At 74.1% G+C, this 43,286-nt stretch carries 35 protein-coding genes and 1 pseudogene; 21 read left to right on the plus strand and 15 right to left on the minus strand.

Going from position 1 to position 43,286, the window contains the following annotated elements; genetic code table 11:
* Together ACPCK6_RS19685 and ACPCK6_RS19690 are read left to right on the plus strand one after the other, a co-directional pair.
* Window positions 1–220, plus strand: a 220-nt coding sequence (locus ACPCK6_RS19685; protein WP_423481839.1) for an adenosylcobinamide-GDP ribazoletransferase, incomplete at its 5' end; no start/stop codon positions are given.
* Window positions 221–283: 63 nt separating this feature from the next.
* Window positions 284–1,573, plus strand: coding sequence for a DUF2314 domain-containing protein (locus ACPCK6_RS19690; RefSeq protein WP_135241366.1), 1,290 nt, complete (start codon window positions 284–286; stop codon window positions 1,571–1,573).
* A gap of 42 nt (window positions 1,574–1,615) precedes the next feature.
* On the opposite strand, the gene gcvT is transcribed toward ACPCK6_RS19690, so the two are convergent.
* Window positions 1,616–2,740: a glycine cleavage system aminomethyltransferase GcvT gene (gcvT, locus tag ACPCK6_RS19695; protein ID WP_396882359.1), complete on the minus strand. Its 1,125-nt coding sequence runs from the start codon at window positions 2,738–2,740 to the stop codon at window positions 1,616–1,618.
* A gap of 166 nt (window positions 2,741–2,906) precedes the next feature.
* On the opposite strand from gcvT, the gene ACPCK6_RS19700 reads away from it, so the two are divergent.
* Entirely contained in the window at window positions 2,907–4,475 is a 1,569-nt protein-coding gene (locus ACPCK6_RS19700) for a leucyl aminopeptidase (RefSeq protein ID WP_396882360.1), read from the plus strand.
* A gap of 74 nt (window positions 4,476–4,549) precedes the next feature.
* Here the strand turns inward: ACPCK6_RS19700 and ACPCK6_RS19705 are convergent, their stop codons facing one another.
* On the minus strand, window positions 4,550–4,879 hold the full coding sequence (locus ACPCK6_RS19705; RefSeq protein ID WP_318333740.1) for a hypothetical protein: 330 nt from the start codon (window positions 4,877–4,879) through the stop codon (window positions 4,550–4,552).
* Between the two features lie 178 nt (window positions 4,880–5,057).
* On the opposite strand from ACPCK6_RS19705, the gene lpdA reads away from it, so the two are divergent.
* Both lpdA and sucB read left to right on the plus strand, forming a co-directional pair.
* Window positions 5,058–6,449 carry a dihydrolipoyl dehydrogenase gene (gene lpdA, locus ACPCK6_RS19710; RefSeq protein WP_269697387.1) on the plus strand — a complete coding sequence of 464 codons (1,392 nt, stop codon included), beginning with the start codon at window positions 5,058–5,060 and terminating at the stop codon, window positions 6,447–6,449.
* Between the two features lie 66 nt (window positions 6,450–6,515).
* Window positions 6,516–8,381, plus strand: coding sequence for a 2-oxoglutarate dehydrogenase, E2 component, dihydrolipoamide succinyltransferase (sucB, locus tag ACPCK6_RS19715; protein ID WP_423481840.1), 1,866 nt, complete (start codon window positions 6,516–6,518; stop codon window positions 8,379–8,381).
* Window positions 8,382–8,443: 62 nt separating this feature from the next.
* Here sucB and ACPCK6_RS19720 read toward each other — a convergent pair whose 3' ends face one another.
* On the minus strand, window positions 8,444–9,388 hold the full coding sequence (locus tag ACPCK6_RS19720) for an SDR family NAD(P)-dependent oxidoreductase (protein WP_396882362.1): 945 nt from the start codon (window positions 9,386–9,388) through the stop codon (window positions 8,444–8,446).
* A 148-nt stretch (window positions 9,389–9,536) separates the two neighbouring features.
* On the opposite strand from ACPCK6_RS19720, the gene ACPCK6_RS19725 reads away from it, so the two are divergent.
* The 5 genes from ACPCK6_RS19725 (at window position 9,537) to ACPCK6_RS19745 (ending at window position 14,533) form a co-directional block, all read left to right on the plus strand.
* Window positions 9,537–10,103 (plus strand): TetR/AcrR family transcriptional regulator, encoded by a 567-nt coding sequence (locus tag ACPCK6_RS19725; RefSeq protein WP_423481841.1) that lies wholly within the window; start codon window positions 9,537–9,539, stop codon window positions 10,101–10,103.
* Between the two features lie 45 nt (window positions 10,104–10,148).
* A complete protein-coding gene (locus ACPCK6_RS19730; protein WP_423481842.1) occupies window positions 10,149–11,483 on the plus strand; it encodes a low temperature requirement protein A in 1,335 nt (444 codons plus the stop codon).
* Window positions 11,484–11,556: 73 nt separating this feature from the next.
* On the plus strand, window positions 11,557–12,435 hold the full coding sequence (locus ACPCK6_RS19735; RefSeq protein WP_355514380.1) for an oxidoreductase: 879 nt from the start codon (window positions 11,557–11,559) through the stop codon (window positions 12,433–12,435).
* Between the two features lie 128 nt (window positions 12,436–12,563).
* Complete coding sequence (locus tag ACPCK6_RS19740) at window positions 12,564–13,511, plus strand: LLM class flavin-dependent oxidoreductase (protein ID WP_423481843.1); 948 nt, start codon at window positions 12,564–12,566, stop codon at window positions 13,509–13,511.
* A gap of 11 nt (window positions 13,512–13,522) precedes the next feature.
* Window positions 13,523–14,533, plus strand: coding sequence for an aldo/keto reductase (locus ACPCK6_RS19745; RefSeq protein ID WP_194801129.1), 1,011 nt, complete (start codon window positions 13,523–13,525; stop codon window positions 14,531–14,533).
* A gap of 29 nt (window positions 14,534–14,562) precedes the next feature.
* On the opposite strand, the gene ACPCK6_RS19750 is transcribed toward ACPCK6_RS19745, so the two are convergent.
* Window positions 14,563–14,919: a VapC50 family PIN domain-containing toxin gene (locus ACPCK6_RS19750; protein ID WP_396882368.1), complete on the minus strand. Its 357-nt coding sequence runs from the start codon at window positions 14,917–14,919 to the stop codon at window positions 14,563–14,565.
* An 11-nt stretch (window positions 14,920–14,930) separates the two neighbouring features.
* Window positions 14,931–15,395, minus strand: coding sequence for a helix-turn-helix domain-containing protein (locus tag ACPCK6_RS19755; RefSeq protein ID WP_423481844.1), 465 nt, complete (start codon window positions 15,393–15,395; stop codon window positions 14,931–14,933).
* 124 nt (window positions 15,396–15,519) lie between these two features.
* Between ACPCK6_RS19755 and ACPCK6_RS19760 the strand changes: the two genes are divergently transcribed.
* On the plus strand, window positions 15,520–16,419 hold the full coding sequence (locus ACPCK6_RS19760; protein WP_423481845.1) for a TIGR01777 family oxidoreductase: 900 nt from the start codon (window positions 15,520–15,522) through the stop codon (window positions 16,417–16,419).
* Window positions 16,420–16,447: 28 nt separating this feature from the next.
* Here the strand turns inward: ACPCK6_RS19760 and ACPCK6_RS19765 are convergent, their stop codons facing one another.
* Window positions 16,448–17,683: an extracellular catalytic domain type 1 short-chain-length polyhydroxyalkanoate depolymerase gene (locus ACPCK6_RS19765; protein ID WP_423481846.1), complete on the minus strand. Its 1,236-nt coding sequence runs from the start codon at window positions 17,681–17,683 to the stop codon at window positions 16,448–16,450.
* 173 nt (window positions 17,684–17,856) lie between these two features.
* On the opposite strand from ACPCK6_RS19765, the gene ACPCK6_RS19770 reads away from it, so the two are divergent.
* Genes ACPCK6_RS19770 through ACPCK6_RS19780 form a run of 3 tightly spaced genes read left to right on the plus strand, consistent with a single transcriptional unit; the run spans window position 17,857 to window position 20,759 of the window.
* A complete protein-coding gene (locus ACPCK6_RS19770) occupies window positions 17,857–19,668 on the plus strand; it encodes a DUF6311 domain-containing protein (protein WP_423481847.1) in 1,812 nt (603 codons plus the stop codon).
* A gap of 52 nt (window positions 19,669–19,720) precedes the next feature.
* Complete coding sequence (lipB, locus tag ACPCK6_RS19775) at window positions 19,721–20,362, plus strand: lipoyl(octanoyl) transferase LipB (protein WP_423481848.1); 642 nt, start codon at window positions 19,721–19,723, stop codon at window positions 20,360–20,362.
* A gap of 4 nt (window positions 20,363–20,366) precedes the next feature.
* On the plus strand, window positions 20,367–20,759 hold the full coding sequence (locus ACPCK6_RS19780) for a VOC family protein (protein ID WP_135241383.1): 393 nt from the start codon (window positions 20,367–20,369) through the stop codon (window positions 20,757–20,759).
* A gap of 427 nt (window positions 20,760–21,186) precedes the next feature.
* Here ACPCK6_RS19780 and aspS read toward each other — a convergent pair whose 3' ends face one another.
* Complete coding sequence (gene aspS / locus ACPCK6_RS19785) at window positions 21,187–22,473, minus strand: aspartate--tRNA(Asn) ligase (protein WP_423481849.1); 1,287 nt, start codon at window positions 22,471–22,473, stop codon at window positions 21,187–21,189.
* Between the two features lie 412 nt (window positions 22,474–22,885).
* Here aspS and lipA point away from each other — a divergent pair, with 412 nt between their 5' ends.
* Both lipA and ACPCK6_RS19795 read left to right on the plus strand, forming a co-directional pair.
* Window positions 22,886–23,875 carry a lipoyl synthase gene (gene lipA, locus ACPCK6_RS19790; RefSeq protein ID WP_357210447.1) on the plus strand — a complete coding sequence of 330 codons (990 nt, stop codon included), beginning with the start codon at window positions 22,886–22,888 and terminating at the stop codon, window positions 23,873–23,875.
* Window positions 23,876–23,935: 60 nt separating this feature from the next.
* Complete coding sequence (locus ACPCK6_RS19795; RefSeq protein ID WP_423481850.1) at window positions 23,936–25,660, plus strand: DUF423 domain-containing protein; 1,725 nt, start codon at window positions 23,936–23,938, stop codon at window positions 25,658–25,660.
* Between the two features lie 25 nt (window positions 25,661–25,685).
* Here the strand turns inward: ACPCK6_RS19795 and ACPCK6_RS19800 are convergent, their stop codons facing one another.
* Both ACPCK6_RS19800 and ACPCK6_RS19805 read right to left on the minus strand, forming a co-directional pair.
* Window positions 25,686–28,610, minus strand: coding sequence for an ATP-binding protein (locus tag ACPCK6_RS19800; protein ID WP_396882376.1), 2,925 nt, complete (start codon window positions 28,608–28,610; stop codon window positions 25,686–25,688).
* 158 nt (window positions 28,611–28,768) lie between these two features.
* Window positions 28,769–28,939 (minus strand): hypothetical protein, encoded by a 171-nt coding sequence (locus tag ACPCK6_RS19805; protein ID WP_013287746.1) that lies wholly within the window; start codon window positions 28,937–28,939, stop codon window positions 28,769–28,771.
* 213 nt (window positions 28,940–29,152) lie between these two features.
* Here ACPCK6_RS19805 and ACPCK6_RS19810 point away from each other — a divergent pair, with 213 nt between their 5' ends.
* Window positions 29,153–29,842 carry a DUF4191 domain-containing protein gene (locus tag ACPCK6_RS19810; protein WP_013287747.1) on the plus strand — a complete coding sequence of 230 codons (690 nt, stop codon included), beginning with the start codon at window positions 29,153–29,155 and terminating at the stop codon, window positions 29,840–29,842.
* Window positions 29,843–29,904: 62 nt separating this feature from the next.
* On the opposite strand, the gene ACPCK6_RS19815 is transcribed toward ACPCK6_RS19810, so the two are convergent.
* Complete coding sequence (locus tag ACPCK6_RS19815; RefSeq protein WP_423481857.1) at window positions 29,905–30,315, minus strand: RDD family protein; 411 nt, start codon at window positions 30,313–30,315, stop codon at window positions 29,905–29,907.
* A gap of 173 nt (window positions 30,316–30,488) precedes the next feature.
* Here ACPCK6_RS19815 and glnA point away from each other — a divergent pair, with 173 nt between their 5' ends.
* Window positions 30,489–31,913 carry a type I glutamate--ammonia ligase gene (glnA, locus tag ACPCK6_RS19820; RefSeq protein ID WP_423481851.1) on the plus strand — a complete coding sequence of 475 codons (1,425 nt, stop codon included), beginning with the start codon at window positions 30,489–30,491 and terminating at the stop codon, window positions 31,911–31,913.
* A 29-nt stretch (window positions 31,914–31,942) separates the two neighbouring features.
* Here the strand turns inward: glnA and mptB (ACPCK6_RS19825) are convergent, their stop codons facing one another.
* Together mptB (ACPCK6_RS19825) and mptB (ACPCK6_RS19830) are read right to left on the minus strand one after the other, a co-directional pair.
* Window positions 31,943–33,445 carry a polyprenol phosphomannose-dependent alpha 1,6 mannosyltransferase MptB gene (gene mptB, locus ACPCK6_RS19825; RefSeq protein WP_423481852.1) on the minus strand — a complete coding sequence of 501 codons (1,503 nt, stop codon included), beginning with the start codon at window positions 33,443–33,445 and terminating at the stop codon, window positions 31,943–31,945.
* Window positions 33,446–33,456: 11 nt separating this feature from the next.
* Entirely contained in the window at window positions 33,457–34,869 is a 1,413-nt protein-coding gene (gene mptB, locus ACPCK6_RS19830) for a polyprenol phosphomannose-dependent alpha 1,6 mannosyltransferase MptB (RefSeq protein ID WP_423481853.1), read from the minus strand.
* A gap of 36 nt (window positions 34,870–34,905) precedes the next feature.
* Here mptB (ACPCK6_RS19830) and ACPCK6_RS19835 point away from each other — a divergent pair, with 36 nt between their 5' ends.
* On the plus strand, window positions 34,906–36,546 hold the full coding sequence (locus tag ACPCK6_RS19835) for a hypothetical protein (RefSeq protein ID WP_423481854.1): 1,641 nt from the start codon (window positions 34,906–34,908) through the stop codon (window positions 36,544–36,546).
* A gap of 169 nt (window positions 36,547–36,715) precedes the next feature.
* On the opposite strand, the gene ACPCK6_RS19840 is transcribed toward ACPCK6_RS19835, so the two are convergent.
* Window positions 36,716–39,739, minus strand: coding sequence for a bifunctional [glutamine synthetase] adenylyltransferase/[glutamine synthetase]-adenylyl-L-tyrosine phosphorylase (locus ACPCK6_RS19840; protein ID WP_423481855.1), 3,024 nt, complete (start codon window positions 39,737–39,739; stop codon window positions 36,716–36,718).
* A gap of 2 nt (window positions 39,740–39,741) precedes the next feature.
* Window positions 39,742–40,509 (minus strand): type 1 glutamine amidotransferase, encoded by a 768-nt coding sequence (locus ACPCK6_RS19845; protein ID WP_396882383.1) that lies wholly within the window; start codon window positions 40,507–40,509, stop codon window positions 39,742–39,744.
* Between the two features lie 112 nt (window positions 40,510–40,621).
* On the opposite strand from ACPCK6_RS19845, the gene ACPCK6_RS19850 reads away from it, so the two are divergent.
* Window positions 40,622–41,497: a S66 peptidase family protein gene (locus tag ACPCK6_RS19850; RefSeq protein ID WP_423481858.1), complete on the plus strand. Its 876-nt coding sequence runs from the start codon at window positions 40,622–40,624 to the stop codon at window positions 41,495–41,497.
* Window positions 41,498–41,570: 73 nt separating this feature from the next.
* Here ACPCK6_RS19850 and ACPCK6_RS19855 read toward each other — a convergent pair whose 3' ends face one another.
* Window positions 41,571–42,500 (minus strand): Vgb family protein, encoded by a 930-nt coding sequence (locus tag ACPCK6_RS19855; RefSeq protein WP_423481856.1) that lies wholly within the window; start codon window positions 42,498–42,500, stop codon window positions 41,571–41,573.
* A gap of 181 nt (window positions 42,501–42,681) precedes the next feature.
* On the opposite strand from ACPCK6_RS19855, the pseudogene ACPCK6_RS19860 reads away from it, so the two are divergent.
* Window positions 42,682–43,140 (plus strand): annotated as a pseudogene (locus ACPCK6_RS19860) (hypothetical protein); the annotation flags it as partial.
* Window positions 43,141–43,286: the final 146 nt, after the last annotated feature.

Here is a 43,286-nt window from a genome sequence, read left to right on the forward strand (position 1 = left end):
GCTGGCGCTCGGCGCGGTCGCCGTCGCGCTGGCTGCGGTGCCCGCGGTGCCGGACCGTCCGTGGCAGGGGCCGCTCGCCGTCCTCGGCGCGCTCGCCGTCGCGGCCGGGCTGCTGCGGCACCTGGTACGCCGCTTCGGCGGCATCACCGGCGACGTGCTCGGGGCGCTCGTGGAGATCGTCACCACGCTGTCCTACCTGGGACTGGTGCTGACCGGCTGAGCGTCACCGGTCCGGGCGGGTAGCGTTCGGGGCGAGTGCACCGGCGCGGTCGAGGGGGACGGCATGCTCATCACGGACGACTTCCTGCCGGTACCGGTGCCCGAGTCGCTCGACGCGACGTACCTGGTACCGATCACCGGGCTGCCGAAGGTGAGCCCGAAGACCGCTGTGGAAGGGCTGGCCGGCCGGCTCGCCGAACCGGTCCACGGGCTGGCCCGGCAGATGCTCGACAGCCCGCTGATGACGGTGGACACCCGCACCGTCGACGAGTTCCCCGAGCTGCCGCCGGACCTGCTCACCGCGTTCGGCGCCACCGAGGAGCAGCTGGCCCGGCTCGCCGCCGCCACCCACCTCGTGGTGGTGCAGGCCGAGTACCGGCCGGGCTGGCCGCCCGCGCACGAGTGGGCCGCCCGCGCGGTGGCCGCCGCGGTCGCCGAGACCGTCGGCGGGGACGTGGTGGACGTCTTCGGGCTCCAGTTCCTCGACCCGGCGGCGGCGCTGCGCTCGCTGCCCGACGAGCAGGGCCGGATCCGGCTCGTCGACTGGGTGCTGGTCCCCTACTCCTCGGACTCCGACGGGCTCTGGTTCACCACGAAGGGGCTGCGCCGGTTCGGGCTGCTGGAGTTGCAGGCCCAGGGCGTACCGGACCACCTGACCCGGGCGTGGGGCGCGGTGATGACCGGCGCGGCCCGGCGGCTGCTGCGGGACTGGACCGACGGGCTCGCCGGTGAGGAGGTGCCGGCGTTCGTGCAACTGCCGGTGCTGGCCACGGTGACCGGGCACGACATCGCCGTGGCGTACGGCAATCCGGAGCAGCACGGCGCGACCGCACCGGTGCTGCTGCGGCTGGAGCTGGACCCGGCCACCGACCCGGACGCCGACTCGTTCCTGAGCCTCAACCCGCCGCCCGGGCATCCGGGGCCGCCCGGCCGCTACTTCGCCGCCGCCTGCGCGACGCTGTTCAACGGCATCCAGCCGGACGTGCGCTACACCCGCACCGGGGACGCGATGAGCCGCGCGGTGGAGACCGCCCGGGAGGCGCTCGGCGACATCCGGGCCCGGTTCCTGGCCGGGCGGCTGCCCGAGGAGAGCCAGCTCGTGGTCAAGTACGGCCTGCCCGGCGACGACGGTCCCGAGTACGTCTGGGCCGGGGTGACCTCGTGGGACACCCCGGAACGGATCGTCGGCGCCAGCGCCAGCGACGCCAACACCGACCCGAGCGTGCGGATCGGCTCGCCAGTGGTGGTGGAGGCGTCGGACGTCGTCGACTGGGCCGTGCTGGACGGCACCGGCGTGCTGGAGGGCGGCTGGACGCAGGCAGTCCTCGACGCCGGGGAGCGCGGCGAGGACTGACCCGCGCGGCTCAGCGCACCGAGGGCGGGTCCGCCTCCGGGCTCAGCGCACCGAGGGCTCGACGAACGGCGGCCGGGTCAGGCGCATCCGGGCGCGGCGGCCCCGGATGTCCACCTCCAGCTCGTCGCCGTCGGCCGGCTTCGGGTCGGTGTCGACCAGTGCCAGCGCGATGCCGTGCTTGAGCGTCGGGCTGAACGTGCCGCTGGTGACGGTGCCGACCTGCCGGTCGCCCGCGTACACGGCCATGCCGGGGCGCGGGATGGCCCGGTCGACGGCGGTGAGGCCGCGCAGCGTACGGGCCGGGCCGGCGGCCTTCTCGGCGCGCAGCGCGTCGCGGCCCCAGAACGCCGGCTTGTCCCAGCCCACCGCCCAGGCGGAGCGGCCCTGCACCGGGGTGATCTCCGGGGACAGGTCCTGCCCGTGCAGCGGGTAGCCCATCTCGGTGCGCAGCGTGTCCCGGGCGGCCAGGCCGCAGGCGCGTACGTCGCCGCCCGCGGCGAAGAGCGCGTCCCAGACGGCGACCGCGTGCTCGGCCGGGACGACCAGTTCGTAGCCCAGTTCGCCGGTGTAGCCGGTGCGGCACACGGTCAGCTCCACCCCGTCGAGCGTGGCGGTGGAGAAGCTCATGTAGTCGTGCCCGGTGGGCAGGCCGAGCGCGCCCAGCAGGTCCGCCGAGCGCGGTCCCTGGACGGCGAGCACCGCGTACGCCTCGTGCTCGTCGGTGACGGTGACGCCGGCGGGCGCGGCGGCGCGCAGCCGGCGGGCCACCTCGGCGGTGTTCGCGGCGTTGGGGATCAGGAAGACGTGGTCGTCGGCGTGCAGGTAGGCGATGATGTCGTCCACCACGCCGCCGGTGGCCTCGTCGCAGCAGAGCGTGTACTGCGCCTGTCCGGGGGCGATCCGGCCGAGGTCGTTGGTGAGGCAGGCGTTGACGAAGTCCGCCGCGCCCGGCCCGGTGACCCGGATCTTGCCCAGGTGCGAGACGTCGAACACGCCGACGCCCTCGCGGACGGCCGTGTGCTCCTTGAGTACGCCGCCACCGGCGTACTCGAGCGGCATCTGCCAGCCCCCGAAGGGGGCGAACTTCGCGCCGAGCGCGGTGTGCCGCTCGTGCAGCGGGGAGCGGCGCAGCCGGGTCTCGGCGGCGTCGGAGGTCACCTCGGTCATGGGTGGCAACTTACCGGCCCGGACCGCTGTGGTTAGCATCGGCGGGATCCCGTCGGCACGCATCGGCGGGACAGCCACGCCTCCCGGCGGGTAGGTTGCCGCCGGAGACACCTTCATCGCCGGTACGCGACGACGCGGCCGGCCCGGCCCGCCCGGAGTAGCTTTCGTGACATCGCCCCGTACCACCCTCAGCCTGGTCGACACCGACCCCGCCGAACTCGCCGTCGACGCGATCGTGATCGGCGTGCACAGCCAGACCACCGAGCCGGGCAGCGGCGCATCCGCCCACGCCCTGCTGCTGGCCACCGGCGGGGAGAGCATCGCCGCCGCGTTCGACGGAAAGCTGACCGAGACGCTGGCCCTGCTCGGCGCGACAGGTGGCCCGGGCGAGGTGATCAAGCTGGCCACGCTGGGCACCGTGACCGCCCCGCTGGTCGTGGCCGTCGGCCTCGGCCCGGAGCCCTCGGGCGCCGCTCCGGCCCCGGAGTCGCTGCGCCGGGCCGCCGGTGCCGCGGTGCGGGCGCTGGCCGGCGCCCCGCGCGTCGCGCTGGCCCTGCCGCTGCCCGACGACGCCGACGCCCCGGCCGCGCTGCGCGCGGTCGCCGAGGGCGCGCTGCTGGGCGGCTACCGGTTCGCCGGCTACAAGACCAAGCCGCAGCCGGCCCGGCGTGAGCCGGTGGCCGAGGTGCTGGTGGCGGTGCCGGACGCGGCCGACGCGACCGCCCAGGCCGAGATCGCGCGGGCGCAGGCCGTGGCCGGCGCGGTGCGGACCAGCCGGGACTGGGTCAACACCGCGCCGAACGAGCTGCGTCCCCCGGCGTTCGCCGACGTCGTCTCCGCCGCCGCCCGCGAGGCGGGGCTGGAGGTCGAGGTGCTGGACGAGGCGGCGCTGAAGGCCGGCGGCTACGGCGGCATCCTCGCCGTCGGCCAGGGCTCCGAGGCCCCGCCGCGGCTGGTGAAGCTCACCTACACGCCCGCCGGCGGCGGCAACGGCAAGCGGGTCGCGCTTGTCGGCAAGGGCATCACGTTCGACACCGGCGGCATCTCGATCAAGCCGGCGCAGGGCATGTGGGAGATGAAGTCGGACATGGCCGGCGCGGCGGCGGTCGGCGCGGCCATGCTGGCGGTCGCGGCGCTCAAGCCGTCGGTCACCGTCACCGGCTACCTGCCGATGGCGGAGAACATGCCGTCGGGCACCAGCTACCGGCCGGGCGACGTGATCAGCATGTTCAACGGCAAGAAGGTGGAGGTGCTCAACACCGACGCCGAGGGCCGGATGGTGCTGGCCGACGCGATGGCGCGGGCCTGCGCGGACGGCGCGGACTACCTGTTCGAGACCTCGACGCTGACCGGCGGTCAGGTGATCGCGCTGGGCAAGCGGATCGCCGGTGTGATGGGCACCCCGGAGCTGTGCGAGCGGGTGCGGGTGGCAGGTGACGCGACCGGCGAGCCGGCGTGGCCGATGCCGCTGCCGGACGACGTGCGCAAGGGCATGGAGTCGGACGTCGCGGACATCTCGCAGGTGAACGCCGGGATGGACCGGGCCGGGCACATGCTGCAGGGCGGGGTGTTCCTGCGCGAGTTCGTCACCGACGACGTGGCGTGGGCGCACATCGACATCGCGGGTCCGGGCTACCACTCGGGCGAGGCGACCGGCTACTGGACCAAGGGCGGCACCGGCGTGCCGGTGCGGACGCTCGTGCACCTGGTCGAGGACGTCGCCACCCACGGCTGACGGGTAAGGAAGGGCCCCTTCTTAACGCCTCGCGTTGTAGAAGGGGCCCTTTTTAACACCCGCGCGCAGGTAGCTCAGAACAGCTCGGGGCGGCGCTTGCGGCGCTCGTTGTAGTCGCGCATGCGCTGCGGATAGCCCATCAGCCGCACGTCGTAGATCGGAATGGCGATCCGGTGCGCCCAGCGGCGGGCCTCGTCCGGCCCGCCGACACGCCGCCGGGTCCACTCGCCGTCGTCGGCGATCAGCATGATCGTGGTCTCGGTGACCGTCGTACGAGGCTCGATGAACGCCTCGACGCCCTTACGGGTCCGGACGAAGTTCTCCAGATGGTCCAGATCGGCGCGGTCGGCGGCGCGGTCGCGGCTCGCCGGGGCCGCCCGCTTGCGTCGTCGGAACAGCCCCACCGAATCCACTCCTCCCCCAAGCCGTCATCGAAGACGGTGCCAAGGGTACGTGTCACCGACGTGTCGTTGGGCACCTCGGTACGCGCTCGGTCCGTGGTGGTGACAAGATGACCGAGGTGGGGTGTACCTGTTACTCCGCCGTAACCCCCGATGCAGTGACGCGACCTGGGAGTTGGATGTGAGCGAGCCGAACGACACGACCTTCGACATCGTCATCCTCGGAGGTGGTAGCGGCGGCTACGCGGCGGCGCTGCGTGCCGCCCAGCTGGACCTCTCCGTCGCCCTCATCGAGAAGAGCAAGCTGGGCGGGACCTGCCTGCACAACGGGTGCATCCCGACCAAGGCGCTGCTGCACGCCGCCGAGATCGCCGACCAGACCCGCGAGTCCGAGCAGTTCGGTGTGAAGGCCGAGCTGGTCGGCATCGACATGAAGGCGGTCAACTCGTACAAGGACGGCGTGATCTCCCGCCTGTACAAGGGTCTCCAGGGCCTGGTGGGCAGCAGCAAGAAGATCACCTTCGTGGCCGGCGCGGGCAAGCTGGTCGGCAAGAACGTCGTCGAGGTGGACGGCAAGCGCTACACCGGCCGCAACGTCGTGCTGGCCTCCGGCTCGTACGCGAAGAGCCTGCCCGGCCTGGACGTCGACGGTGAGCGGATCATCACCAGCGACCACGCCCTGACCCTGGACCGCGTCCCGTCGTCGGCGATCGTCCTCGGCGGCGGTGTGATCGGCGTCGAGTTCGCCAGCGTCTGGAAGTCCTTCGGCGTGGACGTGACCATCGTCGAGGCGCTGCCCCGCCTGGTCGCCGCCGAGGACGAGGAGTCGTCGAAGGCGCTGGAGCGGGCGTTCCGCAAGCGGAAGATCAACTTCAAGGTCGGCAAGCCGTTCGAGAAGGTCGAGAAGACCGACAAGGGCGTGAAGCTGACGATCCAGGGCGGCGACACGGTCGAGGCCGAGCTGCTGCTGGTCGCCGTGGGCCGCGGCCCGAACACCGCCGGCCTCGGCTACGAGGAGCAGGGCGTCAAGATGGACCGCGGCTACGTGCTGACCGACGAGCGGCTGCGCACCAGCGTGCCGAACGTCTACGCGGTCGGCGACATCGTGCCCGGCCTGCAGCTCGCGCACCGCGGCTTCCAGCAGGGCATCTTCGTCGCCGAGGAGATCGCCGGGAAGAACCCGGCCGTGATCGACGAGGCCGGCATCCCGCGCGTCACCTACTGCGACCCGGAGCTGGCGTCGGTCGGCCTGACCGAGGCGAAGGCCAAGGAGCAGTACGGCGCCGACAAGATCAAGACCTACAACTACAACCTGGGCGGCAACGGCAAGAGCCAGATCCTCAAGACCGCCGGCCACGTGAAGCTGGTCCGGGTGGACGACGGCCCGGTGGTCGGCGTGCACATGGTCGGCGCCCGGGTCGGTGAGCTGATCGGCGAGGCGCAGCTCATCTACAACTGGGAGGCGTACCCGGCCGAGGTGGCGCAGCTCGTGCACGCCCACCCGACGCAGAACGAGGCTCTGGGCGAGGCGCACCTGGCCCTGGCCGGCAAGCCGCTGCACGCGCACGCCTGACACGACAACCGCGGCGTCCGGCGACGGGCGATGATCCCACCAGGGGAATGAAGGAGTCTGGAGAACATGCCGGTATCGGTCACCATGCCCCGGCTCGGCGAGAGCGTCACCGAGGGCACCGTCACGCGCTGGCTCAAGCAGGAGGGTGACACCGTCGAGGTCGACGAGCCCCTGCTCGAGGTGTCGACCGACAAGGTCGACACCGAGATCCCGTCCCCCGCGGCGGGCGTGCTGAGCCGGATCGTGGTCGGCGAGGACGAGACCGCCGAGGTCGGCAGCGAGCTGGCGGTCATCGCCGGCGAGGGCGAGGACGCGGGCGCGGCTCCCACCGAGAAGGCCGAGCCGGCCACCGAGCCGACGGCCGCCGCCGAGGGCACCGGCCCCGAGCCGGAGCAGGCCCAGGAGGCCGAGGAGGCCGCCGCCGAGCCGGGCGCCGAGGCCGAGCAGCCGGCCGTCGAGGAGCCGGCCGAGCCCGCCGCGCCGTCGGGCGAAGGCACGCCGGTGACCATGCCGGCCCTGGGCGAGAGCGTCACCGAGGGTACGGTCACCCGCTGGCTCAAGCAGGTCGGCGAGACCGTCGAGGTGGACGAGCCGCTGCTGGAGGTCTCCACCGACAAGGTCGACACCGAGATCCCGTCGCCGGTCGCCGGCACGCTGCAGGAGATCAAGGTCGCCGAGGACGAGACCGCCGACGTCGGCGCCGTGCTGGCGATCGTCGGGGTGGCCGGCGCCGCGCCCGCGAAGGCGGAGCCGAAGCCCGAGCCCAAGCCGGAGCCGAAGGCCGAGGCGAAGCCCGAGCCCGAGCCCAAGCCCAAGCCCGAGCCGAAGCCGGAGCCCGAGGTCGAGGAGCCCACGCCGGGCGCGTCCTACAACGAGCCGGCCGCCGAGGCGGAGCAGGCCGCGCAGCCGGCCGAGGCCGAGCAGGCGGCCCAGCCGGCCGCGCCGGCCGCCGCGCAGCGCCGGAGCGTTCCGGCCGAGCACGGCGAGGACGCCGCCGGGTACGTGACGCCGCTGGTGCGCAAGCTCGCCGCCGAGCACGGCGTGGACCTGGGTTCGATCAAGGGCACCGGCGTGGGTGGCCGCATCCGCAAGCAGGACGTGCTGGAGGCGGCCGAGAAGGCGAAGGCCGCCAAGCCCGCGCCGGCCGCCGCCGCTGCCCCGTCCGCACCGGCCCCGGCCAAGCCGGCCGCCAAGCCGGAGCCGAGCGCCAAGCGGGGCACCACGGAGAAGCTGCCGCGGATCCGCTCGATCATCGCCAAGCGTCTCCAGCAGTCGCTGCACGAGACGGCGCAGCTGACCACCGTCGTCGAGGTCGACGTCACCAAGGTCGCCAAGCTGCGGGCGCGGGCCAAGGACTCGTTCCAGGCCAAGCACGGCGTGAAGCTGTCCTTCCTGCCGTTCTTCGCGGTGGCCGCGATCGAGGCGCTCCAGACGTACCCGATCATCCAGGCCAGCATGGACCTGGACGGCGGGACGATCACCTACCCGGGCGCCGAGCACCTGGGCATCGCGGTGGACACCGAGCGCGGTCTGCTCACGCCGGTCATCCACAACGCCGGTGACCTGAACATGGGTGGCCTGGCCAAGCGGATCGCCGACCTGGCCGAGCGCACCCGGGCCAACAAGATCACCCCGGACGAGATGGCCGGGGCGACGTTCACGCTCACCAACACCGGCAGCCGGGGCGCGCTGTTCGACACCCCGATCGTGCCGTCGCCGCAGTCGGCGATGCTCGGCACGGGTGCCGTGGTGAAGCGTCCGGTCGTGGTGAACGACGCGGAGCTGGGCGAGGTCGTGGCGATCCGCTCGATGGTCTACCTGGCTCTGTCGTACGACCACCGGCTGATCGACGGCGCCGACGCGGCCCGCTTCCTCACCGCGGTTAAGGAGCGGCTGGAGGGCGGCAACTTCGAGGCCGAGCTGGGTCTGTAGATCCGAGACGGCGAGGGGGCGCGCGGCGACATGCCGCGCGCCCCCTTCCTCGTTTCCGCGGGTCAGCCGCGCAGGTGCGCCTCGGAGACGGTCCAGAGCTGCTCGGCGGCCTCCGGGTCGCGGGCGTACCCGGCCCAGCCGGTACGGGTGCCCGGCTGGTTCGGCCCGGCCTCCTGGCAGTCCTCGAAGTACCGGCCGCCGACGCCGTCGAGCAGCGGTGAGGCGGCGACCAGCACCGAGGTCGCCGCGCCCTGCTCGGGTGTCTTGAAGGTGGCCGCGCCGCCGCCGCTCTGGGCGCGCATCCGGGCCAGTTCCTCCTCGGTGATGTAGCGCTGGAGGTTGGTGCGGATCGCGCCGGGCATGAGCGCGTTGGTGTGGATGCCGTCGTCCGCCCACCGGCGGGTCGCCTCCACCGCGAACAGCACGTTCGCGGTCTTGGACTGCCCGTACGCCAGCCACGGGTCGTACGGTCGCTGCCGGAAGTGGATGTCGGAGAACACCACCGGTGAGCGCAGGTGTGCGGCCGAGCTGACCGAGACGATCCGCGCGCCGTCGGCCGCGGCGAGCGCCGGGCGCAGCCCGGTGGCGAGCGCGAAGTGCCCGAGGTGGTTTGTGGCGAACTGCATCTCCCAGCCCTGCTCGGTGCGCATCTCGGGCGACGCCATGATCCCGGCGTTGTTCACGAGCATGTGCAGCGGCCCGTCCCAGGTGCGGACGAACGCGGCCACCGAGGCGAGGTCGGCGAGGTCGAGCGGCGCGACCAGGATCCGGTCGTTGCCGGTGGTGCCGGTGATGTCGTCGGCGGCGCGCTGCCCGGCCTCGGTGTTGCGGACGGCGAGGGTGACGTCCGCTCCGGCGGCGGCGAGTGCGCGGGCGGTCTCGACGCCGATCCCGGAGGCGCCGCCGGTGACGACGGCCCGCCGACCGGTGAGGTCCAGGTCGCGGACCACCTCCAGGGCGGTGGTCTCGGCGGAGAACGGGGTGGTGACTGGTGTCGGGGTTGTCATGGTCCATCCTTGTCGACGGCGACGCGGACCGATGTCCGCCCGCTACGATGAGAAGCGGAGGATCCTCCGTTACTTCGCCAGCATAACCGGAGGGGGCTCCGGTTCACCACCGTTCCGGGCCGGTGACCCGGCCGAGGGAGGAGGGCCCGTGCCCGACCGACCGCTGCGCGCGGACGCGCTGCGCAACCGGCAGCGGCTGCTGGACGCCGCGGTCCAGGCGTTTTCCCAGGACGGCCCGGAGGTAACGCTGGACCGGGTCGCCCGGGAGGCCGGCGTCGGCATCGGCACGCTCTACCGCCACTTCCCGAGCCGGGAGGCGCTGATCGAGGCGGCGTACCGCAACGAGCTGGAGAAGCTCTGCGACGCCGCCCCGGCGCTGCTCGCGGCCCAGCCCGCCGACGCGGCGCTGCGCGCCTGGATGGATCGGTTCGTCGACTACCTCGCCACCAAGCGGGGCATGGCCGACGCGCTGCGGCTGGTGATCGCCTCCGGCGCCAACCCGTACGCGCAGAGCCGCGACCGGCTGCTCGCCGCGCTCGGGGCGCTGCTCGCGGCGGGTGCCGCCGCGGGTGTCGTACGCGCCGACGTGGCCGCCGCCGACGTGCTCGCCAGCCTCAGCGGCGTCTCCCTGGTCGCGGGCGAACCGGACCAGCGCGCCCAGGCCGGACGCCTGCTCGACCTGCTGATGGACGGGTTGCGCCACCGGCCGGGCTGACCGGAACCGGCCCGCGCCCCCGGCGCGCGCTGACAGACTCGGCCGGTGGGCTCGTACGGGTGGCGGGGACGCCTGGGGCCGGCGGTGCCGGTGGCCCCGGGCGCCCGGGTCGACCGGTTCGAGATCTTCTTCGACCTGGTCTTCGTCTTCTCGTTCTTCATCATCACCCGGGCCACCGCCCTCCAGGTGACCGGCGGGGCGCTGCTGCACGCGCTGCTCGTCCTCGCCGTGCTCTGGTGGTCGTGGGTGGTGCACAGCGTGGTCGCCACCCGGGTACGCCTCGGCGAGGGATTCGTCCCGGTGCTCATGACCGTCGGCATGGCCGCGCTGTTCACGTTCGCGCTGTCGCTGCCGAACGCGTTCCGCGACCCGCGCGGCAACGAGGCCGGGCCGATGGTCGCGGCGCTCAGCTACACCGTCCTGCGGCTGGTGCACCTGCTGCTCTACCGGCACGCCGTCCGGGACAGCCCGAACGAGCGCCGGCAACTGATCCGGTTCGCCCCCGAGGTGGTCGGCAGCACCGCGCTGCTGCTGGTCGCCGCGCTGCTGCCGCCGAGGATCGACGACCTGGTCTCCGCGGCGGTGCTCCGGGACGTGCTGTGGGCCGGGGTCATCCTGCTCCAGTACGGCACCGGCATCATCGCCGGCACGTGGGGCTGGGGCGTCGCGTCCGCCGAACACTGGACCGAGCGGTACGACCTCATCCTGATCATCGCGCTGGGCGAGTCCGTGATCTCGGTCGGCGTCGGCAGCAACCTGCTCGGTCAGCCGCCCACCTGGCCGGCCGTGGCGGCGGCGGTGCTCGGCATCTTCTTCACCGCCGCGCTCTGGTGGGCGCACTACGACATGATCGGGCCGGCCGCCCGGATCGCCCTGCACGTCGCGCAGGACGGCCCCCGGGTGGCGATGGCCCGGGACGCGTACGCGTACCTGTTCCTGCCCATGATCGCGGGCATCATCCTGTTCGCGCTCGGCGCCGAGACGATCGTGCACGGCATCGCCGACCCGAACGTGCCGCCGAGCGAGCCGGCACACGGTCCCGGCGTGCCGCTGCTGTACGGCGGCGTCATCTGCTACCTCTGCGGCAACATGCTGTTCCAGCTGCGTACCCTGCGCACGCTGAGCTGGACCCGGGTCGGCGCGGTGCTGCTGCTGGGCGTGCTCATCCCGGTCGCGGAGCGGCTGCCGGGGCTGGCCGCGCTGGGCATGCTGACCGCCGTCACCGTGGGTATGGTGGCCGTCGAGGTGATCGTCTTCGCCGAGGGCCGGCAGGCGCTGCGCAAGCTGGTCTTCGAGGAGCGCACCAGCCACGAGGCGCACGAGGCGGCCTGGCGGGCCCGCTGGCTCGAGAAGCCCGAGGACCGCGACGAAGGCGAGTGAACCGGCTGCCCGCCGGCCCCGTGGTACCTGTCGGCCCCGCCGTGGGGCCGCAGACGAGGGATACGGGGACCACATGACCATCGACACCGTGCACGCCGGCGCGGCCGGCACCTGGCAGCTCGGCGACCTGACCGTGAACCGGATGGGCCTGGGCGCGATGCGGCTGACCGCGAACGCCGACGGCAGCCCGAGCGACAGGGACCGGGCCGTCGCCGTACTGCGCCGCGCCGTCGAGCTGGGCGTCAACCACATCGATACGGCCGCGTTCTACTTCTCGCCACTGCGCTCGGCCAACGAGCTGATCAACCGGGCGCTGTGGCCGTACCCGGAGGATCTGGTCGTCGTGACCAAGGTCGGGCCGGGCAAGGACCCATCCGGGCAGTGGTTGCCGGCGGCCCGGCCGGACCAGCTGCGCGGGCAGGTGGAGGAGAACCTGCGTCAGCTCGGCCGCGACCACCTGGACGTGGTGAACCTGCGGGTGCACGGCCCGGAGCCGCTGTCCGAGCACTTCGGCGCGCTGGCCGAGCTGCGCGACGCCGGGCTGATCCGGCACCTCGGCGTCTCCGCCGTACGCCCGCACCAGGTCGCCGAGGCGCGCGCCATCGCCCCGGTGGTGTGCGTGCAGAACTCGTACGGCCTGGGCTACCGCCGTCAGCACGACGAGCTGATCCGCGACTGCGCGGCGCACGGCACCGCGTTCGTGCCGTTCTTCTCCCTCGTCACCAGCGGCCGGGAGGCCGGCGCCACCGGCGAGGAGCACCCGGAGGTGCTCGCGGTGGCCCGGGAGCACGGCGTGACGGCGGCTCAGGTCCGGCTGGCCTGGACGCTGGCCCGGGGCCCGAACGTGCTGGCCATCCCCGGCACGGGCGACCCGGCGCATCTGGAGCAGAACGTCGCCGCCGCCGCGCTGCGCCTCTCCCCCGCCGACCTGGCCCGCCTCGACGCCGTGTGACGGGTGTTAAGAAGGGGCCCTTTCACCTCGCCAGGCGTTAAGAAGGGGCCCTTCCTTACCGTTCGGCCGTCGGCAGAATCGGCGCGTGCGGGGTGGCCTGCGGCCCGGCACGCGCCGATGCTGAGGCGATGGCGACCTTCTCCGTACAGGCCCAGCCCACCGACGCGGCGAGCTGGACCGAGCTGGCCCGTACCGTCGAGGCGGCCGGATTCGACGCGCTGTTCGCGGCCGACCATCCCGGCTCCTGCGCGTCGCCGTTCGTCGCGCTGGCCGCCGCGGCGGCGGTGACCAGCACGCTGGGCCTCGGCTCGTACGTCTCCAACGCCGGGGTCCGCGAGCCGATCCTGCTCGCCGCCGACATCGCCACCCTGGACGTGGTCTCCGGCGGGCGGGCCCGGTTCGGCATAGGCGCGGGCCACACGCCGGCCGAGTGGCGGGCCGTCGGGCGCGAGCGCCCGGACGTCGCCGGCCGGGTCCGCCGGTGCGTCGCGGTGACCGAGGCGGTGCGGGCACTGCTCGCCGGCGACGAGGTGACAGTGGACACCGAGGACCTGACGACGTACGCGGCACGGCTCGACCGGCCCCGCCCGGTCCAGGACCGGATCCCGCTGACGGTGGGCACTTCCAACTCGACGCTGCTGCGCTGGGCCGGGGCGCACGCCGACGTGGTCGGCCTGGCCGGCTTCGGCCGTACCCTGCCCGACGGCCACCAGCACACCGTCCGCTGGCGGTCCGACCAGATCGAGGCACAGCTCGCGCACGTGGCAGCCGGCGCGGCCGGCCGGGACACCCCGCCGGTCCTGGAGGCGCTGGTCCAGCACGTCGCCGTCACCGACGACGCGGAGGCGGCCGCCGCCGGGACGGCCGCCGAGACCGGGCTCACCCCGGCGGAGGTGCTGGCCACCCCGTTCGTACTGGCCGGCACGCCCGACGAGATCGTCGCGGCGGTCGCCGGGCACCGGCGCCGCTGGGGCGTCAGCCGCTTCGTGGTACGCGCCGGAGCCGTCGACGCGCTCGCCCCGCTCCTGCCCCGGCTGGCGGGAAAAGGGCTGGACTTCAAGCACACTCGAAAGTGAACACTGGGCGCATGACGACGACACGACGGCTGGGCCGCAGCGGCATCGAGGTCAGCGCGATCGGCATGGGTTGCTGGGCGATCGGCGGCCCGCTCTGGGACGGCACCCAACCGCTCGGCTGGGGCGAGGTGGACGACGACGAGTCGGTGCGTACCGTCCACCGGGCGCTCGACCTGGGCGCGACGCTGTTCGACACCTCCAGCAACTACGGCGCCGGGCACAGCGAACGGGTACTCGGGCGCGCGCTGGCGGGCCGCCGGGACCGGGCGGTCATCGCGACCAAGTTCGGCTACCCCACCGACGAGGAGACCCGCCAGGCGCTCGGCGAGGACGCCAGTCCCGAGTACGCGCGGCGCAGCCTGGAGGGTTCGCTGCGCCGGCTCGGCACCGACCACGTCGACCTCTACCAGCTCCACCTGGGCGGTCTGCCGGTGCCACGGGCGCTGGACCTCGTCGGCACGCTGGAGGACCTGGTCGCGGAGGGGAAGATCCGGGCGTACGGCTGGAGCACCGACGACCCCGCCTCGGCGCGCGCCTTCGCCGAGGCGGGACCGCACTGCGCGGCGATCCAGCACGACCAGTCGGTGCTGCGGGACAACGCCGCCATGCTCGCGGTGTGCGCGGAGTTCGACCTGGCGAGCCTCAATCGAGGGCCGCTGGCGATGGGCCTGCTCACCGCGAAGTACCAGGACGCGCCGACCGCCCGGGGCGGCGACGACGTACGCGGCGTGGCACCGGAGTGGCTGGACTGGTTCGCCGGCGGCGTACCGCGCGCCGAGTGGGCGCAGCGGGTGGCCCGGGTCCGTGAGGCGCTGACCGCCGACGGCCGCACGCTCGCCCAGGGCGCGCTGGGCTGGCTGCTCGCCCGCAGCCCGCACACGCTGCCGATCCCCGGCTGCCGGACCGTCGCGCAGGCCGAGGAGAACCTGGGAGCGCTGGCGTACGGGCCACTGCCGCAGGACGCGTTCGCCGAGGTGGAACGCCTGCTCGCCGAGCTGCGTACCGCCCCGGCCGACGCCTGACCGCCCTGTCCCGCCGCGGGGGGGCCGCCTCAGAGGTGCCGGCGGACCTCCGCGGCGAACCGGGGCAGGCCGGTGCGTCCCAGCAGTACGAGCAGACCCGGTACGGTCGTCGGCTCCCTGCGGTAGGCGGCCGCCTGGCGGTGCAGGACGTCCAGTGTCTGCCCCGGGTAGAGGTCCAGCTGGTCGAGCAGGAAGTCGTCCGGGTGCACCGCCACGATGTCGAAGGACTTGAGCGACGCCTCGGGAAAATCACCGACGTTGAACGTGACCAGCACTTCCGCGTTCGCCCGGACGGCGGCAGCCAGCACGTGCCGGTCCTTGGGATCGTTGGACATGCCGTCGATGAGCGACTCGTACCCGCTGACCATCGCGTCCGGGAACGCCACTCAGGTCACGCTCATCTCGTCCTGCGCGGTGTGGCCGTCGCATCGCCGTCTTCCTCGGCTTCGGCGGTCATCCGGTCGAGCGTCCGGCGGCGTGCCTGCCGGGTCCGCTCCTGGTAGTCGAGAACGTCCCGGAGCATGACTCGCCGGTGACGGCCGCGCATCGTGTGCGGCATCTCGCCCTCGGACAGCAACCGGACCAGCGTGGGCCGGGAGATGTCGAGCAGGTCTGCCGCCTCCTGGGTCGTCAGCATCGTGTTGTGCGGTGCGATGGAGATCGCAAGCCCTTCGGACAGTGCCGTCACCACGTCCCGCAGCACTCCGTACAACTCGTCGGGGATCTCGATCTCGGACCCGTCCGGCCCGACCAGCCTGGCCCGCGCACGACCGCCGGCGCTCCGCAGTTCGTGCACGAACCGGGCCAGCTCAGCCGGGTCGTCCGGAGGAAGGACGGTACGTTCACGCAGCGCGCTGCTCATGACCACAAGGGTATCGCTATTCGAAAAAAACGCAACGCGTTCAGCGCGCGTGACGGGTGGGCGTGACGAGTGAGTGATTTCGCTCAACGCATCCGAATCGCGCCGCGTACTCGAAGATGTGAGCATGCGGATCCTCATGGCCGGCGCGTCCGGTTTCCTCGGCACCCGACTGGTCGACTGCCTCACCGCGGACGGCCACCAGGTCACCCGCCTGGTCCGCCGCCCGCCACGCACCCCCGCCGAACGGCAGTGGAACCCGTCCGCCGCGCAACTGGACCCCCAGTGCGTCGCCGAGGCGGACGCGGTGGTGAACCTGGCCGGCGCCGGGGTGGGCGACAAGCGCTGGAACGACGAGTACCGGAAGCTGATCCGGACCAGCCGGGTGGACAGCACCACCACGCTCGCCATCACGATCGCCGGCCTGCCCGCCGCCGACCGGCCCGCGGTGCTGCTGAACTCCTCCGCCGTCGGCTGGTACGGCAACACCGGCGACCGGACGGTCACCGAGGAGGCGCCTGCGGGTGAGGGGTTCCTCGCCGACGTCTGCCGGGTCTGGGAGGCCGCGACCCGCCCGGCCGAGGACGCGGGCGTACGGGTGGTGCGCCTGCGTACCGGACTGCCGCTGCACCGCGACGGCGGCCTGCTCAAGCCGCAGCTGCTGCCGTTCCGGCTCGGCGTCGGCGGCAAGCTGGGCAACGGGCGGCAGTGGCTGCCGTGGATCTCGATGCGGGACTGGCTCGACGCCGTGACGTTCCTGCTGGCCCGCGACGGGATCGCCGGCGCGGTGAACGTGGTCGGCCCGGCACCGGTCACCAACGCCGAGTTCACCAAGGAGCTGGCCCGCCAGCTGCACCGCCCGGCGATCATGCCGATCCCGGCGGTGGCGCTGAAGGTGGCGCTCGGCGGTTTCGCGCAGGAGGCGCTGACCAGCGCGCGGGTGCTGCCCGCCGTGCTCGACAAGGCCGGCTTCCCGTGGGCGCACCCGGACCTGGCGGGCGCGTTGCGCGCCGCCCTCACCGAGTGAGCGGGCGAGGGCGGCGCGACGGGGCGGATCAGCAGCCGATCACCCAGTACGCGGGCCCGGTCTGCTTCAGCCTGCTCGTGTAGAAGGTGTTGTAGAGGCCCATCCGCTGCCCGCTGCCGAGCGCGTAGGCGTACCCGCCGGACTGGTAGGCCCGCCCGGCCACCACGTGCGCGTAGTTGCTGGCGGTGACGCAGACCGGCGCGCTGGTCGGCGAGGGCGAGGCGGTCGGCGAGGCCGTCGGGGTGGGCGACGCGGTCGCCGTCGGGGTCGGGCTCGGCGAGGCGCCGCCACCGCCGAGCCCGAAGAAGACCGCGTCCCGGTACGTCGAACAGATGGTGTCCAGGAAGTACGCCCCGGCGGTGCCGCACTGGTCCGCGCCCGCACCCGGGTCGACGGGGGTGCCGTGGCCCATCCCGGAGACCCGGTAGAGGCGGACCTGGTCGGCGCCGTAGACCTCCAGGCTCGTCCCGGCCGGCAGCGTGGACGTGCTGGTCGGGGTGGTCGACACGCCCAGCACGTTCGTCCACTGGTCCCGCGACTCGGCGGCGTTCGCGGTCGCCACCGTGGTGTCGCTGGTGCCGTGCCAGATCGCCACCCGCGGGCGCTTGCCGGAGTAGCCGGCGTACGCGCCGCGGACCAGGTCGCCCCACTGCGCCGGGGTCTTGTCCACACCCGGGTTCATGCAGCTGAACGCGGTGACGGTGCTGGTGGCGCAGCGGTACGGGATGCCGGCGATGATCGAGCCGCCGGCGAAGACGTCGGGGTAGGCGGCGAGCATGGCCGCGCTCATCGCGCCGCCCGCGGAGAGGCCGCTGACGTAGACCCGGGCGCCGTCGGTGCCGTAGGTGGTCCTGGCGTAGTCGACCATCTGCTTGATCGACAGCGCCTCGCCCTGGCCGCGTGCGGTGTCACCGGTCTCGAACCAGTTGAAGCAGGAGTTGGCGTTGTTGCCGCTGGCCTGCTGCGGCGCGATGAGCGTGAACTTCCACTGGTCGGCGTACTTCTGCCAGCCGGAGTTGGCGACGTAGGTCGAGGCGTTCTGCACGCAGCCGTGCAGCAGCACCACGGCGGGCGCGCCGGCGGGCAGGCCGTCCGGGCGGTACGCGTACATGGCCAGGTTGCCGGGGTTGGAGCCGAACCCGGTGACCTGGGTCAGCGAGGCGGCCTGGGCGGGAAGGGCGGCGACCAGCGCGGTGGCAGCGGCCAGCACGACCCCGGCCGCCGCCCCGGCGACGCGGGCGATGAGGGATGAGGAGCGGGGCACGGGAACCTCCCGATCGTGGAATGTGAACTGAGTCACCTCCGAGTTGCCGAGACGTTACGGCCGCGTTTCGTCACACCGGAATGGCCGCCGCTCACACATTCACGGTCACCGAAGTGTGCGGCGAGTTCCGTGTCCGGGCGGTCTGCCCAGGTCCGGTTGGTAACGTCCGCTGCGTGCCCTCCTCCCCGTCCACGGCCGCCGGCCCGGCGCCGACGCGCGTCCGCGACCGGCGCGCCGACCTGCTGGTCACGCTCGCCGCGCTGGCCCTGGCCCTCTGGGTGACGAGTGGCATGTGGCGGGATCCGAACAGCCGCGCGATCACGGTCAACTCCAGCGACCAGGCGCTGTTCGAGTGGCTGCTGGCGTTCGGCGGGCACGCGCTGACCCACGGGCAGAACCCGCTGTACACCACCTTGATCAACGTCCCGGACGGGGTGAACCTCGCGGTGAACACCTCGATCACCGTGTACGCGGCGGTCTTCGCGCCGCTCACGTACCTGATCGGGCCGCCCGCGACGTTCCTGGTGATCCTCACGCTCAACCTGGCCGCGACGGCGGTGGCCTGGTACTGGCTGCTCAGCCGGCACCTGGTCGGCAGCCGGCTGGCCGCCGGGGTGGGCGCGCTGTTCATCGCCTTCTGCCCGGCGATGGTGTCGCACGCGAACGCGCACCTGAACTGGACCGCGGGCTGGCTGGTGCCGCTGCTGATCTGGGGCGTGTTCCGGCTGCGCCGCCCGGGCCGGGCGGTCACCGGCGGGATCGTGCTCGGCCTGCTGGTGGCTGTCGCGTTCTCGATCGCCGCCGAGGGGCTGTTCTTCACCGCGCTGGCGCTCGGCGTGTTCCTCGCCGCCTGGGCGCTGCACCCGGCCCGGTGGCCGGAGGTACGCGCCGCGCTGCCCCGGATGGCGGCCGGGCTGGGCGTGACCGCGCTGGTCGCGGGGGCGCTGCTGGCGTACCCGCTGTGGCTGCACTTCCTCGGACCGCAACGGTTCCACGGCACCGGCTTCGACCCGCTGATCCACTCCGAGGACATCGCCGCGTACGGGTCGTACCCGCGCCGGTCACTGGCCGGCTGGGCCGGATGGGGCACCTCGCTGGCGCCCAACCCGACGGAGGAGAACTCGTTCTTCGGCGTACCGCTGCTCCTGCTCGCCGTCGCCTGCTTCGCGCTGCTGTGGTGGCGCGCGGACCGCGCGTTCCGGGCCACGCTGGCCGCCCTCGGCGTGACAGCAGTGGTCTTCGCGGTGCTGTCGTGGGGGCCGACGGTGAAGTGGAACGGCCGCCGCTTCGACCAGACGCTGCCGTTCGGGGTGCTGGACAACCTGCCGGTGATCAACGCGGCGTTGCCGTCCCGGCTGGCGCTCGTGGTCGCACCGGTCATCGGCCTGCTGCTGGCGTACGCGATCGACTCGCTGCGTGCCCGGCCGCCCCGGCGCCGGGTGAGCGGGCTCGCCTGGGCGCTCGGCTTCGCCGCCGCGCTGTTGCCGCTGGTGCCGATCCCGCTGCTGACAAGCGTCCGCGAACCGATCCCGGCGTTCATCACCAGCGGCGCCTGGCAGCGCTACGTCCCGCCCGACGGGGTGCTGACGCCGCTGCCGCTGACCGTTGACGTCTACCCGGACGGGCAGCGCTGGCAGGCGTACGCGCTCGCCCACCGGCAGGGTGAGTTCCGGATCCCGTCCGGCTTCTTCCTCGGGCCGGGCGGGCCGGAGGGCCGGGGCCGGATCGGCCCGGTGCCGCGCACCTTCGACTCGCTGATGGACCAGGCGGGCCGGACCGGGCTGGTGCCGATCATCACCGACGGCAGCATCCGCGAGTCCCAGGCGGACCTGCGCTACTGGGGCGTCCAGGCGGTGGTGCTGCCGGACCGGGTGCACGGCGCGAAGTTCGACGTCGACGAGGAGGCGCTGCGACGCACCGCCACCGCGCTGCTCGGCCCGCCCGAGCGGGTGGAGGACGTCTGGCTGTGGCGGGTACCGGACTGACGCGACGAGGCTCACGGGTCCGGTTCCCGGAGGGCGGGACTAGGCTGGACGGGTGAGTGTGACGACTTCCGGGCTGACCGCCGTCCGCGCCGGCCTGCTCGACTACCAGGCCGCCTGGGACGAGCAACGCCGGCTGCACGAGGCGGTGGTGGCCGGCGAGCAGGGCGACACGGTGCTGCTGCTGGAGCACCCCAGCGTCTACACCGCCGGCAAGCGCACCGAGCCGTGGGACCGCCCGATGGACGGCACCCCGGTGGTGGACGTGGACCGCGGCGGGAAGATCACCTGGCACGGTCCGGGGCAGCTCGTCGGCTACCCGATCGTCCGGCTGCCCGACCCGGTCGACGTGGTCGCGTACGTCCGGCGCACCGAGCAGCTCCTGATCAACGTCTGCGCCGAGTTCGGGCTGTCCGCCGGCCGGGTCGAGGGACGCAGCGGCGTGTGGGTGCCGGAGGACGACCGGGGCCCGGCCCGCAAGGTCGCCGCCATCGGCATCCGGGTGGCGCGCGGCGTCACGCTGCACGGCTTCTCCATCAACTGCGACTGCGACCTGGGCTTCTTCGACCGGATCGTGCCCTGCGGCATCCGCGACGCCGGGGTCACCTCGCTGACCGCCGAGCTGGGCCGGCCGATCACCGTCGCCGACGTGCTGCCGGTGGTCGAGCGGCACCTGCCGACGCTGACGCAGGTCTGAGCCCGTGCGGCTCGACCTGGTCACGCTCGTCGTGGCCGAGTACGACCCCGCGATCGCCTTCTTCACCGAGGTGCTCGGGTTCGAGCTGGCCGAGGACAAGCCCTCGCTGACGAACGACGGCCGGCCCAAGCGCTGGGTGGTCGTACGCCCGCCGGGCGGCGGCACCGGCCTGCTGCTGGCCCGCGCCGACGGCGAGCACCAGGCCGGTGCGGTGGGCGACCAGACCCACGGCCGGGTGGGCTTCTTCCTCCAGGTCGACGACTTCGAGGCGGTGTACCGCCGGATGGTCGACGCGGGCGTCGAGTTCGTCCGGCCGCCCCGCACCGAGCCGTACGGCCGGGTCGCGGTCTTCCGCGACATCGCCGGCAACCCCTGGGATCTGCTCGGCCCGGCCTGAGCGCTCGGCCCGGCCTGACCGCTCGGCGGCGCGGTGGCCGCCCGGTCCGGATCGCCGCCCACCCAGGACCGCCGCCCGCCCGGATCCCACCTCGCCGTCGGTCACGGTGAGTGACAACGCCGCGTCCGCGGCAGGTGACCTCCCGCCGACTTTGCTCTGCAGCCGGATCCGCAACGGTAACCATCGGTCGACCGCTGCGTCCGTGGCTGCAGAGCAAAGGGCGCAGACACCCTTCCCTCCCTCCCGAGGGCGGTCCGCCATAACCCCAGCTCAGCGCAATCCGCCGACGCCGAGGGCCTCTCGACCACCCCGAAACCACGCTCACCGAGCGTGACCGCGAGGCCGAGCAGCCGTTCGTCACGCTCAGTGGCAGATCCGGTTGATCCGGAGGGAGTCGGCGGGAGGGAGCCGCGCGAGAGTGCCGCCGTCAGGGCGTGAGGCGGTGCAGGTCACGAGGGAAGGCGGTCACCTCGCGGACGTTCGCCGCCCCGGTGAGCCGGGCGACGAACCGCTCCAGCCCGATCGCGAAACCGCCGTGCGGCGGCATGCCGTGCCGGAACGCGTCCACGTACCCGGCGTACGGCTCCACCGGCTCGCCGCGCGCCGCCAGGGCGGCCAGGTAGTCGCCGTGCCGGTGCAGCCGCTGCCCGCCGGTCACCAGCTCCACGCCCCGGAACAGCAGGTCGAAACCGTTGGAGTACGCGGGCCGGGCCGGGTCCGGGTGGGTGTAGAACGGGCGTTTCGCCATCGGATAGCCGGTGACGAAGAGGAAGTCGCTGCCGTGCTCGCGGAGCGCCCACTCCCCCAGCGCCCGCTCGTGCGCCGGGGCCAGGTCGGGTTCGGAAGGCGGTGCCCCGGCGATCGTCAGCGCGTCGGTGAAGTGCACCGCCGGGATCTCGGCCGGCACATCCGGCACCGTCACGCCGAGCGTCGCCAGCGCGCCACCGGCCCGCTCGCCGACGGTCGCCACCATCCCGGCCAGGGTCTCCCGCAGCACCGCCATCACGTCCCGGTGGTCGGCCACGAAGCCCAGCTCCACGTCGAGCGACGTGTACTGGGCCAGGTGGCGCACCGTGTCGTGCGGCTCGGCGCGGAACACCGGCCCCACCTCGTACACCCGCTCGAAGACGCCGACCATGAGCTGCTTGTAGAACTGCGGCGACTGGGCCAGGTAGGCGGGCCGCCCGAACCAGTCCAGCGCGAACACGTTCGCCCCGCTCTCGGTGGACGAGGCGACCACCTTCGGCGTGTGCACCTCGACGAAGCCCCGCCCGTCGAGCGTGGCCCGGAAGCCGGACACGGCCGCCGCCGAGATCCGCAGCGCGGCGGAGCGGGCCGGGTGCCGCAGCGCGACCGGCGCGTGGTCGAGCTGAGTGTGCAGGCCGGCGGTGAGCACCGGCCGGTACAGGTCGAACGGGGGCGGGACGGCGGGCGGCCCGAGCGGACGTACCGTCGGCTCGACGACCTCGACCCCGGCGGGCGCGGTGGCGTTCGCGACCACCGTGCCGACCACCTCGACGACCGTCTCCTCGGTGAGCGCCTCGACCTGCTCCCGCACGGCGGGCGCGGCGACCACCACCTGGGCGAGCCCGGCGGCGTCGCGGACGATCAGGAAGGCCACCGACTTGAGCAGCCGGCGGCGGTGGACCCAACCGGCGAGCCGTACGGTGGCGCCCACATGGGCGGGGAGTTCTGTGGACAGGATGCGTTGCACGACGACTACCTCCTTGACCAATCGCAACGCGATCCCCAGGGAGGTGTGGGCGAGCGGGAACCTCGCGGTGCCACCACACCTTCGCCCCCGCCTGGGCGGGAGCCTCGTTCGTCGCCTTTTCACCGGGGCCGGCCGGGCGGGCTCTACTGGGCGCGAAACGCCGTTCTTCCCGCAGCTCGGGAGGGTCTTCGCGGACCGGCGCCAGACCGCCTCGCAGCAACCGGCGGTTCTCTCGACTGGCGGATCGGCCCGTTACTCGGCTCCGTCACAGCTCTGCCCGGCACGCTAGCACCGCACGCGCCGCGCTGTGACCGGGTTTTTTCGCCACTGGTGTCCGGTGTCACAGCCATTCGGGCGTGACGGCCGTCGCCCTCGTTCATCGACCGGCACCGACCGGCGTACGCTCGGTTTTGTGACGATCGAGCAATCCGCGCCGACGACTGAGCAGCCAGCGCGCACCGCGACTGTCGCCCCGGAGGGGCGGCGGATGCTGCGGATCGAGGCGCGCAACGCCGAGACGCCGATCGAGCGCAAGCCGCCGTGGATCAAGGTCAAGGCCAAGATGGGCCCGGAGTACACCCAGTTGCGCGGGCTCGTCTCGCGCGAAGGGCTGCACACCGTGTGCCAGGAGGCCGGCTGCCCCAACATCTACGAGTGCTGGGAGGACCGGGAGGCCACCTTCCTCATCGGTGGTGACCAGTGCACCCGGCGCTGCGACTTCTGCCAGATCGACACCGGCAAGCCGGCCGAGTTCGACGCCGACGAGCCGCGGCGCGTCGCCGAGTCGGTCGCCACGATGGGCCTGCGCTACGCGACCATCACCGGTGTCGCCCGCGACGACCTGCCCGACGGCGGGGCCTGGCTGTACGCCGAGACGGTCCGGCAGATCCACGCGCTGCAGTCCGGCTGCGGTGTCGAGCTGCTGATCCCCGACTTCAACGCCGTCCCCGAGCAGCTCGCCGAGGTCTTCGGCTCGCGGCCCGAGGTGCTGGCCCACAACGTGGAGACGGTGCCGCGCATCTTCAAGCGGATCCGCCCGGCGTTCCGCTACGAGCGTTCGCTGGACGTGATCCGCCAGGCGCGGGCCGACGGCCTGGTCACCAAGAGCAACCTGATCCTCGGCATGGGCGAGGAGCGCGCCGAGGTGTCGCAGGCGCTGCGTGACCTGCACGAGGCGGGCTGCGAGCTGATCACCATCACGCAGTACCTGCGCCCCTCCCCCCGGCACCACCCGGTGACCCGCTGGGTCAAGCCGGAGGAGTTCGTCGAGCTGCGCGAGGAGGCCGAGGAGATCGGCTTCGCGGGCGTGATGAGCGGCCCGCTGGTCCGCTCGTCGTACCGCGCGGGCCGCCTCTACCAGCAGGCGCTCGACGCCCGCCGGGAGGTCACCGTCGCCGGCTGAGGCCGGCCGACCACCGCGTCACCCGCCGCCGGCCGCCCGCCGGATGCCATGATCACAGGCATGACCGCCGGGGTACGCGAGGAGCCACGCGAAGCCGTGCGCCCTCGTACGCCCCGGCGGTTGCCGTTGCCGACGCTGCTCGCCCTGCTCGTCGGGTTCGCCGGTGTGGGCTACCGGCTGGCGCTGCTGTTCGCCGACGTACCGCCCACAAACAGCGACGAGGCGACGATGGGGCTGGCCGCCCTGCACATCGCCCGCGGTGACGGCTTCCCGGTGTGGTTCTACGGCCAGGCGTACATGGGCACGCTGGAGGCGTACCTGGCCGCGCCGCTGGTCGCGCTGGCCGGACCGTCGGTGCTCGTGCTGCGGCTGCCCACGCTGGCGCTGTACGCGTTGTTCCTGCTGCTGTCCTGGCGGCTCACCCGGCGTCTCGGCGGCGACCGCTGGTACGCCCTGCTCGTCGTGGCCGTGCTGGCGCTCGGCGCGGACCGGGTGGTGAAGAACCAACTGATCGCCGGCGGCGGCTATCCGGAGCTGAACCCGGCCGGTGCCGCGCTGGCCCTGCTCACCGTCGGGCTCTGCGTGAACGGGCCGGGTGCGCGGCTGCCCCGCTGGGCGGCCTGGGGACTGGTCTCGGGGGTGCTGCTCTGGGTGGACCCGCTGATCCTGCCGTACGTGCTGACGCTCGGCGTGCTGCTCGTGGCGTGGCGGTGGCGGGAACTGGCCGGCCGGGCCGGGATGGTGCTGGCGGGCACGCTGCTGCTGGGTGCGGCGCCGATGCTCGCCGACAGCATCCGGCACGGCCGCAACCCGATGGCCGCGGTGCTGGCCGCCGGTGGCGCGGGCTCACCTGCCGAGTGGGCGGACCGGCTGTACGGGGCCCTGGTCCTCGGGCCGCCGCTGGCGATGGGCTTCTGCTCCCCCGGCCGGTGTGCCACCTGGCAGCTCTGGTGGGCCGTCGCGTTCCCGGTGCTGCTGGTGCTCGCCGCGCTCACCGCGTGGCACGCCCTTCGCCGTGCCTCCGGCGATCCGGGCTCGGCGGAGCGGGTGTCGGCCGGGGTGCGGCTGGCGCTGCTCGGCGGCGCGGCGGGTGTCCTCGCCGCGTACGCGGTGAGCAACGCGGCCGGGCAGACGCCGATCGAGAGCAGCCGCTACCTGTCGTGCCTGGCGGTCGCCGTACCGGCCCTGCTCTGGCCACTGTGGCAGGCCGCCCGCCCGCTCGCCGAGGTGGCGGCATCAGACCGGCCCGCCGAACGCCAGTTCGCCGAGGTGGCGGTATCGGAGGAGGGCGGATACCGCCATCTCCCCGAAGTGGAGTCGATCAAGGCGACCGGCGGGCGGGCGGCCGGGAGGACGGCCCGGGTGGCGGGGGTCGGGGCACTGGCGGTGCTCGCGGGAGTGCTCGGCACCGGAGTGGCGGCCACTGTGGACGTGGTCCGGGCGGCGCCGGCCGTGCACGCCGAGGCCGACCGGCACCGGTCTCTCGTGGACACGCTCGGCGCGCTCGACGTGCGGAACGTCCGCGGCGGCTACTGGACGTGCAACCGGCTCACCTTCGCCACCGGCGAGAACGTGGTCTGCGCCGTGGTCGACGACGACCTGACCCCCGGCTTCGACAGGCTGCCCGCGTACCGGCGGGAGGTGTCGGCCGACCCGGACGCGGCGTGGGTGGCGCCGGCCGGCTCGCCGCTGGCCGCGCGGCTGGACGAACGCGTCGGCGCCGAATCGGGCGCGCTCGACGTCGTCACCGTGGCCGGCTGGCGGATCTACCTGCCGCGCCGCTGACCCGCACCCGGCGCGGACCGGCGCGCTACCGGACGCGGCGCTGGGCCGGAGCGGGTGACGGCCGGTCGAGCAGGCCCAGGCGGTGCGCCAGCGCGGCGGCCTCCACCCGGTTGGTCACGTCGAGCTTGGCGATGATCCGGGACACGTGCACGCTCGCCGTCTTCGGCGAGATGAACAGGCGCTCGGCGATCCGGCTGTTGCTGTGCCCCTCGGCGACCAGCCGCAGCACCTCCTGCTCCCGGCTGGTCAGCAGGTCCGGCCCGGGTCGCCCGGTGCCGCGCAGCCCGACCCGGCGGGCGAGCGTCGCCGCCTGCTCGCCCAGCGGGGTGGCGCCCAGCCGGGCGGCCAGCTCGGCCGTCTCCCGTACCGCGGCGGCCACCTCGTCGCGCTCGCCCGCCGCCGCGGCCGCCTCGGCCAGCCCCAGCAGCGCCCGGCCCAGCAGGTACGGCTGCCCGGCCGCCCGCCACGCCGCCACGGTCGCCCGCCACGCGGCGAGCGCCTCGGCGGGAGCGGCGGACCCGAGCCCGGTCAGAACGGCGGTGACGTGGGCGGCGTGGGCGTGCTCGGCCGGGTACCGGGCCGGCAGCGCGGCGGCCACCGCCGACACGTCGGCGGCGAGCGTCGCGTCCCCGGTCAGCGCGGCGGTACGCGCCAGCGCGTTCAGCACCGGCCAGCCCTCCCGGGGCAGGTCGGCCAGGTGCGCGTCGGCCAGTGCGGCGCGTGCCGCGCGTACCGCCTCGGGCTTGTCGCCGGCGGCGAGCGCCGCCTCCACGCGCAGCTCGTGCAGCGGCAGCCGGTGGTTCGGCCAGAGGTACGGGCGGCCGAGGAACGCCAGCGCCCGCCCGACGACCTCGTCCGCGCCCGGATGGGCGCGGGCGAGGTGGAGCCCGGCGCGCAGTTGCAGCCAGTGCAGCCCGGACACGCCGGGCGGGTCGATCCGGGCCGCCTCGGCGCAGGTGGCGTCCGCCTCGTCCCAGCGGCCCAGCGCGATCAGTGCCTCGGCCCGGTTCGACAGCAGGTACGCCCCGATCGAGCGGCTGATGCCGACCCGGCGCGCCTCGCTCACCCCGGCCGCGGCTGCCTGTTCGGACTCGTCGTAGCGGCCCAGCTCGTAGAGCACGTCGGAGAGGAAGACCAGGGCGCTGACCAGGGCCCACGAGTCGTCTGCCGCCCGCGCCCGCGCCTCCACCCGGCGCAGCTCGGCCAGCCCCAGCTCCGGCGTGCCGTCGATGCGGTGCAGCAGGGCGATCCGGGTCGGTAGCAGCACCAGGTCGGTGCCGACCTCGGACGCGCCGGCCGCGGCCTCGGTGGCGACCGAGGCGGCCTCCCGAGGGTCGACCTTCATCAGGTGCGACGCGATGTCGGCGAGCACGCCGAGCCGTTCCGGGCCGTGCGGCGCGCCCGCCGCCAGCCGGTACGCCTCGCGCAGCTCGGTCGCGCCGTCGCTCTTGCCGAGCAGCGCGAACAGCCGGCCCCGGTGGTCGAGCAGGCGCGCGGCGCGCAGCGGTTCGGCGTCGGAGTCGACCTCGGCCAGCGCGGCCCGGGTGAGCGTGAGCGCCCGGCTGAGGTCTCCGGCGGTGACCGCCGCGGTGAGCGTGTCCTCCAGCACCCGCAGGTGGTCCATGCCGAGCCGGTCGGCGGCGTCGGGCACCTGCTCCCAGAGTTCGAGGACGCGCTCCAGCAGCCGGCTCTGCTCGGCGTACGCGTACCGTTCGGCCGCCGCCTCGGCGGCGACCCGGGCCGCGGTGAGCGCGCGGGGGTGGTCGTGTGCCGCGTACCAGTGGTGGGCGATCTCGGCCGGCGCGCGACCGGCGGCGACCAGGTGCGGCTGGGCCTCGATCGCGGCGGCGTACCGGGCGTGCAGCCGCGCGTGCTCGCCGGGCAGCAGGTCGTCGTGCACGGCCTCGCGGACCAGCGCGTGCCGGAACTCGTAGTCGCCGTCCGGGTCGGCCACCACGAGCTGCCCGGCGACGGCGGCGCGCAGCGCGTCCTCCAGTTCGGCCTCGGGCAGGCCGGCCACCTCGGCGAGGAGCTGGTGGGCGAAGCGGGTGCCGCCGGCGGCGGCGATCCGCAGCACCCGCTGGGCCGGCTCGGGCAGCCGGTCGACGCGGGCCAGCAGCAGGTCGCGCAGCGTCTCCGGGATGGCCGCGCAGCCGACCGGGCCACCGGCGGCGGCCAGTTCCTCGATGAAGAACGGGTTGCCCTGGGTGCGTTCGTGCACCTCGTCGACGGTCCGGGCGATCTGGTCGACGCCGAGCAGGTCGGCCAGTACGGCGGCGGTGCCGTCGCGGTCGAGGCGGCCCAGCTCGATCCGGTCCACGCCGCGGACGCGGTCCAGCTCGGCGAGGAACGGCCGCAGCGGGTGCCCGCGGTGCAGTTCGTCGGTGCGGTACGTGCAGACGACCAGCAGGCGGGTGGCGCGGGCGGCACGTACCAGGAAGCCGATCAGATCCCGGGTGGACCGGTCGGCCCAGTGCAGGTCCTCGATCACCAGCACCAGCGGGCGTTCCTCGGCGATCCGCCGGAACAGGTCGGCGACCAGGTCGAACAGGTAGCCGCGCGGGGTGTCGGCGAGGGCCGGCCCGGCGGGCGCGGCGACGCCGGCGGGCATCCGGGCCAGCTCGGGCAGCAGCCGGGCGAACTCCGCCTCGTAGCCGGCGAAGGCGGCCGGCCCGTCGTGGCGCAGCACGTCGCGCAGCGCGGCGGCGAACGGGGCGAACGGCAGGCCGGCCTCGCCCAGCTCCAGGCACTGGCCGACGAGCAGGCGCGCGCCGGCGGCGTCCACCTGCGTGCCGAACTCCTCCAGCAACCGGGTCTTACCGACGCCCGCCTCGCCGCCGACGAGCACCGTCGCGGGCTCGCCGGTCCGGGACCGGGCCAGCGCGTCGCCGAGCGCGGCCAGCTCGGACCGGCGGCCGACGAGGACGGTGCTGGCGGCGCGTACGGTCACGCCGTCGAGCATGCCACGGCCCTCCGACGCCCCGACCGGGCCGATCGGCCCGCGCGAAGCCGCCGGTCCGGCCACCCCCGTGGCGGCCGGACCGGCGATCTCTCCACGCCCCACGACATCGGCCGCGCCCACGAACCCGGCGACGGCCGCCGGTGCGGTCACCGGCGGGCGTCGGCGGGGCGGGCGTTGTGCTGGCGGCGGCTGAGCCAGCCGCGCGGATGCCGGCGCGGCAGCGACCGGGCGAGCCGGTCCTGGGCCGCGTCGGCCTGCAGCTCGGCGGCGTGGCTGCGGTGGATGCTGAGGATGAGGTCTGCGTCGTTGCCGAACATCTCGGATCTCCCTGTCGTGCGGTGTGTCCCTGTCGAGATCGACTCTCCGCGCGAAGGTGCCCCCGGGGCATGGGTACGCCGCCTGATCTTCGGCCGTCCGGCCTCCTTACCGGCGGGCCGATTCGGGACGGCACGGCGGTAAGGTACTCAGCCCTCGGCGCAGGGGGCGGCCACGGATCAACGGGGCGCGCGCCGACCACTAGACTCTGCGGTATGGCAAAGCCCCAGGAGAAGGTCTCGTTCGGCCAGCGGCTGAAGCAGATCGGGATGGTGTTCCGGTTCACCGCCAAGCAGGACAAGTGGTTCGCGCCGCTGACCGCGGCGGCGGTGCTGATCCCGCTCGCGCTCACCGTGGTCGCGGTGATCGCCTGGGGCTGGATCTGGTTGCCGATCGGCATCCTGCTCGCCCTGCTGGCCGTGCTGATCGTGCTCAACCTGCGCTCGAACAAGGCGATGATGAACGCCGCCGAGGGGCAGCCGGGCGCGGCGGCGCAGATCATGGAGAGCATGCGCGGCGACTGGCGGGTCACCCCGGCGGTCAGCTCCACCACCCAGATGGACATGGTGCACCTGGTGGTGGGCCGGCAGGGCGTGATCCTGCTGGCCGAGGGCAACCCGCAGCGCGTGCGCGGCCTGCTCGGCCAGGAGAAGCGCCGCCTGGCGAAGGTGATCGGCACCGCCCCGCTGCACGACTACGTGATCGGGCAGGGCGAGGGTGAGCTGCCGGTCCGCAAGCTGCGGATGACGCTGATGCGGCTGCCGCGTGCCCTGTCCCCGAAGGACGTCAACGCGCTCGACAAGCGGCTCAAGGCGCTCACCGCGCGGCCGCAGATGCCCAAGGGCGCGATCCCGAAGAACATGCGGCCGGCGCGTGGCGCGTTCCGGCAGACCCGGGGTCGCTGACTTCCGGCGTACGCGAGAAAGGAGCCGGTCCCGTGCGGGGCCGGCTCCTTCGTCGTGTGGGGTCAGCGACGCGGGGCGTCGGTGACGACCGACCCGGCGAGCCGGTCGTGCAGGCCGCGGCGGTGCTCGTCCATCAGCAGCGCCGGCACCACGAGGGCCAGCAGGACGCCGCGCAGCAGTCCGCGGAGCAGCCCGATCCGGCCACCGTCGGCCCAGGACACGCAGCGCAGCCGGGTGAGGAACATGCCGGGGGTCTGGGCGAACAGGCCGATGAAGAAGCCGTACTCCAGGATCAGCACCAGGACCGGCGGCCAGCCGTCGCGGACCGGGTCGGAGAAGGCCCGGGCGACCATCAGGCACAGCACCCAGTCGATGATCAGGGCGCCGAAGCGGCGGCCGAGGCTGGGCGGGGTGAACGCGGGGTCGGTGGCGGGCGGCACCGGTGTGGCGGCGGTATCGGTCACAGCGGCCAGGGTAGCTCCGCCGCGACCCCTGACGAAAAATGCGACATTCGGCTCAGAGTGTGCCGGGATGACGCTCCGCAAGCGACGTAACACGGCGGAAACAGACGAGACACGGCAGGGCAACCCCCCGGCCATAGCGTCGCCAGTAGCCAGCTACCGGAGTGGACCTGCCAGGAGGACGTGTGTTCGCCAATTCCGAGGAACTCCTGCGATACCTCACCAACGAGGACGTGAAGTTCGTCGACGTACGTTTCTGTGACCTGCCCGGCGTGATGCAGCACTTCAACCTGCCGGTCGAGTCGTTCGACGACAGCGTCTTCACCGACGGCCTCGCCTTCGACGGATCCTCGATCCGCGGCTTCCAGGCCATCCACGAGTCCGACATGCTCCTGCTGCCGGACGTCGCCACCGCCTTCATCGACCCGTTCCGGGCCCAGAAGACGCTCGCGCTCAACTTCTTCATCCACGACCCGTTCACCCGCGAGGCGTACTCCCGCGACCCGCGCAACGTGGCGAAGAAGGCCGAGGCGTACCTCGCGGCGAGCGGCATCGCCGACACCGCCTACTTCGGCGCCGAGGCGGAGTTCTACATCTTCGACTCGATCCGCCACGAGACCTCCGCGCACCAGTCGTTCTACTACATCGACTCGATCGAGGGCGCCTGGAACAGCGGCCGGATCGAGGAGGGCGGCAACCGCGGCTACAAGACCGCCTACAAGGGCGGCTACTTCCCGGTGCCGCCGGTGGACCACTACGCCGACCTGCGTGACCGGATCGTGCGGCGCCTCGTCGACGGCGGCTTCACCGTCGAGCGCTCGCACCACGAGGTCGGCACCGCCGGCCAGTCGGAGATCAACTACAAGTTCTCCACCCTGCTGCACGCCGCCGACCAGCTCCAGCTGTTCAAGTACATCGTCAAGAACGAGACCTGGGCCGCCGGCAAGACCGCGACGTTCATGCCGAAGCCGCTGTTCGGTGACAACGGCTCCGGCATGCACACCCACCAGAGCCTGTGGCGTGGCGGCGAGCCGCTGTTCTACGACGAGACCGGCTACGCCGGCCTGTCCGACACCGCCCGCTGGTACATCGGCGGCCTGCTGCACCACGCCCCGTCGCTGCTGGCCTTCACCAACCCCACGGTGAACTCGTACCGTCGTCTGGTGCCGGGCTTCGAGGCGCCGGTCAACCTGGTCTACTCCCAGCGCAACCGCTCCGCCTGCACCCGCATCCCGGTCACCGGCAGCAACCCGAAGGCCAAGCGCGTCGAGTTCCGCGTGCCGGACCCGTCCAGCAACCCGTACCTGGCGTTCTCGGCGATGATGATGGCCGGCCTGGACGGCATCAAGAACAAGATCGAGCCGCCGGCGCCGATCGACAAGGACCTGTACGACCTGCCGCCGGAGGAGTGGGGCGACGTCAAGCAGGTTCCGGGCTCGCTGCCGGAGGTGCTCAACGCGCTCGAGGCCGACCACGACTACCTGCTCGACGGCGGCGTGTTCACGCCGGACCTGATCTCCACCTGGGTCGACTGGAAGCGGGCCAACGAGGTCGACCCGGTGCGCCTGCGCCCGACCCCGCACGAGTTCGCGATGTACTTCGACTGCTGAGCACGCTCGTCAGCACCGGCCCGGCCGTTTCACGCAACGCGGTCCGGCCCTTTGCGGCGGCGCAGCGCGGCCCGGACGCCGGTCACCGCGACGACCACCACCAGCACCGTCATCAGCACCGCGCCGGGCGCCTTGGTGAACCGGGCCAGGTTGGATCCGTCCGGCAGGGTCAGCGCCGAGGCGACCGCGCAGGGCGCCACGAACCAGACCTGCCGGGCCAGCGGCACCGCCGCGACCGCGAGCACTGTCAGCGGCCAGATCGCGTACCAGGGGTGGAAGACCGGGGCGAGCAGCACCGTGGCGGCGAGCGCCAAACCCGCGCCGAGCAGCGCCACCCGAGGGCGGGCCAGCGTCAGCCGGGCCACCCGCTGGCGGGCGTCGTTGAGGCGCCGCAGCGTCGTCCACGCCCACCACCAGAGCGCGACGAGCGTCCCGGCGAGCAGCACCAGCGCGACCGCCCGGGTCACCGGCACCGCCTGCGGTCGCAGGCCGGCCAGCTCACCGGCGTAGTCGATCACGAAGCCGACGGCTGTGGGCGGGGAGGTCCACTGCTGCGAGTCGCCGCTGTGGCCGAGTCCTCCCACCCAGCCCAGTCCGAGCCCGGTGGCGAGCGAGAGGACCAGCAGCGTGCCGAGCACCGACGCGGTCAGTTGCCCGCCGTCGCGCAGCAGCGCCCGCCAGGTGTAGCGGCCGAGCACGGCGGCGAGCGCCGCGAACGGCAGCGCGACGACGGCGACCGCCTTCACCGCCACGGCCAGGGCCAGCAGCACACCGGCCACCAGCAGCGCGCGCGGCTTGCCCGGCAGGCGGACCAGCACCAGCAGGCCCAGCAGGAGCAGCCCGAGCGCGAGCGCGTCGTTGTGCGCGCCCGCCACCAGGTGGATCCCGACGAGCGGGCACGCGAGCACCAGCCAGGCGGCCCGGCGGGTGGGCACCCCGGCGGCGCGGGCCAGGCCGGGCAGGCAGAGCGCGGTCAGCAGCACACCGGCCACCGCGACCAGCCGTAGCGCCACGATCGTCCCGATCAGGCCGCCACCGGCGAGGACCGCGAGCCCGGCCAGCAGGACGAAGAACGGCCCGTACGGCGCCGGGGTGTCCCGCCAGATCGGCGACACCGAGCCGGTCCACGGGCAGCCGGCCGCGGCGACCCCGACCCGGTACGGGCTGAGCCCCTGCGTCCACGTCCAGCCCTGGCAGGCGTACGAGTAGACGTCGCGGCTGCCGATCGGCGGCGCGGCGAGCAGCGGCAGCGCCCAGAGCCCGGCGGTCACGTACGCCCACCGGCCGGACGGCGCGCCCCACCGCAGCGACCACCATGCGCCCACCAGCAGCAGCGTCCCGGCCAGCCAGCAGACGAGCGTCACCGGCCCGTGCGGCGCCGACCAGATCGCGGCGAGCGTGGCGCGCGACGGTGTGCCTGGTAGCGCGCCGCCGAGCCATCCGGCGACGGTGAGCAGCACGGCCCCGGCGAGACCGGCGTAGCGGGCGAGACCGGCGGCGATCGGCCGGACGGGTCCGTCGGGCTCGCTCACCGGCACACTCCTCAGTCCACGGGAACCGGCTGCCGACCCTTGCGAGCCGACCGTACCAACCAGACGACCACCCCGATCACGAACAGGGTCATCAACGGCGCACCGGGCATCTTGGTGTACCGGGCCAAACCGGTGCCGTCGGCGAGCACCAGGAACGACGACACCACGGTGACGATCGAGAACCAGAGCGTGCGGTGCGCGGTGGCGGCGAGCACTGCCAGCGGCCACAGCCAGTACCAGGGGTGGAACAGCGGGGAGAGCGCGACGGTGGCGGTGAGCGCCAGCCCGGCGTGCCAGAACGGCTCACCGCGACGGAACGACCGGAACCAGAGCCAGATGAGCACGGCGACCAGCACGACCATGCCGATCGCCCGGGTCACCGGCAGCGCGTCGACGTGCACGCCGAACGGCGCGAGCAGGTAGCCGACGGTCTGCCCGACCGCCGTCGGCGGCGACGTCCAGGCCACCACCAGCCCGCCCTGCTCCAGCCCGCCGACGAACCCCAGGCCCAGCCCGGAGGCGAGGGTCACGGCGGCGAGCGCGGCGAGCGTGCCGCCGACCACCCACCCGCCGTCGCGCACCAGCGTCCTGATCCGGTACGCCCCGACGATCGCGGCCAGCGCGGCGAACGGCATCACGACCAGCGCGGTGATCTTGACTGCGGCGGCCAGTCCGAGCAGCGCCCCACCGGCGAGCAGCGGTCCGGGCCGGCCCGGACGGGCGGCCACCACGGCCAGCCCGGCCACGAGCAGGCCGATCATCAGCGCGTCGTTGTGTGCGCCGGACACCAGGTGCACCGGCACCAGCGGGCTCGCCAGCGCCAGCCAGAGCGCGCGGCGCGGCGGCACCCCGCAGCGGCGGGCCAGCACCGGCAGCGCCCACGCGGTGAGCGCCACCCCGGCCACGGCGAGCACCCGGAACAGCGCGACGGCGGCGAGCAGCGAGCCGGTGGCCTCCACCACCGCGCCGGCGAGCAGCACGAACAGCGGCCCGTACGGTGCCGGGGTGTCCCGCCAGATGTAGGAGATGGTGTCCAGCCAGGGGCACGGCAGCGCGGACACGCCCTGCTCGTAGGGGTTGATCCCGGCCGAGAAGCTGGCGCCCTGGCAGGCGTACGCGTACACGTCCCGGCTGCCCAGCGGCGGCGCGACGAGCATCGGCAGCAGCCACAGCGCGACGGTGACCAGCACCCACCGGGACGACGGCACCCGGTCCCGCAGCGACCACCAGGCCCACGCCAGCAGCGCGGTGCCGACCAGCCACAACCCGATGATCAGCGGCCCGTCCGGGCCCTGCCAGATGCTGACCGGGGTGGGACGCAACTCGCCGTCGGGCAGGGCGCCGCCGAGGAACGCGGCCACGGCGAGCAGCACCGAACCCGCCAGGCCGATCCAGCGCGAGAGGTGGTGAGGCACGTCCGACATGCTGCCAGTACGGTGGTTCGCGATCAGGAGGTGGGCATGCGGGGCGGTCGGGTGGTGGCGGTCTCCGCCGTGTCGGCGTTCGTCCTCGCCGTGCTCTACCTCGCGCTGCCGGCCACCGGCTCGGACCTGTCCGCGCAGGTCGCCCGCGCCGGGTTCTTCGCCGAGCACGGGGCCGCCCTGGTCGACCTGCGCTGGTACGGCGGCGTGCACCCGTGGGGCTACAGCCTCGTCTCGTCGCCGCTGATGGCGCTGCTTGGGGTACGCGTCACCGGCGCGCTCGCCCTGCTCGCCTCCGCCACCGCGTTCGCCGCCCTGCTGGTGCGCACCCGGGTGCCCCGCCCGCTGCTCGGCAGCCTGGTCGGCGTGGTCACGATCGCCGGCAACCTGGTGTCCGGCCGGGTCACGTACGCCCTGGGCGTCGCGTTCGGCCTGGCCGCGCTGCTGGCGCTCACCGTCCCGGCCCGCCGCACCCGCGTCGCCGCCGGTGCCGCTGCCGAGCCGGTCGGGCCCGGCGCTCCCGGTCGCGGCCGGGGCGTCTGGGCGGCCGTCGCCGCCGGTGCCGCCGCGCTGCTCGCCTCCGCGGCCAGCCCGGTGGCCGGGCTGTTCGTCGGGCTCGCCGGCGTCGCGCTGCTGCTGACCCGCCGGTACGCCGACGGCCTGCTGCTCGCCGTACCGGCCGCCGCGCCGCTCGCCGTGACCGGGCTGCTGTTCGGCGAGGGCGGCTGGATGAACATCAGCACTGCCGACACCGTGCACGCCGTGGTGACGAGCCTGGTCGTGGCGGCTCTCGTGGCGTACCGGCCGGTGCGGTGGGGCGCGCTGCTGTCCGCGGCCGGGGTGCTGGCGTCGGCGCTGCTGCACACGCCGGTCGGGCTGAACGCCACCCGCCTGGTGGTGATGTTCGCGCTGCCGGTGCTGGCCGCCACCGCGACGCTCCCCGCCCCGGTGTCCGATCGGCTTCGCGCCACCGGCCGGCGCGCCCGGGTCGTCGGCGCGGCCGGGCTTGCCGCGCTCCTGGCGGTGGTCTGCTGGTGGCAGCCGCCGGTGGTCACCGCGGATCTGCGCAGCGCCGACGACCCGACGGCCGACCCGGCGTACTTCACGCCGCTGCACGCGGAACTGGCCCGGCGCGGGCTGACCGGGCGGGTGGAGGTGCCGCCGACGCGCAACTACTGGGAGGCGGCCCGCATGGGCGACGTGCCGCTGGCCCGGGGCTGGCTGCGGCAGGCCGACATCGACCGCAACCCGCTGTTCTTCACCACTGTGCCCGGCGCGGACGGCACCGGCATCCCGCTGACCCCGATCACCTACCGGGACTGGCTGGCCGACAACGCGGTGCAGTACGTGGCGGTGCCCGACGCCGAGTTCTCCTGGGTGGGTGCGTCGGAGGCGAAGCTGGTGGAGGCGGGCCAGCCGTATCTGACCGAGGTCTGGTCCGACCGGCACTGGAAGCTGTACGCGGTCGCCGAGCCCACGCCGCTGGTCGGCGCGCCGGGAGAGTTGATCCGCCAGGACGGCGCCTCGATCACGTTCCGCGCCCCCGCCGCCGGCCCGATCCCGATCCGCGTACGCCACACCCGTTGGCTCACCGCCTCCAGCGGCGCCACGGTCACCCGCGACGGCACGTGGACCACCGTGACGGTCCCCCGACCCGGCACCTACACCCTCACCAGCTGACCCACCGTCCCCCTCCCCCGATCCCGCCGAGATCTTGGTAGGAACGGCCCCTATGAGGGCCGTTTCCTACCAAGATCTCCACGCTGTCCCGGTGTGTGGAACCCATGTCTCGCCCCCGGGATGGGCATTCAGGGGCGCGGCGTGAGCGCGGGGGCGGGGTGGGGAAGGGCTACAGCGGGGACTCCAGGATTCGCTGGACGACTGTGCGGGAGTGGCGGCCGGTGCGCAGGTACTCGTCGAGGAACTCGCCCTGGTCCTCGCGCCCCAGCAGCCGCACCACACCGGCCAGCTCCACCCCGTGCCGGGGCAACTGGTCCCCGGCCCGGCCGCGTACCAGCATCAACGCGTCGCGCACCTCGGCGGCGAGCGTCCAGCCGGCCGCCAGCTCGGCGGCGTCGGACGGGTCGAGCAGCCCGGCGTCGCGGGCGGCGGCGAGAGCGTCGAGCGTACGGGTGCCACGCAGGGCGGGCACCTGACCGGCGTACCGGAGCTGGAGCAACTGCACCGCCCACTCGACGTCGGCCAGCCCGCCCCGGCCCAGCTTGGTGTGGGTGGCCGGGTCGGCGCCCCGGGGCAGCCGCTCGGTCTCCACCCGCGCCTTGATCCGCCGGATCTCGACCACCTGCTCGCGGCTCAGCCCGTCGGCCGGGTAGCGCACCGGCTCGATCATGGCCTCGAACTCGGCGCCCAGGTCGGCGTCGCCGCAGACGAACCGGGCCCGCAGCAGCGCCTGCGCCTCCCACACCCGGGACCAGCGCGCGTAGTACTGGGCGTACGCGGCGAGGCTGCGGACCAGCGGACCCTGCCGGCCCTCGGGGCGCAGGTCGGCGTCGACGCCGAGCGGCGGGTCGGGGGCGGGCGCGGACAGCAGCCGGCGCAGCTCCTCGGCGATGGCGTGCGCGGCGGCGCTCGCCGCGCTCTCCTCGACCCCGGGCGGCGGGTCGTAGACGAACAGCACGTCGGCGTCGGAGAGGTAGTTCGACTCGTACCCGCCGAGCCGGCCCATGCCGATCACCGCGAAGCGCAGGCCGGGCGGTCCGGGGTGGACGGTACGGGCGGCGCGCAGCGCGGCGGCCAGCGTGGCGTCGGCGACGTGCGACAGCGCGGTGCCGACAGCAGTCACGTCCACCACTGTGGGCCGGCGTTCCCCGCCGCCGACGGGGCGCGGGGTGAGCGGGGCGAGCGAGCCGGCGCGGCTGAGCACGTCGGCGGCGGCGATCCGGACCAGTTCCCGGCGACGCAGTGCGCGGACCGCCCGGATCGCCTCGACCGGGTCGTCGTGCCGGGCGGCGGCGGCGGCGAACCCGTCGACGAGCGTCTCGCGCGGGCGTGGGGTCAGTTCGCTGTCCTCGGCGAGCAGCCGCAGCGCCTCCGGTTCGCGGGCCAGCATGTCGGCCGCGTACCGGGACGAGGACAGCACCCGGGCCAGCCGGCGCGCCACCGGGCCGGAGTCACGTAGCAGGCGCAGGTACCAGGGGGTGCTGCCGAGCTTGTCGGAGACCTGCCGGTAGTTGAGCAGACCACGGTCCGGTTCGGGGGCGTCGGCGAACTCGTCGAGCAGCACCGGCAGCAGCGTGCGCTGGATGGCGGCGGTCCGGCTGACGCCGCCGGTGAGCGCCTGGAGGTGCCGCAGCGCGCCGGCCGGGTCGGCGAAGCCGAGCACCTCCAGCCGGTGCCGGGCCGCCTCGGGCGTGAGGCGCAGCCCTTCGGCCGGTACGCGGGCCACGGATTCGAGCAGCGGCCGGTAGAGCAGTTTGGCGTGCAGCCGGCGTACCTCGGTGGCGTGGGTGACCCACTCGGCACGGAACTCCTCGACGGCGCTGCGGCCCGGCGTGGCCACGTAGCCGAGCGCGGCGGCGAGCCACCGCAGCGCGGCCGGTTCGGTCGGCACGGTGTGGGTGCGGCGCAGGGCCTGGAGCTGGAGCCGGTGCTCGATGGCGCGCAGGAAGCGGTAGCCGCGCAGCAGCGCCTCCCCGTCGGCGCGGCCCACATAGCCGCCGGCGACGAGCGCGCGCAGCGCCGGCACGGTGCCGGGCACGCGCAGCGACTCGTCGCCCCGGCCGTGCACGAGCTGGAGCAGCTGGACGGCGAACTCGATGTCGCGCAGCCCGCCCGGACCGCGCTTGATCTCGCGTTCCAGCTCCTTCGGCGGCACGTTGTCGAGGATCTTGCGGCGCATGGACCGGACGTCCTGGACCGCCTCGGGGCGTTCGGCGGCGGTCCACACGAGCGGGGCCAGTGCGTCGATCCACTCCTTGGCGAGCTCCAGGTCGCCGGCGGCCGGGCGGGCCTTGAGCAGCGCCTGGAACTCCCAGGTGCGGGCCCAGCGCTTGTAGTAGGCGAGGTGGCTGGCGAGTGTGCGGACCAGCGGCCCCCGGTTGCCCTCGGGCCGCAGCGCCGCGTCCACCGGCCAGGCCACCAGCCCGCAGATCTGGATCAGCCGGGTGGCGATCTGGGTCGCGGCGGGCAGGTCGTCGTCGGTGGCGGAGACGAAGATGACGTCGACGTCGGAGACGTAGTTCAGCTCGTCGCCACCGCACTTGCCCATCGCCACCACTGCCAGGCGGGGACGCGGCGTGCCCTCGGGCAGTTCGTCGGCGGCGATGTCGTAGGCGGCGGCCAGCGTGGCGTCGGCCAGCCCGGACAGCGCCGCCATGGTCTGTTCCAGGCCGCGCCCGCCGGTCAGGTCGGCCGCCGCGATCCGCAGCAGCGCGAGACGGTACGCCTGCCGCAGCAGCGGGACCGCGCCGGTCATGGTGGTGAGCCGGGCGGCGACGCTCAGGTCGAGCCGGCCGTCCGCGGTGGGGGCGAGCCCGTCCGGCTCGGTCGCCAGCACCGCCCACTGCCCGGGGTTGGCGACCAGGTGGTCGCCGAGCGCGGACGAGGCGCCGAGCACGGCGACCAGCCGGCGGCGCAGCCCGGGGTCGGCGGCCAGGGCGTCGCGTACGGCCACCTCGTCGCCGGAGCGCCGCTCGGACTCGACCAGCCGGTGCAGCTGACGCAGGGCCAGGTCCGGGTCGGCGGCGCGGGACAGCGCGGCGAGCAGTTCGGCGGCGCGTTCGTCGGTGGGTTCCTGGGTGTCGGGCCGCCACAGGGCGAGCCCGTCCGGGCCGAGCAGGTCCGCGGCGCGGGTGGCGCCGTCGCCCTCGGCGAATCCGTAGCGGGCCAGGCGCCCGCGGGCCGGTCGGGTCACCGTCAGGCCCCGAGCAGCGGCAGGCTGCGGCGCGGGGTGTCGTCGCCGAGTTCGCCGAGCGCGAGTGCGGCGAACCGGATCGCGAACGGCTGCCACGCCTCCTCGACGTCGGCCATCACCCGGTCGCAGGCGGCCACGACCAGCTCCGGGTCGTAGCCCAGCTCGGCCAGGACCGCCGAGTCGCGGGACCACTCGGCGATCATCGCGGTGTCGCACTCGATGTGGAACTGCAGCCCCCAGGCCCGGTCGCCGAGGCGGAACGCCTGGTGCGGGTAGCGGGTGGACGCGGCGAGCAGCGTCGCGCCGTGCGGCAGCTCGGTGATCTCGTCGGCGTGCCACTGGAGCACGTCGGGCATCAGCGGCACGTACCGGAACAGGGGGTCGTCCTCGGCGGCGTCGCGCCGCCCGACGAGCGCCGGCCCGACCTCCGGGCCGGACGGGCTGCGTTCGACCCGGCCGGCGTGCGCGGTGGCGAGCAGTTGCGCGCCGAGGCAGACCGCGAGCGTGGGCACGCGCCGGCGGACCGCCTTGCGCAGCAGCCCTTCCAGCGCCGGGAACCAGGGTGCGCCGGGAGCCCCGTCGGACCCCGGGTATGCCTGCTGGTCGCCGCCGAGCACCACGAGCGCGGCGTACCCCTCCAGGTCGCCGGGGAGCGGGTCACCGGCGTGCGGACGCAGCACGCGCAGCTCAAGGCCCCCCTCGGTGAGCCACTCCCCCAGGCGGCGGAGGTCGTCGGTCGGGTCGTTCTCGATCACCAGCGCGGTCGCCACGACGTCGAGGCTAACCGGTACGCCCGACAGGGCACGGTCCGGCAGGCCCTAGGCTCCGATCGTGCCTGACGACTGCCTGCGCCCACCGGCCCTGCGTCCCGGTGACGCGGTGATGCTGGTGTCCCCGTCCGGACCGACCCGTCCCGAACGGGTGGCCCGTGGCATCGAGTTGCTCACCGGCTGGGGGCTGCGGCCGGTGCCCGCGCCGAACGCGTACGCCAGGCGGGGTTACCTGGCCGGCGACGACGCGCTGCGGGCCGCGGACCTGAACGCGGCGTTCGCCGACCCGGAGATCCGCGGGGTGATCTGCACCCGGGGCGGCTACGGCGCGCAGCGGGTGGTCGACCTGATCGACATGGCGGCGGTACGCCGGGATCCGAAGGTGGTGGCCGGGTTCTCCGACATCACCGCGTTGCAGTTCGCGCTCTGGCGGGGCGCCCGGCTGGCCGGGGTGCACGGGCCGGGTGCCGCGTGGCGGGACGAGCGCACGCCGGTGCGCTCGGCGGAGTCGCTGCACGCCGCGCTGACCAGCGCCGAACCGGTGACGGTGGCGGCGGTCGAGGCGGAGGAGACGTTCCCGGTGCGGGTGCCCGGGCGGGCCGAGGGCCGGCTGATCGGCGGCAACCTGTGCCTGATCACCGCGTCCGTCGGCACGCCGGACATGCCCGACCTGACCGGGGCGATCCTGCTGGTCGAAGAGGTGCAGGAACCGCCGTACAAGATCGACCGGATGCTCACCCACCTGCGCCGCTGCGGTGCGCTGGACGGGATCGCCGGGGTGGCGGTCGGCCAGTTCACCGAGTGCGCGGACGGCTGGGACACCACTGTCGTGGACGTGCTCACCGACCGCCTGGGCGACCTGGGCGTGCCGGTCCTCGGCGGCCTGCCGATCGGCCACGGCCCCAACCAGCTCACCGTCCCGGTGAACACCCCCGCCCTGCTCGACGCCACCGCAGGCACCATCACCGTGACCGCCGCCGTCCGCTGAGGCCGAGGCTGGGGCCCGGCGATCATGAGGTTGGCGGCAGCTCAGAGATCCACAACTGCCGCCAACCTCATGATCAACGCGGCGAGGGCGGGGAGGGCGGGGAGGGCGGCGAGGGCGGGGAGGGGGTGAGGTGGGCTACGGCGCCGATCTCCAGGGCGGCCCAGACCGCGCCGTCGGGGGTGACCGTCAGGCCGTGGGGCTCGGACGCGGGGGTGGGCAGATCGTGGGCGGTGTGGTGGCCGTCGGGGTCGATGTGGCCGATGCGGTTGGCGCCCCACTCGGTGAACCAGCAGCCGCCGGCCGGGTCGGCGACGATCGCGTGCGGGCGCGCCGCCCGGTCCGGCAACGGGAACTCGTCGATCCGCCCGTCCGGCGTGATCCGGCCGAGCTGCCCGGCGACGATCTCCACGAACCAGAGCGCGCCGTCACCGCCGCGCGTGATACCGACCGGACCGGCCGCCTCGGTGGGCAGCGGATGCACCGCCACCGTCCCGTCCAGGTCCACCCGGGCGATCGCGTTCGCCTGGTTGAGCGTGAGCCAGAGCGCGTCGTCCGGCCCGGCCGCCAGCATCGACGGGAAAGCCTTGTCGACCGGCAGCGGGAAGGACGTCACCTCCCCGTCGACGCTCACCCGGCCGGTCGTGTCGTCGCTCATGCCGGCGTACCAGAGCGCGCCGTCCGCGCCCACCGCCAGCCCGCACGGGCCGCAGCCGGGCGGCAGCGCAACCGAGCCGGTCTCGCCGCCGACGGTGATCCGGCCGAGCCGGTCGTCGCCCGAGCGGGTGTACCAGAGCGCGCCGTCGGGGCCGCCGACGATGATCAGCGGGCGGCTTCCGGGCGGGTCGTCGCGGTAGGTCCGTACCTCACCGTCGAGTCCGAGCCGGGCGACGCCGCCGGAGCCGGCCAGCGCCAGCCAGAGCGCGTCGTCGGGCCCGACCGTGATCGAGTACGGCCCGGAGCCCGGCCCGGTCAGCGGGATCTCGCGGATGGCGGGCTGTGTCATGGAGTGGCCTTTCGTCGGGTTTCGCCCAGCCTCGCGGGCGCTCCGGCGCCCCGGCAACACGAATAATTCGGGCCTTCCGGACGGGATTGCCAGCTCGCTGACAGGTTCGCCACGGGTGGCCCTCAGTTCCGGCGACCACTGTCGGTGACGTCATCGCACCACCACCGAACAGGAGACTCGCATGATCCGCACGATGTCGAAGAAGCACCTGCTGGCCGGCCTGGCCGCCGCCGGCGTGCTCGGCGTCGGGATCGCCGCCCCGACGGTGGCGCTCGCCGACGACAAGAGCCCGAACCCGTCTTCGAGCGCCAGCAGCACCACCGACCAGGGTGACGACCGCCGCCAGAAGCACGCCGACCGGCAGGCCGAGTTCGCCGAGGCGCTCGCCGAGGAGCTGGGCGTCTCGACCGACAAGGTCACCGCGGCGCTGGAGAAGCTGCACGAGCAGCGCCAGGGCGACCGCCCGGAGCGGCCGGAGCGGACGTCGACCGAGGACCGGCAGGCCGCGCTGAAGGAGCGGCTGGACCAGGCCGTCACCGACGGCAAGCTCACCCAGGAGCAGGCCGACGCGGTGCTCAAGGCCGCCGAGGCGGGCGTGTTCCGGGGCCCGGGCAAGGGCGGCCCGGACGGCGAGCCCGGCCACCACGGCAAGGGTGGCGACAAGGGCGGTCCGGAGGGCAAGGCCGACCAGGGCGCCGAGGCCGAGCAGGAGGGCCAGGGCGGCAAGTGACGCGGTGGCCCCGCCGCCCCTCACCGGCCGTTCCCTCCTCCTGGCCGGCGCCCGGC

Source organism: Micromonospora sp. AB353 (genome assembly GCF_049538395.1).
Classification (GTDB): domain Bacteria; phylum Actinomycetota; class Actinomycetes; order Mycobacteriales; family Micromonosporaceae; genus Micromonospora; species Micromonospora aurantiaca.

Coding starts and splice junctions, on each gene's coding strand:
- ACPCK6_RS19690 (WP_135241366.1), top strand. CDS start 284: ATGCTCATCACGGACGACTTCCTGCCGGTACCGGTGCCCGAGTCGCTC.
- gcvT (WP_396882359.1), bottom strand. CDS start 2,740: ATGACCGAGGTGACCTCCGACGCCGCCGAGACCCGGCTGCGCCGCTCC.
- sucB (WP_423481840.1), top strand. CDS start 6,516: ATGCCGGTATCGGTCACCATGCCCCGGCTCGGCGAGAGCGTCACCGAG.
- ACPCK6_RS19720 (WP_396882362.1), bottom strand. CDS start 9,388: ATGACAACCCCGACACCAGTCACCACCCCGTTCTCCGCCGAGACCACC.
- ACPCK6_RS19735 (WP_355514380.1), top strand. CDS start 11,557: ATGACCATCGACACCGTGCACGCCGGCGCGGCCGGCACCTGGCAGCTC.
- ACPCK6_RS19740 (WP_423481843.1), top strand. CDS start 12,564: ATGGCGACCTTCTCCGTACAGGCCCAGCCCACCGACGCGGCGAGCTGG.
- ACPCK6_RS19745 (WP_194801129.1), top strand. CDS start 13,523: ATGACGACGACACGACGGCTGGGCCGCAGCGGCATCGAGGTCAGCGCG.
- ACPCK6_RS19755 (WP_423481844.1), bottom strand. CDS start 15,395: ATGAGCAGCGCGCTGCGTGAACGTACCGTCCTTCCTCCGGACGACCCG.
- ACPCK6_RS19760 (WP_423481845.1), top strand. CDS start 15,520: ATGCGGATCCTCATGGCCGGCGCGTCCGGTTTCCTCGGCACCCGACTG.
- ACPCK6_RS19795 (WP_423481850.1), top strand. CDS start 23,936: ATGACCGCCGGGGTACGCGAGGAGCCACGCGAAGCCGTGCGCCCTCGT.
- ACPCK6_RS19805 (WP_013287746.1), bottom strand. CDS start 28,939: ATGTTCGGCAACGACGCAGACCTCATCCTCAGCATCCACCGCAGCCAC.
- ACPCK6_RS19810 (WP_013287747.1), top strand. CDS start 29,153: ATGGCAAAGCCCCAGGAGAAGGTCTCGTTCGGCCAGCGGCTGAAGCAG.
- mptB (WP_423481853.1), bottom strand. CDS start 34,869: ATGTCGGACGTGCCTCACCACCTCTCGCGCTGGATCGGCCTGGCGGGT.
- ACPCK6_RS19835 (WP_423481854.1), top strand. CDS start 34,906: ATGCGGGGCGGTCGGGTGGTGGCGGTCTCCGCCGTGTCGGCGTTCGTC.
- ACPCK6_RS19850 (WP_423481858.1), top strand. CDS start 40,622: ATGCTGGTGTCCCCGTCCGGACCGACCCGTCCCGAACGGGTGGCCCGT.
- ACPCK6_RS19855 (WP_423481856.1), bottom strand. CDS start 42,500: ATGACACAGCCCGCCATCCGCGAGATCCCGCTGACCGGGCCGGGCTCC.